Below are 57,671 nucleotides of genomic sequence, written 5' to 3'. Positions count from 1 at the left end.
ACAAGACGGTTCACTCTCCAATAAAAGTGGCAAGGTTAACTTCTCTGATGTGCGCATTAACCCAAATACCGGCACCAGCGAACTACAGGCCATTATCCCCAACACTGATTTTGAGCTTCGCCCAGGTCAATTTGTGCGAGTGATGCTAAGTGGCGCGGTCCGTAAAAATGCCTTTGTTATTCCACAGCGTGCAGTGCTTGATAATGGCACCGGCAAGTTTGTTTATGTCGTAGCAAAAAATGAACAAGGCGACACGATTGCCCGCCCAGCCCCTGTTGAAGTAGGTGAATGGATCCAAAAGCCAGACAATCAAGGTGATAAAAACTTTTGGTTGATTAAATCTGGCATACAGCAAGGCGATGAAGTCATAATTGATGGCATGGCAAAGATCTTCTTTCCTGGCATGCCAGTGGTCGTTAACAATGTAACACACAGCGTAAGCGCAGAATAAGCGCAGGGAGTTTTATGTTTTCTCGTTATTTTATCGACAGACCTATTTTTGCGTTTGTGATCTCTATTGTGATTGTTTTGGCGGGTCTGGCTGCTATGCGCAGCTTGCCGATCGCCCAATACCCTGAAATTGCCCCACCGGTTGTGCAAGTTACAGCAGCCTACCCAGGTGCATCAGCTGAAGTACTGGAACAAACAGTCGCGGCGCCAATAGAAAATGCCATTACCGGTGTTGAAGGCATGATGTATATGTCTTCAACCTCTACCAGTTCTGGTGCAACGACTATTGAAATAACCTTTGAGATTGGCACCGATATTGACCAAGCTGCGGTCAACGTCAATAACCGTGTCAAACAGGTTGAAGCCCGATTACCAGAAGAAACACGCCGCCAAGGTGTGGTAGTACAAAAAGGTTCATCAAGCTTTTTACAAGTTCATGCGTTTTATTCGCCCGATGATAGTCGCGATAGTTTATGGACTTCAAATTATGTCACGCTGAATATTTTAGACCGCATCAAGCGTATACCCGGTACGACTAGCGTACAAATCTTTGGTGCGAAAGATTACGCCATGCGTATTTGGCTGCGCCCTGATGTAATGAGCCAATTAGGTGTCACTGTTGAAGAAGTAGCGGGGGCAATTCGCAGCCAAAACTCACAGTACGCAGCCGGCTCAATTGGCGCAACTCCTACCTCGCAATCCGCGCAAGAACTAGTTTACAGCGTTACCGCGCAAGGGCGTTTATCAGAACCTGAGCAATTTGAAGAAATCATTATTCGCTCAAACTTGGATGGCAGTAGCTTACGCTTAAAAGATATTGCCCGTGTTGAGTTAGGCGCAAAAGACTATAACTTTAGAGGCACCATCAACGGCAAAGAAGCCGTGCTCCTTGGTATTTTCCTGCAACCTGGTGCCAATGCTCTTGATGTAGCAGCAGAAGTAAATGGCGTATTAGCAGAAGTTACCCAGCAATTCCCCACTGGGCTCGCTCACTTAAATTCTTACGATACTACCCGCTTTGTGGAAGTCTCAATTCGCGAAGTTGTCATAACGCTAATTGAAGCAATGGTGCTCGTGTTTTTAGTGGTATTTTTGTTTTTACAAAATTGGCGCGCAACGCTTATTCCAACCCTTGCCGTGCCGGTATCGCTACTTGGCACATTTGCGGGTATGTATATGCTCGGTTACTCAATTAACTCGCTGACCTTATTTGGTATGGTGCTGTCTATTGGTATCGTGGTGGATGACGCTATCGTGGTACTTGAAAATGTTGAACGTATCATGCATGAAGAGCATGTTAGTGCCCATGAAGCTGCCATTAAAGCGATGAAAGAAGTATCAGGCCCTGTTGTTGCGATTGTGTTGGTGTTGTGCTCTGTGTTCGTGCCAATTGCCTTTTTAGGTGGCTTAACCGGTGAATTGTTCCGTCAGTTTGCAATTACTATCTCAATTGCAGTGAGCTTATCAGGCGTAGTCGCACTGACAATGACGCCCGCTTTATGTGTACTTATTTTAAAACAAGAGCATAAACAAACCGCACGCTTCTTTTTATGGTTCAACCGTGTATTTACTAAAATTACCAGTAACTATGTGGGTGCAGTAGGATTTATGGTACGTCGCGGTGCATTGGGTTTATTACTAATGATTGGTATGGTGTCAATCACCATTGGACTTTGGAAAAACACCCCTGGTTCGTTAGTGCCTGATGAAGATCAAGGCTACTATATTTCAGCGATTTTCTTACCTGATGGCTCATCCCTTGAGCGCACAGAAGAAGTAGTTGCTGAAGTAATTAGCGCCGTACAATCTAATCCTGCCAACGAAAATGTGGTGGCATTTACCGGCTTTGACTTTATTGGTGGCGGTTATAAAAACAGTGCCGCAACCTTATTCGTCACCCAAAAACATTGGGATGAACGTGAGATTGATACTAAAAGCTTGGTTAATGAGCTGTTTATGAAAACTGCGCATATCAACGAAGCCTTAGTACTGGCGTTTAATCCCCCCGCTATTTTCGGCTTAGGCAATACTGGCGGCTTTGAGTTTTATATTCAAAACAAAGGCGCAGGTGGCCCGGAAAAGCTACAACAAGCCATGGGATTAATGATGGCTGAAGCGCAAAAAAGTCCAATTTTAAGTGGCCTGCAAACGTTATGGAGACCGAATGCGCCGCAACTTAAAGTGGATGTTGACCGCGAACAAGCGCGTGCCATGGGCATTGAAGTTGACGATGCCTTCACCGCCCTTGCAGGCACACTCGGCACTTACTATGTTAATGATTTCAATAAGTTTGGCCGAGCATGGCAAGTACTGATGTCGGCTGAAGCAGAGTTTAGAATGAAACCGGATGACATAGGCCGAATTTATGTGAAAAACAGCCAAGGTACTATGGTGCCAATGTCGGCGTTTACTAACATAGAATACAGCCGCGGACCAGAAAGCCTGAATCGTTATAACAACCTGCCAGCGGTTAAATTGCTCGGTAACGCCGCACCGGGTTACAGCTCAGGGCAAGCAATTGCTGAGGTTGAACGTATTGCGAAAGCCGTATTACCACCCGATATGACTTACGACTGGACCGGCTCTGCGTATCAAGAAAAACGCAGCTCAGGTACCACAGGAATTGCTTTAGGCCTTGCGGTGATCATGGTATTTTTAATCCTTGCAGCGCTGTATGAGCGTTGGTCATTACCGCTCTCTGTGATGTTAGCTTTGCCATTTGGTACCTTTGGTGCATTAGTTTCCATTTGGTTAGTCGGTATGACGAATGATGTCTACTTCCAAATCGGCTTAGTGACGTTACTTGGCTTAGCCAGTAAGAACGCCATCTTGATTGTTGAATACGCCTTGATGAAACATCAACAAGGTTGGAGCGCAAGCGCTGCGGCACTTGAAGCTGCCCGCCTACGGTTTAGACCGATTATTATGACCTCATTGGCGTTTATTTTAGGCGTAGTGCCTTTGGTTATAAGTTCTGGAGCCGGTGCTGGCGCACGTCATAGTGTTGGTACTGGGGTTATGGGCGGGATGATGGCTGCAACATTCCTCGCAGTATTTTTTGTGCCACTGTTCTTTTACTGGCTGACCGAGCGCAAATTAACAGAGCAACGCTCCCGTGCAGATTTAGCGGATGAAATCGCAGCTCACCATAAACGAGAGCATGTCGATACTCAAGAAGGTAATGTTTAATTACTTACAACAAAAATATAAGGGCAAACAGTAGTTTGCCCTTTTTTATGGCCATTTGATAACTAGCAATTTTATGCCGTCGGCGCTACTATATTAATTCGTGCGTCGAGGAGCCTAATTATGAACAGTGAAAAATTAACCGAGTTTGAGCAGTACTTTCAAATAGATGAAAGTAACCGAGTCAATTTGTTTGCCGTTGATGATGATAAGGTGCCGACAACATTAGCGCAGCTAGAAGCGGATATTCCCCCGTTATTTAAACTCGCCAATGAAGTCAGTGAGCTTGAACAAAGCTCCCTCAGACCACTGCGTAACTTAGGTGATTTAGCACAAGAACTCGTCGTGTTTTTGCAAGCGCAATCGCGCAAAATTGACTTAATAATGAGCCATATTTTAGCTTCAGAACAACCTGAAGATAACGCTATGTACTGTGATAGCTACGGCGGTGGTGGTGTCAAATTAACCGATACAAAAGCTTACTCAATTGGCCAAGCATTTCGCACAAAATTGTTTTTACAACACGAAGCGTCAGCAATTTATTGTTACACCGAAGTGGTGGCCGTTAATACAGTTGACGATGAACACTATCAATACACCTTACTATTTAAAGCTATCCGCGATACTGATCAAGAGCTTGTCGTGCGTGCCAGTTTACATGCACAAACTCGCCAGCTTAAGAAGCGCCAACAACAGCAAGCGGAGGAACAATCTTTCGAACAATTGAAAACTGACGAAGAAACACCGACAAGGCCTGAACAATAACCATGAAAAAGCTGACATCTGCGGCTGAAATGCTAAACTAGCCGCACCTTTGTTTGTTTATTAAATTCATGAACTTTAGACTTTTACCCGAATGGGCTGAGCAAGACGCCGTTATGCTCACTTGGCCACACCAAGCCACTGATTGGTGCGACAATTTAACCGCTGTAGAGCCGGTCTATGTGCAACTATGTCAGCATATCTGCAACATTGAGCACCTAGTGATCATCGCTCATGATCAAGCCTTAAAAACCCACATTAGCCAGTTGTTAAGTCAAAACAAGGTTGATTTAAGCCGCGTGCATTTTGTGGTGACGCCTTGTAACGATACGTGGGCTCGTGATCACGGGCCTCTCACCTGCGCTGCGCTAGAAGATAACAACCAGCTAAAAATCGTTGATTGTACTTTTAATGGCTGGGGTAATAAATTTACCAGTGAATTAGATAATAAAATTAATGCGGTGCTGGTTAAGCAACTTGCCGCTCCTACTAATCAATATCAAGCGCTTGATTTGGTTCTGGAAGGTGGCGGCGTTGAGATTGATCAACACGGTGTATTATTGACCACCAGTGAATGTTTACTCAATCCAAATCGCAATCCAGATCTAACCCAACAAGACATTGAACAATGCCTGCGTGAACAACTTGGCGCAAGCGACTTTTTATGGGTTGATCACGGCTACTTAGCCGGCGACGATACCGACAGCCATATCGACACTTTAGTGCGCTTTGCGCCCAATGATACCTTAGTGTATGTAAAGTGTGATGAGCAAAGTGATGAGCACTTTCCTGCTCTTGATGCCATGGAAAAACAGTTACAAGGCTTTAAAACAACTGCGGGTAAGCCGTATAGCTTAATTGCTTTGCCATGGCCTAAAGCCGTGTTTAATGCTGATGGCGACAGGTTGCCTGCCACCTACGCAAACTATTTAATTATTAACGGCGCTGTACTTGTGCCAATTTATGCTGATGCCAATGACGAATTAGCCTTAGCGCAAATTCAGTTAGCCTACCCTGAGCATCAAATAATAGGCGTTAACTGCTTACCCATTATTCATCAATTTGGTAGTTTACACTGCATTACTATGCAATTACCCCGTGGATTTTTAGCTGGAGCATCATTATGAGCAGCCCTGCAAATTTAACCGTTGCCTTAGTGCAGCAAAGTAACACTGATAATGCCGCGCAAAACATGGCAAAATCAATCGCCGCTATTCGCGATGCCGCAAGCCAAGGTGCGCAACTGGTGGTGTTACAAGAATTACATCGCAGTCTGTACTTTTGTCAAACCGAAGATGTTGATGTTTTTGATTTGGCCGAGACTATTCCGGGCCCAAGTAGCGACACTTTAGGTCAGCTTGCAAAAGAATTAAGCATTGTTATTGTTGCCTCACTATTTGAAAAACGTGCCACAGGGCTGTATCACAATACCGCGGTAGTGCTTGAAAAAGACGGCACCATTGCCGGTAAATATCGTAAAATGCATATCCCAGATGATCCTGGTTTTTACGAGAAATTTTACTTCACGCCAGGTGATTTAGGCTTTGCACCTATTCAAACCTCTGTTGGTAAGCTTGGTGTACTAGTTTGTTGGGATCAATGGTTTCCAGAAGCCGCGCGCTTAATGGCGATGGCCGGTGCTGAATTATTAATTTATCCAACCGCAATTGGCTGGGATCCGCGAGATGATGAAGGCGAACAAACTCGCCAAAAAGATGCGTGGGTGATTTCACAACGTGCCCATGCCGTTGCCAATGGCGTACCTGTTATAAGTTGTAATCGTGTCGGTCATGAAAGTGATCCAAGTGGCCAAAGTGAGGGTATTCAATTTTGGGGTAACTCATTTATTGCCGGTCCTCAAGGTGAGCTGCTAGCAGAAGCCAACAACACCGATGAGCAACTATTAATTGTTGAGCTTGATCAAAAACGTTCTGAAAATGTCAGACGAATTTGGCCGTATTTACGCGATCGTCGTATTGATCATTACCAAGATTTAACCAAAATATATCGCGATTAAGAATAAATTAGCGCCTCAATTGAGGCGCATTAAAGGAGTAGTAAATGGCGTTTGCGCAATGGGCAGCCTTGCCTTGGGTAAAATCTCAAAAAGATAAAATTCAATGGGGGCAACTAACCGGCAGTGGTTTAAGTATTGCCATTGCACAAGGGGTAAAGCAACAAGATGGCTTAGTACTGATTGTCACTCCTGATACCCCTAGTGCGCTGCGCTTAGAAACCGAATTAGAGTGCTTACTCCCTGATCACCCGGTGATGATTTTTCCTGACTGGGAAACGCTGCCATACGATCACTTTTCACCTCACCAAGATATTATTTCATCGCGTTTAGCCACCTTAAATACACTAAAAAAAGAACAACAAAGTGTATTGATTGTGCCTGTATCGACCTTGATGCTACGTACCGCGCCTGCTTCGTTTATTTATGGTTCAACCATTAATTTTAAAGTCGGCGATATTCTCGATACTCACCAACTTCGCAGTAACTTAGAGCAAGCGGGTTACTTACACGTACAACAAGTGATGGAGCATGGTGAATACGCCATTCGTGGCTCAATTGTTGATTTATACCCAATGGGCAGCCCACACCCATTTAGACTTGATTTCCTTGATGACGAACTCGACACCATTCGTTTATTTGATGTTGAGAGCCAACGCTCGGATGAAAAAGTCGACAAAATTGAATTACTGCCTGCGCATGAGTTCCCTACCAACGAAGCGGATATTGAGCGCTTTAGGATCAACTACCGCGAAAAATTTGGCGCCAGCTCGTCGCAAGACTCCGTGTATATGCAAGTAACCAAAGGTAATTGGCCGGCGGGTATCGAATATTATATGCCGCTGTTTTTTGAGCAACTAGCGACTATCTTTGATTACCTACCAGAGCACGCCACAGTAATGCAATTAGGTGACTTAGAAGATGCAGCTGAGCATTTTTGGCATGATGTGAATGTTCGCTATGAGAATCGCCGTGTTGATCCACTGCGGCCATTACTTGAACCTGTTGCGCTGTATCAACCGATTAATGAACTGTTTGCAAATTTAGGCAATTTTGCCCGCATTCGTCTGTCGCAGGCAAAGCTGCCCACCAAAGCGGGTAATAAAAACCTCACCACCAGTGAATTACCCGCAGTTCGCATTGATCATAAACTGCATGAACCGTATCAAGCCTTTATAAATTATGTTGCAGCACAAAAAAAACAAAAAGGCCGTGTTTTATTATCGGTTGAATCCGACGGTCGTCGTGAATCTCTGCTCGCCATACTGAAACCCAGCGGCTTAAAGTTTAAAGAGTTTTCATCATTCGATGAATTTATAAATAGCAGTAGCGATGTTGGCTTAATTGTCAGCCCACTAGAGCAAAGTGTGGTGCTTGGTACAAAACCTGCCTTATCCATCATTACCGAACAAGAATTACTCGGCATTAAAGTCTCCCAGCGGCGCCGTCGTAAACATAAGTACGAAGCCAGTCAAGATGCGTTAATCCGAAACCTCGCTGAACTTAAAGTGGGTCAACCGATTGTGCACCTTGATCACGGTGTGGGTCGCTATCAAGGATTACAAACGATTGATGCGGCAGGCCTGATCACCGAATTTGTCACTATCACCTATGCTAGTGAAGCGAAATTGTATGTGCCGGTATCAGCCCTGCATATGCTCAGTCGTTATTCAGGCGGTGAAGAAGCCAGTGCTCCGCTGCATAAACTGGGATCTGATGCTTGGGAAAAAGCGAAAAAGCGTGCGGCTGAAAAAGTACGTGATGTGGCCGCTGAACTACTTGATATTTACGCCCAGCGCCAAGCAAAACCTGGCTATGCTTTTAAACTTGATGGTGCCGCTTATCGGGTATTTAGTGATGGTTTCCCATTTGAAGAAACCGACGATCAACGCAACGCCATCGAAGCCGTACTAGGTGATATGCAAAGTAAACAAGCCATGGATAGGCTGATCTGTGGTGATGTAGGCTTTGGTAAAACGGAGGTTGCGATGCGCGCCGCTTTTGTTGCCGTTAACGATAACAAGCAGGTTGCGGTATTAGTGCCTACAACCTTACTTGCGCAACAACACTTTGAAAACTTTAAAGACCGCTTTGCCGACCTACCCATTGAAGTGGGTGTGCTGTCTCGCTTTAACTCACCCAAAGAGCAAAAAGACACCTTAGAGAAAATGGCCAAAGGTACCTTGGACATAGTCATTGGTACCCACAAATTGATCCAAGCCGATATTATATTTAAAGATCTTGGCTTGCTAATTGTCGATGAAGAACACCGTTTTGGCGTTCGCCAAAAAGAAAAAATCAAATCCTTGCGTGCCGACGTCGATATATTAACCCTGACTGCAACGCCTATCCCACGTACCTTAAACATGGCGATGAGTGGCATGCGAGACTTATCTATCATCGCGACACCGCCTGCTAAGCGTTTAGCGGTGAAAACTTTTGTTCGTCAACGCGATGCAGACTTGATCAGAGAAGCAGTACTACGTGAAATTAAACGTGGTGGCCAAGTTTACTTTTTACATAACAATGTTGAAACCATTGACCGCGTGGCTGAAGAAATTAGCGAATGGGTGCCAGAGGCCAGTGTTGCTTCTGCTCACGGGCAAATGCGCGAGCGCGATTTAGAACAATTGATGAGTGAATTTTATCATCAAAAATACAATGTGTTGGTGTGTACCACTATCATCGAGACTGGCATTGATATCCCAACTGCTAATACCATTATTATGGATAGAGCCGATAAACTAGGTTTGGCGCAGTTACATCAGTTACGGGGCCGAGTTGGTCGCAGCCATCATCAAGCTTATGCGTATTTATTAACCGGCAACCCAAAAGCGCTCTCTAAAGATGCTGTAAAGCGCCTTGAAGCGATTGAATCACTAGAAGATTTGGGTGCTGGCTTTGCGCTAGCGACCCATGATCTAGAAATTCGCGGCGCTGGTGAACTATTAGGTGACGACCAATCTGGGCAAATGCAAACCATTGGCTTTAGTTTATACATGGAAATGCTAGAGCAAGCGGTGAAAGCCTTACGTGAAGGTAAAGAGCCAACCCTTGAAAACTTGCTCCATCAACAAAGTGAAGTAGATTTAAAACTCGCAGCATTATTACCTGATGACTATATTCATGATGTTAATGCGCGATTGGGGATTTATAAACGGGTTGCCAGCTGTGCTAATCTTGCTGACATGGATGAATTACAAGTTGAGCTGATTGATCGCTTCGGTCTGCTGCCTGATGCCACGAAAAACCTATTTAGTTTGCAACAGCTGAAACTTAAAGCCAGTGAGTTAGGCATTAAAAAAATTGAAGCAAATCCAAAGGGAGGCTATTTTGAGTTTAGCCAACATACTAAGGTTAACCCTAGCTTCATTATAGGTTTGATACAAAGTGCACCTAAGGTGTACAAAATGGATGGTGCAAATAAGTTGCGCTTTGCGATCAATGAGGCCAATGCCCGTGAACGCTTAAAAATGGTCACTGCAATGATTGCAGATTTCGAAAAAAAGGTTAGCCATTAAATGTTGCTTAAAAAATCTCTGATCCTACTGTGCTGTGTATTTAGTAGCACAGCATTTGCTGAGCGCTGGTTTGAAGTAGAAGTACTGATTTTCAAACAGCGCCCTGCTCCCTATTTGCAAGAAGATTTTAGTTTAGAGCGAGATCCTATCAAGGCAAAACGTAGCCTTGATTTACTTACACCGCTTTATAGCGAGCAAGCCAAGCAGGATTGTATTAACGGTGACAGTCGCTTTAATTCGCACTCATTAACAGACGCTGTGATTGGTGCTAGTCGCTCAAATTTATGCGATGACAGTATTGATTACTTACACAGTTACTCAGCGTTACCACTAAGCCCGTTAGCGCCTGCAAAAGATGATATGGAGCAAACCTATTTACTTGCTCCAGAGCAGCTACAATTTAAGTCACAACAGCAAGAACTGGTACGTAAAGGCCTAACACCGCTATTACACACAGGTTGGCGTTTTGCAGGGGCGAGCCAATCACGCTCTGAGCACATTAAACTGTTTGGTGGTAAATTATTACGCGCCCCCGTGGTCGCCAATCCATCACAGTATCCAAATAATGACTTTATTAGTTTAGTCAGCGGCAATCAGCACATCGCCCCTGCAATTGAAAAAAATGCAGATAAATGGGAATTAGATGGTACTTTTAATATTTACTTGCGCCATTATTTATTTATTAATGCCAGCTTTGATATAAATGAAAGCCAAGCCACAGGTGAAATTCAACAGGCTCGATTTTCACAATTTAAACGGGTGATAAGTGGTGATATTCATTATTTTGACCACCCTAAAATGGGCATGATTGTACAAATCAGAAAATTCAAACACTAAAATAAAGGAAGATAAGCAAATGAAAAAGCTTTTAATCATTGCAGCGGCACTTAGCCTTGCGGCCTGTTCAAAAGTAAGTTTAGAAAACTACGAAAAAATTGAAATTGGTATGGACAAAACCGCCGTTGAAGCTATTTTAGGCAGTGCTGATAGTTGTGTTGAAAAAACCCTGCATACAAATTGCACTTGGGGTGATGACAGTAAAAACATCGAAATCACCTTAGTGTCTGATAAAGTATCTTTATACAGTAAAACCGGTTTAGAGAAATAAACCTATTACAACTCAGGTAGTAACAAAATGACTACCTGAGCTGGGCTCTGATCAGCAACTCATTACTACCACCAATAAACCGGATAATGACGCTTAGGATTGCGTGATAAATTATTCACTAACAGCCCCACCAATAACATAATGGCTGCGCCAAACAGTACCGGGCTTATCACATAGTAATAACCAAGTTGTTGGATACTTTCGCCACCAATAACTGCAATCAAGGCTGTCGCCCCGCCTGGCGGGTGTAATGTACGTGTTAAGTGCATTACTGCAATCGATACTGATACCGCAAGCGCACTGGCTAAGATTAAGTCTGCACTTAAAAATTTAGCAACAGTAACCCCCACCAATGCACTAAAAACATGACCACCAATAAGATTACGAGGTTGAGAGAATTCAGCTAATGGCGCCCCATAAATAAGCACCGCAGTTGCACCTAATGAGCCAATTAAAAATAAGTTAGTTAGCGGATCAAATTGGATACTTTTACCAATCATAGCGACCAAGTAAATACCCAAAAAAGAACCAAGTAAAGACCACATGATTTTACTCATTGGTTTACGCGGTGGGCATTGGCTGGTTGCGGTCATTCTAGAGATAAACAGGCGCATTGCACTCCCATTAAAGCAGTATAAAGGGGGAGATAATACCTGAAGGGTCCTGAAAATCGACCACAATATTTATTCCATTTCGCTATAAATAATCTCTATATTAACTATTTTACTTCTATTTAAAGTGATCTTATAACGCTGGTATTTTATTTCCCCGTTATTCTGATAAGACACCACCACATTTAATTGATATCTTCGCTCCACACTTTGTTTAGATATCTTATTATTATCAAGATGATAAAGTTTACCTTCGCCTTTTTTTAAGTTCCGTGCAAATGCCGCTAAACTAAACTGTAAGGTCTGTTGCAAGCTATCGTAGCCAGGTAAAAACTCTTTGGCATTAACCCGTATTTCACTGGCAAAGTGCAACCATTGCGCTGCTTGCTTATTTTGCTGACGCCGTTTTGAAAATATTTTTCTCACATCCTCTGGAATATACTTAAAACGGGTATATTCAAGCCAGATATATTGTGTGGCTATTTTGTCTTTGGTAACACTATTTCGAAATTGAAACCGCCATTTTGGCCGCCCTTTGACAATCGCGCGCCAGATCACTCGGGTGATATCTTCTTTGAAGATCTCTCGCATGCCATAAATAGCACCTAAAATAATCACCAACGTTGCAGTCACCTCGGTAAAAGAGATCCGCGCATTCAGCACTACAACCATCACAAATGCCATTATAATTGCAGTAACGGTGCCTTTAACCAGCCGTTTTAAATAACTATTAAGGTAACGAGTATTACGATTTAACACCACACCATGTTCAATCAAGCGCTGTAATAAGCGCATTTTATTAGTGATGCGGTTAGCATCTGTAAGAGTCGCCTCGGAGTTATATTGCTGCTCTTGCCGATAGTCTTGCTCTGATTTACAAAAGTTCATCAGATCATTACGCTCTTTCGCGTAATCACTGTTACGAGGCCCTTCGTCAAGTAATTTTAAAAACGACTGCTCAATATGCCAACTCAGATAGTTATCTGCATTGGTATAAAACGAGATTAGTTTTTCATCATCCGGTGTGTAACGCCTTAACTTTTTGAGTAAGCTTTGACTTTGTTCACATAATTCAATAGCCCGCTGATAAAACTCATCAACTTCTTCAATCTTTAATGTGTCTTTGATATCGGTATCAATCGCTAGGCGGACTTGGTAGCAATACAAATTCAGATTTTGCCGATAGTCTTGTTGTTCACCTTTATTTTTACTTACAAAGCGGCTACGCACTAAAGGTAAGTGAATATTATTGGCGTTATAGGCTAAATACGATTTGAAGTGGTTATTGAAATACGCTTCTTCTGTTAACGTCTGCGGATTGATGCCCATTTCATTTGGGATAGAAAAATACATGTCGATCCGCTGCTCAGTACGAGGACTCAGCTCTGATTCGATAATAAAGGATAAATTTTCATCCTGCCTTAACAATCAACTCTCCAAATAAGTAAAAAGATACCCCTAGTTTACTGCCACACTTTCATTTGTTCAATAAAAAAGGCCTAGTAAAAACTAGGCCTTAGATAGAATCAATGTTACTTACTGATTAGAATTTAACATTCACACCAGCAAATAAACGACGACCTAATACATCAAATGTATACGGGTCAGTATTTGAGTCAGTGTTACCTGTGTAGTATGGCGGTTGCTTATCAAATAAGTTGTTCACGCCTGCTGAAAATGACAGGTTGTCATTAACAATATATGAACCACTAATATCATGATAAATAACTGTTGGTGTCGTTGGTGCATAACACGTATCTTTATTTAAACAGTTATAGCTATCCATACCTGCAATGTAACGAGCCTTATAAGTAGCACTCCAGCTATCTGCTGATACTTTTAGGCTTAGGTTAGATTTCAAATCAGCGAAACCACCTTTACCAGCAGTTACAAGGCCAGCATAATCTACTGGATCACCTGTAATTTCAACAACGTACTCGTCTAAGTAAGTTGTATCAAGCGCTGCACGCCATGATAAATCTAATGCTTCAAATACATACGCAAGGTTTAAATCTACCCCTGATGTTTTCTCAGAACCAATATTTTGTTGTTGATTGTTAAGGCTAATACGGCCTGTTGAATCAAGTTGTACGTTTGCAGATTGACATAACGCAGAATCAGCATTGGCAGATGTTTTTAAACACTGATCAACGATATACTGTTCGTTAACTGAAGCAATCGCATTTTCAATTTCAATTTCATAGTAATCAACAGTCATTGAGAAACCATCAAACCACTCTGGCTCATACACAAGGCCAATTGTTGTAGTATCAGCTTCTTCAGGTGTTAACTGGTCGTTACCGCCCACAGTTACTTCTGCTTGATCTTGTGCGCCTGGGTATGTGATTTGCTCAAACGATGGTGAATTACCAGAATAAAGCTCGTCAACAGTCGGTGCACGGAATGCTGTAGATACTACACTACGTAACATTAGTTCACTGTTTATTTTCCAAGTTAAACCAAGCTTCCACGTTCTGTCAGAACCAAACGTGCTGTAATCAAATGCACGAATAGCAGCGCTAAGCTCAATGTTATCAGCAAATGCTGTATTGGCAACTAACGGTAATGCAACCTCTAGGTAAGCTTCATTAACATCATAACCACCAGATGTTGGTTCTTCTTTAGGATCGTTAGCTAGACCTTGTGCAGTTAATGAATCTGGAGTATCCCATGCCTTTTCTTGACGACGCTCGATGCCTGCGGCAAAACCTGCGTAACCAGCTGGCATTTCAAATAACTCACCAGAAAGTGATGCTGCTAGGATGAACATCTGGCTGCCTGCTGAAGACTGCTCAGTGTACATGTACTCATCCATGTTCTCTTTGGTCCAAGAGTTTTGATTTACAGGATCAAAATTACCTTCGAGAATGTCTTTGGTGATCGAGCCAACATTGTGCAAGTTAGCCGTACTGCTTACTGAGTCATTACGACCAAAGTTAGCCGATATATCCCAAGAATAGTCGCCTACGTAACCATCTAAGCCGACCACCACGCGAACTGTATCAACTGTTTGAGCTAAGTCACGCGTGCCAGATTCGACCATACGACGGCCATAAGAAATATCGTCTCCGCGTTGGTAATTTACTGTTTCTGTGATGTAGTTAGCATCAGCATCAGTGTCTAAGTAACCATCGCCATTAACATCTAAACGACGATCGTAGGTTTGTGATAGTAGCGATGAATCCATTGCATCAGTGTATTCAAAATCAAACCAAATTGGCTGTGGTGCCAATTTTTGCTCAGACCAACGTTTTGTATACGTTAATTCTGCAAAAAAGTTTGTTTCATCAGAAATTTGGAAGTTAGCTAAACCCGTTAAGTTCAAGCGTTCCATTGGTGTATATAAATAGCTGTCTTTTGCATAGTTATAGCTATCTGCGTTTGAATAACGATGATAGGCATTACCTAAACCACTGACACCATTATCATCAATTAATGAAAGCTCTTGATCTTTACCGTCGTCACCAACAATTTTACCTTTCTCATTGTTACCATTCCAAATATGGCCACCTTGGCTGTAACTTGAACCTGTACAGAAGAGACCATTGCTGCCTTCAGCGATTGGGCAAGATGAAAAGTCACGATCTGCTTGGCTTGCTTGACCACGGTCAGTGTACTGCACACCAACAACCACATTACCACGGTCAAAAGATGCACCTACGGTGAAGTCAATTGAGTTCTCTTCTGCATCATGCTTACTTGTGGCTGCAGTATTGAGATTCATATCAAAACCTTCAAAATCATCTTTTAAGATGATATTGACAACGCCAGCTACTGCATCAGTACCGTATACAGCAGATGCGCCGTCTTTCAGAACCTCAACACGTTTGATCATTGATACAGGGATAGTATTTAAGTCAACGGTAGACGCTGCGCCGGTACCTGAGTTGATCATACGACGACCATTAACAAGCACTAAAGTACGTTGAGAACCTAAACCACGCAAATCGATGCTTGCATTACCACCAGAACCATTGTTGATACCTGGATTGGTCATTGCGCCGCCTGTAGCGGTCATTTTTTGTAAAATACCATCAATTGAATTTACACCAGATGCTTTAATCTCATCAGCGCTGATTAGTGTAATTGGGCTAGCAGTTTCCATGTCTGAACGCTTAATGCGAGAACCCGTTACTTGAATTTTTTCGATAGTTTGCGCTGCTTCGTCTGCAGCAAAAACTTGTGTGCTTGAGAACATAGGAATAGCTGCAAAAACAGCTAAACTAAGAATAGATTTTTTCATGTGAAACCCTACTTGTTGGAAAAATACCTTGCTCAGGTAGTGCTCGTTATTATTAGAATCACGAGTCAACGGAGGGCAACTTAGGCGGATTTAAATGAACAAAAACTGAATGACCGAACAATAAATACCACCTCGATTCTTGCAGTACCCACAACAAAAACCAAGGTTAATGAATGTTGCAATGTTAATCAATTAATACCAACTAAAATCAAAGAGGTAAACTTATAATAGAACATTTAAAATACCTATGAAACCAAACTGACTAAATTTGTAATTATATGTAATTAATGCGAATAAATACCTAAATCAGAAAAATTTACAAGTTAATCACATCATTTTAGTATTACTGCAAAACTGAGCAATAACTGCTAACCATAGTTATGCAATAATTTTGCGTATTTAAGCTAATTACCACTTTATCTATAGATTTATCTGTACGTTTAGTGCTGTTCATTGCAGCTTAATATATAAATTCGGTTGCTTTATGTGTGTGGAAAAATTGAAGCTGAGATGAGGTGGCACTTAGACAAACATCGTTATTGTATATTCATGTTCGATTTTATTAAGTCGTCTTAAGGTAAGCATATATGAGAAAGGTTTACTTTAATTATCCTACTAAATTCACTGGCTATCTTTAAAGTACAATGTGCAAACACAGTAGCTTGTGGTCGGATTGAGAAAGGATGAAGTTATAAACAGCATGGTTGTAACTATATAGAGGCAAGCCAATATCAATAAGTCACATCAAAGTAATACAACACATGCTCAGCGTGTCCCTGCTGATTGTTAAGCTCTAACACTAATTTCCAGGTCATGTTTCGCTCTGAACAAATGCCAACCATAGTTTGTGCGACTAACATATCATCACGCGGCGCAAACAAAACGGGAATAAAACCCATATACATAGTAACGCCTTCAAGCTTTGCGCTTTGCACTGAAACCCCATTAGGCAGTGACAAATAAATTTCAAAAGGCGTTTCTGGGGTTGTTTTTTGCTCAGCCAACCAAATTTTTACTTGGTTATTATATTGGCATAATTGATTCGGTTGGCAACTTGCAGCTGGCCTTTGCTCTTCTATACTTATCGTTTGTGGATCACATGCGACTAACAGTTGTAATACGCTTATGAGCACCATTAGAAATTTAATTGGCATAGCATTCCTTGGATAGAATAAAGGCGGATACTAATCAGCGTACCGTTAAAATACAACCACTGAGCAGAATTATCACGCAAATGGACAAAAAGTGTCTCAAAAATAGCCAACTGTGTGAGAAAAATTGATTGATGTCATAATTTTATGCAATTGACCTATCTTTTTTAAGCCAAAAATTTTATCATTTCCCTGCAAAAATAAGGGTTTCTCGAGTTTGTTTTCTGAAGCAGTCAAGGCTTTGAGGGTTTTTGATAACATACTTGTGAATAATAGTAGGCCCCACTTTCTAAAGTGGGTAATTCATTTCTAAACGCATAAATTGCAGCGGAAGCCAGAAAATGAGCCAAACAGTAGCATCACAAACTGAGTACAACTATAAGGTTGTACGCCAATTCGCTATTATGACAGTGATTTGGGGCATCGTTGGCATGAGTATTGGGGTTCTGATTGCTGCCCAATTAGCTTGGCCAGCACTTAACTTTGATACACCATGGTTAACTTACTCTCGACTTCGTCCGTTACATACGAACGCAGTTATTTTCGCATTTGGTACAAGTGCACTTTTTGCGACGTCGTATTACGTCGTACAACGTACCTGTCAAACGCGCCTTCTTTCAGATAAATTAGCCGCCTTTACATTTTGGGGCTGGCAATTAGTTATTGTACTTGCGGTTATCACGCTACCTTTAGGTATTACCAGCTCAAAAGAATATGCAGAGCTTGAGTGGCCAATCGATATCTTAATTGCTGTGGTATGGGTTACCTATGCAGTTGTGTTCATGGGCACCATAGCTAAACGTAAAGTGTCTCATATCTATGTTGCGAACTGGTTCTATGCTGGTTTTATCATTACTGTTGCAGTACTGCACATTGTAAATAGCATGGCAGTGCCGGTATCATTAACTAAATCATACTCTATCTACGCAGGTGCGGTAGATGCAATGGTACAGTGGTGGTATGGTCATAACGCTGTAGGTTTCTTATTAACCGCTGGTTTCTTAGGTATGATGTATTACTTTGTACCGAAACAAGCAGGCCGTCCGATTTACTCTTACCGGTTATCAGTGGTTCACTTTTGGGCATTGATATCACTTTATATTTGGGCCGGTCCTCACCATTTACACTACACTGCGCTTCCTGATTGGACGCAAAGTTTAGGTATGGTTATGTCAATCATCTTATTCGTTCCTTCTTGGGGTGGCATGATCAACGGTATCATGACGCTATCAGGCGCATGGCACAAACTACGTACCGATCCAGTGCTACGCTTCTTAGTTGTTTCATTATCTTTCTATGGTATGTCTACCTTTGAAGGTCCGATGATGGCAATTAAATCTGTAAATGCCCTTTCTCATTACACTGATTGGACCGTTGGTCACGTTCACTCAGGTGCGCTTGGTTGGGTTGCAATGATTTCTATTGGTGCAATTTATCACCTTATCCCTGCATTATTCTCGCAAGGGCGTATGTACAGCGTAAAACTTGTCAATACCCACTTCTGGTTACATACCGTAGGTGTTGTACTTTACATAGTTGCGATGTGGATCTCAGGTGTTATGCAAGGCCTTATGTGGCGCGCAGTAAATGCTGACGGTACATTAATGTATAGCTTTGTACAGTCGCTACAAGCATCACATCCTTTCTATGTTATGCGCTTCTTAGGTGGTGTATTCATCGTCGCGGGTATGCTGGTTATGGCTTATAACGTTTACCGTACGATTTCTGCGAAAAATGATTCGTTGAAATTAGACGCGCAAGCACAGTTAGCATAACGGAGTGAGATGATGAGCAATAAAAATTCACAAAATAAACATGAAATAGTCGAAAAGAATATCGGCCTTATGGCTATCTTGACTGTTTTTGCTATCAGCTTTGGTGCATTAGTAGAGATCACGCCACTAATGTTCCAAGACGATACCACTAAGCCTGTAGATGGCTTACGTCCACTTAATGCACTTGAAATGGAAGGACGCGATATCTATGTACGTGAAGGTTGTTATAACTGTCACTCGCAAATGATCCGCCCTTTCCGTGACGAAGTTGAACGTTATGGTCACTACTCTGTGGCAGGCGAATCAGTATGGGACCACCCTTTCCAATGGGGTTCTAAACGTACCGGCCCTGATCTTGCTCGTGTTGGTAAACGATACTCGGACGACTGGCATTACGCTCACTTAGTTGACCCTCGCGCAGTGGTTCCTGAGTCGAACATGCCAGGCTTTCCTTGGTTAGCAGAGGATCGCGTTGATACAAGCCTGACTCTGAAAAAACTTAAAATTTTCCGTGATACATTTGCTATCAATCCAGAAAACCCAGCACACCCAGGTTTAGGATATGGTAGTGATGAAGAACTAATCGCTGACGTTGCCAAAGTTGATGCAATGAATGACGGTAAAGGTGCAACAGAAATGCAAGCCCTTATCGCTTATTTGCAACAACTTGGCACCCACTTGAAGTAATTAATTATGGATTACGGAACATACAGAGGCATTTTAACTCTGGTAATTTTAGTACTATTTATTGTCATTGTTGTGTGGGCGTACAGCAAACGTAGTAAAACACGTTTTAAAGACGCTGCAAATGCTATCTTTGAAGATGAGAAAAAGCATAACGATACAATCTCTAACGAGGAAAAGGGGTCTGAGAAATGACTAGCTTTTGGAGTATATGGGTTATTGTATTAACCCTTGCCTGCTTATTTATCATTTTTGGCTTACTTGTGTGGAATTTAACAAACTACACAGGCGTTAAAGAAGGTGAAAGCTGTGGGCATGAATTTGATGGTATTGAAGAGCTAAATAACCCACTGCCTAAGTGGTGGACTTACATGTTCTTTGCAACATTCGCATGGTCAGTTTACTACTTAGCCGCATACCCAGGTTTAGGTAACTGGGAAGGTTTAGGTAAATGGACCAGTTCTAATCAAGGTATTACTTCTTTAGCAGAATCTAAACAAGCTGTTGAAGACGCGCAAGCCGATGGCCGCTTTGTTAAGCTCGATGCGGAATACCGTGCAGCAGATAAGCGTTTTGGTCCTATTTTTGCCGCTTTTGCTCAGCAAGATATCGAAACGCTTGCTACTGATGAAAAAGCACTGGAAATTGGTCAGCGTTTATTCGCACAAAACTGTTCTCAGTGCCATGGCTCAGATGCACGTGGTGGTCAAGGCTTTCCTAACCTAACTGATAAAGATTGGTTATACGGCGGTACACCTGACAAAATCAAAGAAACCTTATTACACGGTCGTATTGCAGCAATGCCACCTTGGGGTGCTGCATTAGGTGAGCAAGGCGTTAAAGAAATGACCGCTCATGTACTAAGCTTGTCTGGCCGTACAGTTAACCAAAAAGACGCAAGCGCCGGTGCAGCTAAGTTTGCCATGTGTGCCGCGTGTCATGGTGCAGATGGTAAAGGTTCTGTTGCTCATAACCTACCGTTTGGTGCTCCTGACTTAACGGATAACATCTGGCTCTATGGTGGCTCACAACGCGCTGTTGAAGAAACTATCATTAATGGCCGTGCCGGTGTAATGCCAGCATGGAAAGACATTTTAGGCGAAGAAAAAATCCACCTATTAACGGCTTATGTATATAGTTTATCGCTAGATAAACAATCAAAACGTTAATGAAATGTTTATAAATTAATGTTTTGATTCAATAGTTTAATTAAGATCAAAAAAGCCTCCATCTGGAGGCTTTTTTTTAGTCTTTTCAATTAAATTCCTATAAAATGCGCTTATCGTAACCAAATTAAGTGTATTTATGACTGCTACTCCTTGGTATAAAAATTTCTGGCCTTGGTTCTTAATCTTTTTTCCACTCGTTGCCATCATTGGTTGTATTTCTTTGTTTATCACAGCAATCGGCAATGGCCCTGATATGGTTGTTGATGATTACTACAAAAAAGGTAAAGCGATTAACTTAGAATTAAGTAAGTTCGATAAAGCTAAAGCGTTATATTTACACGGTGAATTGCATGTTGATAGCGACAAGATAAGCTTTAAATTCAATAAAGGTGATACCAGTAATATTCACTCGCTAAAGCTGTCTTTTTATCATCGCACAATTCAGGATCATGATTTTAGTACCCATTTAACACCTAATGCGAATGGTGAGTTTACCGCTATTATCGAACCATACATTAATGGTACTTATACTGTATTTATTGAGCCAACCGACGGTAGTTGGAAACTAAAAGAAAACATCACTTTGCCAAGTGAGCAAAGTATTGCCATAAGTCCGGAATATAAGTAGTCACCCTATCATGTCTAATAACTGCTTTCATTGCCTTGAAAGTGTACCAACTGGTTTTAGTGCTACGGTTGTTATAGAAGGTAGCGCGCAGCCAATGTGTTGCATTGGCTGCCAAACTGTTGCTGAGACCATTGTCGCCCAAGGCATGACCGATTATTATAAATTCAGAACTGTGACGGCAGGTAAAGTTGAGCAGCTCATCCCTGAGCAGCTTGAATTGATCAAAAGTTACGATAATGAAGATATTCAAGATGAGTTTATCGCCACAAATGGTGATGTCAGTGAAGTGCTACTCACCGTTGAAGGCATCACTTGCGCCGCGTGTGCATGGCTTATTGAAAAACAACTGCTGAATATGCCAGCCGTTAAACGGGTAGATGTAAACACCTCAACTAACCGTGCCATGATCCAATGGCACAAAAATGCCTTGCCGCTGAGCGAAATAATCAAATCATTACTTGAAATTGGTTACAAAGCGTATCCTTTCCAAGCCGATCTTGAAGCAAGCCAAAAACAACTCGTTGCCAAAGCCTACATACGCAGGCTTGGCGTGGCAGGCTTAATGACCATGCAAGTGATGATGTTCGCATTTGCCATGTATTTTGGTATGTTTTCTGGCATGGAAGAAAACTTTGAACAGTATTTTCGCTGGATCAGCCTAATACTCGCCTCACCAGTTATTCTCTACAGCGCGATGCCCTTTTTAAGCAACGCAATTAATGGCTTAAAAGCAAAACAACTGAATATGGATTTACCTGTTTCGTTGGCTATTTTTGGCGCGTATGGCGCTAGTAGCTATGCAACAATTATGGCAGTTGGTGAAGTCTATTTTGAATCTATTTGTATGTTTACCTTTTTACTCTTATTAGGTAAATATTTAGAGTTTCGTGCGCGTCTTAAAGCCAGTGAATTTACCGCTAACTTGCAAAAATTATTACCGCTTACAGCACGAAAATTGGATGAAAATGGCCAAGAACATATTATTGCAGCTAAAAAGCTGCAACTCGATGATCGGGTATTAATTAAAGCCGGGGAAACCATTCCAGCAGATGGCATTATTTGCGCGGGCAGCACCACAGTTGACGAGTCTATGATGACTGGTGAACATTTACCTGTTAATAAATACATTGAGCATCACGTTTTTGCAGGAACGCTAAATCATGATGGTGTGATTGAAATTCGCATCAACAAAATTGGCCAAAATACACTTTTAAATCAGATAATAAAGCTTCAGCACAGTGCACTTGCCACGCGGCCAAAATTGGTAGAAATTACCGACAAAGTGGCACAATGGTTTGTTGCCTGCTTACTGATCTTTGCCTCGATCACCGCAATAGGCTGGTATCAGGTTGACCCAGAACATGCATTTTGGATCACTATTGCGGTGCTTGTAGCAACCTGCCCTTGTGCACTAAGCTTAGCTATTCCAACCGCATTAACCTGTGCTGTGGCCACGCTGACTCGCAAAGGAATACTCATTAAGCAATCGCATGTGCTCGAGACTCTGCCACAATTAACTCGCGTTGCATTTGATAAAACAGGCACGTTAACGCAAGGACGTTTTACACTCGATGCCGTCGATTTATTATCTGGCTCGCTTTCTAAAAAACAAATTTTAGGCTTAGCTGCGCAACTCGAAAGCTATTCTGAGCATCCTATTGCCACTGCGTTTACTGAATTTACACCGACGCAACGCCATTTAACCAATATTAAGGTTCATCCAGGCCTGGGTATTACCGGTGAAGATAACACGCACCATTATGCAGTGGGTAAAAGCGGCTGGTTTAACAGTAAAAAAAGCAATGCTCAAGCCACTTTTTATATTGATCAACAACCGGTTGCCAACTTTTATTTTGTTGATGAAATAAAAAACAATGCAGCACAGTTAATCGCTTCTTTACAGCAGCAAGGCTTAACTTGTCATATGCTAACCGGGGATGCCTCAAATACAGGACAGCAAATTGCTAAGAAGCTCAAACTTGATAGCTTTAAAGTAGCCTGCTTGCCAGAAGATAAACAAAGCGAAGTACAACACTGGTCTAGCCAAGGTGAAATTGTCGCCATGGTAGGCGATGGTGTCAACGACAGCCCGGTGTTTAACAGCGCGCATTTATCTATTGCAATGGAAACTGGCGCTGATATTTCCAAAAATACCGCCGATGTGGTATTACTCAACAGTGATTTAGCTGCTATCGATCATTTATTAACGGTATCGAAAAAAACGCGCCGCATAATAAAGCAAAATTTAACGCTCTCATTGCTCTATAATGGCTCTATCTTACCGCTTGCGGCATTAGGTCTTGTGGCGCCTTGGATGGCAGTCATAGGAATGTCTGCAAGTTCCATTATTGTGATCAGTAACTCACTGAGGTTATTAAAGTTATGAGTATCATTTATATCCTAGTCCCCATTGCTATTTTATTTGTATTAATTGCAATTGGGGTGTTCTTTTGGGCTGTTCGCGGTGAACAATTTTCAGATTTAAACAAACAAGGTCATAGTATTTTGTTTGAAGACGACAAAGAGCAACACAAAAAAAGCAATGATTGATCCGTTATTCGTCAGCGCGTTTATTATGGGATTAATTGGCAGCGGCCACTGCATTGCGATGTGTGGCGGTATTGCCAGTTCCTTGCAATTAGCAACAGATAAAACCCGACCATGGCAGTACTCTATTGCGTATAACTTCGGCCGCGCTGGCAGCTATATGTTAGCGGGAGCACTCGTTGCAGGGATCAGCAGCCATTTTGCCACCCAAAGTCATTGGGGCGCGTTAACCTTAGCATTGCTAAGTGGCCTATTTATGATCTTAGTGGGCTTGTATATCATGCGTTTAGGTGTAAGCTTACAATGGCTTGAATCGCTGGGAAAAACCTTAGTATGGCAGCACTTGGTAAAGCTAAACCGCTTTATCATGCCAATCAACTCATTACCTAAGGCAATCGCTTATGGCGCACTATGGGGTTGGCTGCCGTGTGGTTTAGTTTATTCAGCGTTAACGTGGGCGATGACCAGTAAAACGGCCACTGATGGCGCTTTAGTCATGCTATTTTTTGCTCTTGGCACATTTCCGGCCATGTTAAGCATAGGCATGGGCGCACAAATATTACATAAAGTATTAAACCACCCATGGGCACGCATAGTGCTGGGCAGTGTACTTATTTGGTATGGGGTTTATTTACTTATTATTGCAACTGATCAGCTGCTGCATTAATCTTAACAGATTAATGTGACAACATTTTATGGACTTAACTCATGGATTTATCTCACAACAAAGCCAAAAACAATTGCACTATCAGCTGTAACGACTGCAGTATTAGCCAATTATGCTTACCCTTTACCCTCAATGGTCAAGAGCTGGATAAACTGGATGAAATCATCGAGCGTAAAAAGCCACTGCATAAAGGTGATTTTCTGTTTGAGTTGGGTGCCCCATTGAGCGCTATTTTTGCAGTTCGCTCTGGTTCATTTAAATCATACACCCTCTCAGAGCAAGGGGATGAACAGATCACTGGCTTTCACTTGGCAGGAGACTTAATTGGTTTTGATGCAATAAATAAGATGACTCATCAAAGCTTTTCTCAAGCACTTGAAACATCAATGGTGTGTGAAATCCCATTTGACACATTAGATGAATTGTCAGGTAAATTGCCGAAATTACGCCAACAAATTATGCGTTTGATGAGCAGTGAAATTAACTACGATCAAGAAATGTTACTGTCTCTGAATAAGAAATCGGCTGAAGAGCGCTTAGCCAGCTTTATTCATAATTTATCGAATCGTTTCGGTGAGCGTGGTTTTTCCCGCAAAGAGTTTCGCTTTACTATGACTCGCGGCGAAATTGGCAATTATCTTGGCTTAACCGTTGAAACTATTAGCCGTTTACTCAGTCGTTTTCAAAAAGCGCAGCTAATAAAAGTGGAAGGTAAATTTATCACTATTTTAGATAGTGACGGTTTATCAGCCGCCGCGGCAATTCATCCTAAATAAACTTGATCTAGCGCAACATATGTTTTGCTGTTACTTTAACTCCTCATGAAATGCGTTACACTGTAAGTATTAACTAACCATAGAATGTAGTTAAAGGAGCAGCTTATGAACACGATCAAACAGATCCTCGCTATTATCGACCCAACCACTGATTCGCAGCATGGTTTATCTCGCTCTATTGAACTTGCTAAAAAATCCGGTGCCAGTATCACCGCCTTCATGAGCATTTATGATTTTTCATATGAAATGACGACCATGCTCTCTGGGGATGAACGCGAAGCAATGCGTAACGCAGTCGTAAAAGACCGTCAATTATGGGTAGATGATATTTTGACCCAGTATCCAGAGGTCAAAATCCAAAGCCAAGTTGTTTGGCACAATCGCGCTTATGAGGCGATCATCGATACAGTTATCAATCAACAGTTTGATTTAGTCGTCAAAGGCACTCACCAGCACGATACCCTTAAATCCGTTATTTTTACGCCCACTGATTGGCATTTAATTCGTAAATGTCCAGCCCCCGTATTATTAGTCAAAGAGCATGCATGGCCTGCGCAAGGGAATATTTTAGCTGCGGTTAATGCCGTCAGTGAAAACCAACAACACCTTGATTTAAATCATCGCATTATTAAAGACGCGCAATTTTTATGTGAACTTGCCAACGCCAGTTTAAATCTGGTCAACGCCTACCCTGCAACGCCTGTGAATATCGCCATTGAAATTCCAGAGTTTAATCCGAGTGTCTACAATGAATCGGTGAAAAAACACCATATTGAATCAACCCAAGAATTAGCAGCCAAACATCAAATTAGTCAACAAAACTGTATAATCGAAGAAGGTTTACCAGAGGATGTGATCCCGGATGTCGCTAAGCGCCTTAACAGTGAACTTGTTGTCATTGGTACCGTTGGCCGTACAGGCTTAAGTGCGGCATTGGTGGGGAATACCGCAGAGCATGTTATTGACAGCCTTGATTGTGACGTATTGGCCTTAAAACCCGATGGCTATGTTTCTCCATTAGCAAAATAAATTAGTCAATAAATAAGTTTTGAGCATTGTCACTTTCAGCATATAATACGCCCCTTTATTTTACGCATAGTATTCAAGGGGCCGTAATGTCGCATTCTGTTCAAGCCAAAGCGCAATTTAACTTCAATAAGTTACAAAAGCGCTTACGTCGCCAAACTGGTCAAGCGGTGATGGACTTCAATATGATTGAAGCAGGTGATCGCATCATGGTCTGTTTATCAGGCGGCAAAGACAGTTATACGCTACTGGATATGCTGCAGCATTTACAACGCGTTGCACCCATAAAGTTTGATCTCTTTGCTGTAAATCTAGATCAAAAGCAGCCAGGGTTTCCTGAACATGTGTTGCCAGAATATTTAGACACACAAAACATTGAATACAAAATTGTCGAAGAAGACACTTACAGTATTGTCACCGATATCATCCCTGAAGGTAAAACCACCTGTTCACTATGCTCACGTTTACGCCGCGGCATTTTATACCGTACCGCAAATGAAATGGGTGCAACTAAGATTGCCTTAGGCCATCATCGTGACGATATGATTGAAACAATGTTCCTAAACATGTTTTACGGTGGCAAACTAAAAAGCATGCCGCCTAAATTAATGAGTGATAACGGTGAGCACATGGTCATTCGCCCATTAGCATACTGTAAAGAAACTGATATTGAACAATATGCTATCAGCCAAGCCTACCCTATCATTCCGTGTAACCTGTGTGGCTCACAAGAAAATTTACAGCGAAAACATACCAAAGCGATGCTTGCTCAGTGGGATATTGACCACCCAGGTCGTATTGAGAGTATTTTTACAGCAATGCAAAATGTGGTGCCATCACACTTAGCAGATAATGAATTGTTTGATTTCGCCAACTTAACAACCGGTGCAGTGATAGATGGTGGTGATATTGCGCTTGATAAACCAGATATCCCAAAACAGCCTGTGCTTAACGACGATGAAACAGCTGAAGTAGTGACGATTAATTTAAGTTAACAAATTAACTTATAAAATAAAATGCCGCGACTATCGCGGCATTTTTGTTTTATTGTCAGTTACGGCATATCCATTAACGCTTGACTCTGTTCATCAATTTTAATGTGGTAGTTCTCATGTCTTAAACCCAGTAGTTGCGGTAACGTTGCAGCAATACAAATTGATGACAAAGTACCCACCACGATCCCCACAAATAGAGCGATCGCAAAGCCCTGTAATGGCGCACCTGCCAATAACCAAACGCTTGCGACCGTCGCAAGTGTAGTTCCAGAGGTGATCAAGGTACGGGTCAAAGTACTCTTAATCGATTCATCTATCACTGTATTCACGCTAGCTTGTTGCTTTTTAGTATCTAAACGCAGCAGCTCGCGCACTCTATCGCCAACAATAATAGAATCATTTAAGGAGTAACCAATGATTGCCAGCAAACTCGCTAACACGGTTAAGTTAAAATCAAGCTGTAGCCATGCAAATAAGCCAACCACTACAATCACATCATGCATTAAAGCAACGACTGCCCCCAGCGCTAAACGCCACTCAAACCGTAGCGCTAAATAAATCATCACGGCAACCATCGCTGCAAATAATGCCAAACACCCTTGTTCAAATAATTCATCACCCACTTGTGAGCCTAAGTAAGAAGATGACACAACTTCAGCACCCAGCGATTCATCTTGCGTAACCGTTGCGAGCCACACTGAAGTACTTGCTTGCTCTGCTTCTCTTAGCTGAAAGTGTTGGCTAGATTGTGCACTCAAGGTAAAGTTATCAGGATGATAACCACTAATTTTAGCGGCTAGTTCAACCTTACTGATCGGCACTGAGGTAGTAAACTCGGTTAAATATCCGCCAGTAAAATCAAGGCCAAAATTTAATCCTTTGGTAGCAATACCTAGTACAGAAAAAACCACCAATAAGATAGATAAAACCAAACCAGATAAACGTAAACGCGTTGCTGTGCTCATTTTTTCAGTTGTAATATTCATACGCGGGCTCCTTGTTTACTAGCTAATTTTAAGTACAACGTTTGGCTCAATGCCTTCGATACATAAACACCGGTAAACACACTGGTTATCAGTCCCAAAGCAAGCGTAATTGCAAAACCTTTGATTGGCCCATAACCAATACCGTATAAAATAATAGCGGTGATCATAGTGGTAATATTGGCATCAAAAATAGTGCTGAAAGCTTGTTTATAGCCCTGCTCTATTGCTTGATATGGCGCACGGCCTTTGCGGCGCTCTTCTTTGATACGTTCAAAAATAATAACATTGGTATCAACAGCCATACCAATCGTCAGTACCAAACCTGCAATCCCTGGTAAAGTGAGCACCACGCCAGGCAACAGCGACATTAATCCAACCAAGGCGGTTAAATTCAGCAATAAGGCAATATTCGCCACCAGCCCTAAACGGCGATACCACAGCGCCATAAAGGCTAATGTAATACCCATGCCTAACATTAAAGCGGCTAACCCGTTGTTAATATTATCGGCCCCTAGGCTGGGTCCAATGGTTTGCTCTTGCACTATGGTCACCGGAGCCGTCAGTGATCCAGCTCGCAGTAATAACGCTAAATCTTGCGCCGCTTGTGGGCTTTGCATATTAGTAATACTAAATTGACTACTCAAGTGCTGGGCAATATTAGCCACATTGATCACTTCACTTTTTTTAACCACATTGCCTTGGGCATTTTTGTAATATTCAGAATACACCGTAGCCATTGGTTTACCGATATTACGTTTTGAAAACGCCGACATAGCTTCGCCACCTTGACTATCAAGACTTAGCTGTACTAATGGTTTTCCCCATTCATCCCGCCCAGCATGAGCATTATTAATATGCTGACCTGAAAAAATAGCAATGGGATCTAGGTTGATGGTCCCCCCATTCTGCAGAGTAAAGGTTTTTCCGCCATATTCTTTTAGTTGATAAAAATCAAGCGATGCCGTTGCACCAATGATCCGCTTTGCTTCTGTAGGATCTTGTACACCGGGCAGTTCAATACGGATACGTTGCTTGCCTTGACGTTGGGTTACCGCTTCTGTGATGCCTAATTCTTCAATACGGCCACGCAGAGTAGTCAAGGTTTGACTCATCACCTCTTTAGCAAACGCGCTACTGCCTTGTTCACTAAAGCTAAATGCCACTGTTGTTAACTTACCTTGTGCATGCACAGTCGCGGCTAAACGTTCAAAACGCTTTAATAGCTGCGCTTGCACTGCAAGTAATTCATCTTGAGCCGCTGGCAGTGCATGCAATTCAAACCCCTGTGCATTTTGCTGTACGCGGACCCCTCTGGCTTTCTGATCACGAATAATCGTTTTTGTTTGCTCATAAGCGCTATCAAGTTGTTCTTGTTGTGCTTTAGCTAAATCAACATCTAATACAAATAGCACGCCACCATTGAGATCAAGCCCTAGTTTTATCGGCGCTAATCCTAAACTTTGTAGCCAGTCAGGACTTGTTTGATGAGTCACTATTTTTACATGCAACTGCGCAAACTCACTTTTTAACGCTTGTTGCGCTGCTGCGCTTTTGGTGGGCTCTTGAAGTAGCACATTTAATGAAGGTAGCTGCTGTGATGACTGCACGGATTGCTCGACAATAAAGCCGTGTTGATTTAAAAAATCAATGACATTTTTTTGCGTATCAATCGCTAGTAGCTCGGAGTGTAACGGCTGTTGCGGTGTAACATGCAGCCACGATTTTGCAGGATATAAATTTGGTAAGGCACTAATAGTCAGTAATATCAGCGCTAAAAGCATCGCCATATAGCTTATTTTAAAACGCTGCAACAGCGGTTTTTTTGATGATTTTTTTAACATACTTCTTCCTTAAGCCTATCAAAGCATAGGCTTCACGCCAGATAGGCGCAGTTATTTACTGCTTTAGCGAAATCGCTAAAACACCGAAAAATTAACTGGAAGAATTAACTGTGGTAGGTAAGGACTGCCCGATACTGTAAATTAGCGTCTTTCCAACCACTCAAACGTGACTTTTTACCATCATAAGATACAAACCAAGGTAATCGTGTGGGTGGTTCAAGAGGCTGTAAGTAGAGTTGCCGCGCAAGGCTTGGCACAAAAAACTCAAATATTGCCGCATAATTTGGCTCTACTTGACTAGGATATAAAAATAATGACGAGTTGCTAACCGTTAAACGTGGTTGCAATGATTCAAAACCAGATCCTTGCGGTTGTTGATCCGCAGCTAACATGGCGACTTGTTTACTTACAGATAAGTGGCTGGATACTGCTGTGTTGGCTGCTTTAGGTTGAAAATCACTGAACTGCGAAAAAACCTCTGCTCCAACCAATACGCTCGGCTGTGTCTGAATTACCGCCATGCTACTGGCAGCAGTTGCCTGCACACTAAAAAGTGCAGCAAACATCAGTAATACAGTAAGGACTAAGCGAAAGCGAATCATTTTATTATCAAAAAAGTGAACTAGCTTATTAATGAGGCTGAATCATACTATTTCAATAGCTAATTTACGATAAAAAAAGCCGCAAGCTTACTACCTGCGGCTAAACAAGCACGGATCTAAATTAATCAACTGCCAATGATGACATGTCAATCACATAGCGGTGAGATAAATCGCCTTCTTTTAGGCGCTCAAACGCTTGATTGATTTCATCCATTTTAATCATTTCAACTTCAGGAAGAATATTGTGCAGTGCACAAAAATCGAGGATTTCTTGCGTTTGCGCAATACCACCAATTAACGAGCCCGCCACACGACGCCGACCCAATAATAATGGCACTGAATTTGACTCTGCCATTTCACCCACTTGGCCAACCAGCACTTGCGTACCATCAATATCTAAAAGCGGCAGATATGGGGTAAAGTCATGCTTAACGGGAATGGTATTAATGATCAAATCAAAGTTATTTGCATGGCTCTCCATCGCTTTTTGATCGTTAGATATCAGTAAGTTTTTTGCACCATATGCTAAAGCCTTCGTTGCTTTATCAGCACTACGACTAATGGCTGTCACATGCGCCCCCATCGCGGCTGCAATTTTAATAGCCATATGGCCCAAGCCACCTAAACCTATCACTGCAACACGGCTACCAGGGCCGACATTCCAAGTACGAAGCGGTGAATAAGTGGTTATCCCGGCACATAAGATCGGTGCACATTTTGCCAAATCTAAATTCTGCGGCACGCTAAGTACAAATTCTTCACGGACAACAATATGCTTTGCATAACCCCCTTTCGTCATTTCACCGCTTACGCGGTCTTGTCCTGAATAGGTACCAACCATGCCTTCGCGACAAAACTGCTCTTCACCTTGATGACACTGATCGCACGCTAAACAGCTATCCACCATACACCCTACCGCAACATGATCGCCAACCTTGTACTTAGTAACGCCACTGCCTACTTCTAATACGCGGCCGACAATTTCATGACCCGGTACGATGGGGTATTGTGTCCATCCCCAATCATTTTCAGCGGTATGTAAATCAGAATGGCACACACCACAATACAAAATTTCAATATTGACGTCTTCACTGCGCAAAGCACGGCGTTCAAAATGATAAGCTTCTAATGGTTTATCCGCAGCATGTGCCGCATAACCTACTGTTTTCATGTTTGCTCCTTATTTTAACGTCAGACTGTATAACGTTAAATGTTACACTATTAGCCATATAGTATAGGATTAATTGTAAATTTCCACTTGCCTAAATCAGGCAGACTTTTGCCTGATTCTACATTCATCAAATTTATAAAAGAGAGCCTAAATTGCGTGGAATGAGCCAAAAAGAGCATACCAGTAAACATGTAGATGCCATGAATTTAAAGCAAAGTGTTAAAACACTTTGGCCTTATTTAATGGTATTTAAAGGTCGGGTCTTGTTAGCCGTACTTGCGCTTATTGCTGCAAAAGGTGCAACCTTGCTGATGCCATGGGCGCTTAAAGAAATTATTGATGCCGTTGATGGCAACCTGCAAGCCATTCTTATCGTCCCTGTAGCGCTGTTACTTTTATATGGTGGACTGCGCTTTGCGGGGGTGTTTTTTGGCGAACTACGTGATGCTTTATTTGGCCGCGTAACAGAGCATGCCATACGCCATATTGGCCTAAAAGTATTTAAACATTTACATGCACTTGAGCTGAGCTTTCATTTAGATAGACAAACTGGCGGCATTAGCCGTGATATTGAACGTGGTACCCAAGGGTTAAGCTTTTTAATGCGTTTTTTAATGTTTAATATCATCCCTACCCTCTTTGAAATTCTTATTGTGGCAGTCATATTCGCCACGCTTTTTTCGCCTTGGTTTGCACTTGTTACGCTCGTTGCAGTGATTATTTATATCGCCTTTACTGTTATTGTTACGCAGTGGCGTAATCGCTTCATTCGTGAAGCAAATCAAGCTGACAACAACAGCAATAGCCGTGCAATTGATAGCTTACTAAACTACGAAACCGTCAAATACTTTAATAATGAAGCCTATGAAGCGAAAAGTTACGACTCATTTTTAGCCACTTGGGAGCAAGCACGGCTAAAAAATCGCTTATCTTTATTAGCACTCAATTCTGGCCAAGCACTGATTATTGCCGCTGCGATCACCGCCTTGATGTGGTTAGCGACCTTAGATGTAGTATCCGGCGAACTCAGCATTGGTGAACTGGTGATGATCAATGCCTACATGATCCAGCTATTTTTGCCGCTTAACTTTTTAGGCTTTGTGTATCGAGAAATTCGCCGCGCTCTCACTGATCTGGAAAATATGCTTGGCCTATTAACCCGTAAGCCACTCATTACAGATAAAGAAAATGCGCAGCAGCTCACTATACAAAACGCGAATATAGAATTTAAAAATGTTAATTTTGGCTATCACAGCTCGCGGGCTATTCTCAAACAACTGAGCTTTAAAATCAAAGCAGGTAGCAAAGTAGCCGTTGTAGGTGCCAGTGGTGCCGGCAAAAGCACCCTTGCCCGCTTACTGTATCGTTTTTATGATATTGACAGTGGTGCAATTTGTATTGATGGTCAAGATATACGCAGTATCACTTTACACAGCTTGCGCCAAGCAATTGCCATCGTCCCACAAGACACCGTACTTTTTAATACTAGCATACGGGACAATATCGCCTATGGGCGCCCTGACGCAACAACAGCGGAAATTGATCACGCCATTGAAATGGCTCATTTAAAGCCCTTTATAAGCAGTCTTGATAAAGGCGATCAAACCCTTGTCGGTGAACGCGGCTTAAAAGTCTCTGGTGGTGAAAAACAACGCATTGCCATCGCTCGCGCCATCTTGAAAAAATCACCGATCTTAATTTTTGACGAAGCGACCTCAGCGCTGGACTCTCACTCAGAGCAAGCAATCTTAAACGCCATGCGCGAAGTTGCCAATAACCATACCAGCTTAGTGATTGCGCACCGACTATCAACAATTACCGATGCCGACACTATCCTTGTCATGCAAGCAGGCGCGCTGGTTGAACAAGATAGTCATACGCAACTATTAGCCTTACAAGGCGAATACGCACGGATGTGGCAGTTACAACAAACGCAGTCAAAAAATTGATAACTGTTGCTTACTCAGTTACTTTAATTGTTAACACAGCTTTATCGGGTGGTTAGGTTATTCACCTCAAAAAGTTTGTCTCGCTTTACATTATCTATAACAATCACAGTAAGAATTATAAAACCTATGATAAAAATAACATTCAGGGCAACCCAATGAAAAAAACACTTATTGCAGCAACACTTGCTGCCACATTTCTAGCTGGCTGTTCACAGCCTGAAACAACTGAATCATCAGCAGCAAAAACAGCTGTTGCAACAACCGTAAGCGCTGAAAAACCTGAGCTTGGTAGCTTTGGCGTAGATTTAACGGCTCGTAATGAAGCAGTAAAACCCGGCGATGACTTTTTTATGTACGCCAGTGGTACTTGGTATGATAACTACGTGATGCCCGCTGACAAAACCCGCTATGGTGCATTTTCTGGCTTGGCAGAGCGCAGTGAAGAGCGCGTTAAAGAAATCATTGAAGAAATAGCAGCTCGTGATGATCTTAATGCAGAAGAGCAATTGATTGCTGATTTTTACAACGCCTATATGGACACAGCAACACTTAATAAGTTAGGTATTTCACCGATCAAACCATTATTGACTGAGATCAGTGGCGTATCATCAACCGATGACCTCGCTAAGTTGTTTGGCCAAGCTTGGCTTACTGGTGTTAATTCACCAATTGGCGGCGGCATGTGGTTTAACCGTCTTGACCCAAATAAATACGAAATGTCTTTAGGCGCAGGCGGTTTAGGTTTACCAGATCGTTCATACTACCTTGAAGATGCAGAGCGCTTTGAAAAAACCCGTAGCGCATACGTTGCGCACATCGCACAAATGCTCGAACTAGCTGGGATAGACAACACCACAGAACGTGCACAAGCAATCTTAGCCCTCGAGACTAAAATTGCACAAGGTCATTGGCCTCGTGAAAAACGCCGTAACCGCGACTTAACATTAAACCAAATTCAGCGCGGTGATCTAAACGACACATACCCAGGCTTTAACTGGGATCTATACTTTGCGCAAACTGGCTATCAAGTACCACAGCTAAACGTCTCACAACCTGAGCCAATCAAAGCCATGATTGAGCTTATCAATCAAGAAGACCTAGCAGTCTGGAAAGACTACTTAACCTATCACGCACTCAGTGGTAATGCCGAGCTGCTATCTGAAGAAGTATTCAATACTAACTTTGCGTTTTACGGTAAAGAGCTTAATGGTCAACAAGAGCCACGCCCTCGTTGGAAACGTGCGATCAGCCAAATGTCGAGCACCAATTCTTTGGGCTTTGCGATTGGTAAAGTGTATGTAGCACGCTACTTCCCAGAGTCATCAAAACAGCAAATGTCTGAATTGGTTGAAAACCTACGTACAGCGCTGGGTGAGCGTATCGATAACCTAGATTGGATGGGCACAGACACCAAAGTAAATGCGCGTGCTAAATTAGCCGCGTTTGTGCCAAAAATCGGCTACCCAGATGTATGGCAATCATTCGATGGCTTGACTATTAGCAACAACGATTTGATGGCTAATATTAAAAACACCCGCGAATTCTTCCAAGCCGACAGTGTTGCTAAAGAGCTTGAAAAAACCGACCGCAACCGTTGGGGTATGACACCACAACGTGTTAACGCTTACTACAACAGTTCATTTAACGAAATTGTGTTTCCTGCGGCTATTTTACAACCACCATTTTTCGATCCTAATGCAGATGCTGCGGTAAACTACGGCGGCATTGGCGCAGTAATAGGTCATGAAATGGGCCACGGTTTTGATGACCAAGGTTCTAAATCAGATGCCAACGGTGTACAGCGCAACTGGTGGACTGACTCAGATCGCGCTGCATTTGATGCCAAAGCCGACCAACTTGCTGAGCAATACAGTAAATATGAACCAATTGAAGGTAACTTCGTTAATGGCCGGAATAGCTTAGGCGAAAACATCGGTGATGTAGGTGGTTTAGCCATGGCTTACCACGCTTATAAGTTAAGCTTAAATGGTAAAGAAGCCCCTGTTATTGATGGCCTGACTGGCGATCAACGCTTCTTCTTAGCTTGGGCACAAGTATGGAAAGAAAAACGCACCGAGCAAAGCATGCTAAACCAACTGCGCGGCGGCACCCATGCGCCAGGTCGTTTTAGAGCACAAGCACCACGTAACCACGATGCATGGTACAAAGCATTCAATGTACAACCTGGTGATGCTTTGTATTTACCAGAAGATCAACGCGTACGTATTTGGTAATAACCCGATACATTTCGCTTGAAAATATAACCCGCAACTGCGGGTTATATTTTTTCTGCTGCTTGCCCACTCAAAGCAATTTTAATTCCAACGACGCTCGCATCTAGTGGTGGTTTGGGTATAGAATACGGCACTACAAAATTTATACTTTTAAAAATATATTTAAGGCGAAACGCAGATGGGAAGAGCTTACCAAAACAAAAAAGATTCAATGGCTAAAACTGCGGGTGCTAAAACTAAAGTTTACTCAAAGTACGGTAAAGAAATTTATATTTGTGCTAAAAACGGTGGCGTTGATCCAGATGGCAATCTATCGCTGCGTCGCTTAATTGAACGTGCAAAGAAAGACCAAGTACCAGCACACGTAATTGACCGCGCAATTGATAAAGCCAAAGGCGGCGGCGGTGAAGACTATTCAGCAACTCGCTACGAAGGCTACGGCCCGGGTAACTGCATGATCATTGTTGATTGCTTAACTGACAACAATAAACGTACCTTTGCTGATGTACGTGTTTGCTTTACTAAAGCCAATGCTAAAATTGGCGCACAAAACTCGGTATCTCACTTATTTGATCACCTTGCTATTTTTGTATTTGATGGCGACGACGATGAAGCCGTGCTTGAAGCACTGATGATGGCTGACGTTGATGTCACCGACGTAGAAGTAGAAGCAGGCAAAGTCACTGTGTTTGCTCCGCATACTGAGTACAACAACACCCGTACCGCACTGGAAGAAATGGGTGTTACTGAATTCGATGAAGATTTGATCTCATTTGTGCCACAAATTGCAGCACCAATTGCAGGCGAAGACGTGGAAGTAATGGAACGCTTTTTAGCCATGCTTGAAGACTGTGACGACGTACAAAACGTGTACCACAACGCACAATTTTAATTTTATTGACTAAAATGATTACTAAGGCCAACTTGATTGGCCTTTTTTATTTGCTAATAGTTAAACTACCTAAATAAATGGACTTGTATTTTGAATACCCTTGAACAGCTTCGCAGTGGCCAATTAACCGGGGCTAAACGCCTGCAACTTGTTGAGCAGCTCAGCACCTTCCCAGCCGAAATTTTTACCTTGGCAGATACCCTCGAAGTACTCGATTTATCAAATAATAACTTATCTGATTTGCCCGACGAATTTGCTAACTTAAAAAAGCTCAAGCGGGTGTTTTTATCGTTTAATCAATTTCAGCATATTCCACCAGTATTAGCAAAATGCCCAGCCCTTATTATGATTGCTTTTAAAGGCAATCAAATCAGCAAATTTGCCGAGCATTGTTTACCCATCACAACACAATGGCTGATCTTAACCGACAACCAGCTTGAGCAATTGCCAGAGTCCTTTGGTGAGCTTACGCAACTGCGCAAACTAGCTCTTGCTGGTAACCGGCTTACGACATTGCCACACAGCATGCAGTATTGCCAAACGCTTGAACTCGTGCGTTTATCAGCAAATAACTTAACTCATATTGATGACTGGTTGTTTGAGTTACCAAAACTCAGCTGGCTGGCCTTTGCTGGCAATGAGTTTAATAAAGCACAAAGCTTACAGAATGTGGCACTAGAGCAAGTAAAACTCACTGAGTTTTCGCTTGTAGAGCAAATTGGTGAAGGTGCCTCAGGGATTATTCATTTAGCGCACTGGCAAGAGCACAAAGTGGCGTTAAAACTGTTTAAAGGCGCAATTACCAGTGATGGTTATCCGCTCGATGAAGTAAACTGCTGCTTGCAAGCAGGCGTTCATAGTAACCTTATCAAGGTACTTGCTTACATCGATAACCCAGCCCAACTTGGCCTTGTAATGGAGCTTATTAACAAAGACTATCAGAATCTTGGCTTACCGCCATCACTTGCAACCTGCACTCGCGATACCTTTGCCGAGCATACCCAGTTTACTGCTCAGGCCATTAAACACATTGCTAAGCAAATGCTTAGCACCCTTGCCCACTTACATGCCAATAATGTAAGTCATGGCGATGTATATGCACACAACACCATGATAAACAATGCATACACAGTGCTGTTTGGTGACTTTGGTGCGGCGACAAACTTAGACTCACTGACTGACTATCAGCGCCTGCAAATGCAACGCATTGAAGTTAGAGCAATAGGCTGTTTAATTGATGATTTATTGAGTGTGTGCGCTGATGATACCAGCGATAAAACACAGTTAATAACACTTGCGCGCCAGTGTATGAATGCTGATATGGCACAACGCCCCTCGTTTGATATTTTAAAGCACGACCTTACCCTTTAGGTCGTGCTTTGAGCTAAAGCCCAACCTACAACTAACCACCGAGCCAACTGTAGGTCGTGATTTATCACGAAAATGGGGCTTAAAATAAGCTACTTTTGTTTTTTAAACGGAAATAGCTGCTGCTTTAACATACCCGTTGGTACGTAATCTCCCACTACGCCGTAGGCTTCAGGCCACTCTTTTTGGCCTTTAACGGCAGTGCCAAACACATAATCTAAAAATGAGAAATGCGCAGCATAGTTACGATCAATGGCTGCTTTATCGCTAGAGTGATGCCAATGATGAAACTGCGGCGTAACCAATAAATACTTCAACCAGCCAAATCTCACCTGTACATTGGCATGGTTAAATACCGCCTGAAAACCCACGATGATCACATATAAGCTGATCACTTGCTGCGAAAAACCCAATACAAAAATTGGCGTAAGTACTAAACTACGGGTGACTAATATCTCTAAAATATGCTGGCGAGATCCAGCTAACCAGTCCATTTCTTTGGCACTGTGGTGTATACCATGAAAACGCCATAAAAAAGGCACTTCATGGTAAGCCCGATGCACAAAATACTGCATCAAATCAGCCACTAAAATAATTAACAGCACTTGCAAAATAAACGGCAATTGATTGATATAGCCTTGTACGGTGCTCGATACCGCCCAACCAAAACCATAGTGCACAAAATGATTGGTTACTAACAGCACAAAACCAATAATCAAATGGTTAACGAAAAAGTGGTTTAAATCACCGCGCCATTCACTGCGTAATATTTTTTGCTGTTTGCGATGGGGTAATAATTTTTCAATCAGAATAAAGATTAGGGTTGAGCCTAATAAATCTAAAATAAACCAATCTAGGCCAATATAAGGCGTGTTATCGGCAAAATCATTTACCTCAACATTTGGACCACCAAACACAATGGCAAGCACAATAAAAAGCCATGCCGTCGCACCTAAGCGTTTATTTTTATTACGCACAAAGTTAAGTAACCCTAAGCTACCAGCTACTATCAGCGCAGCGAACATCAGTTGCCGTAAAAACTCAACACTGTAGCTTTTTCTCAGTTCAGGGGTGGTTAAATATTCGGGGAAATGAAAAGCGAGCACGCCTAAACATGATAGCATCGCTAAAAAGCAGGCAATATAACCGCTAATATTTCCTTCACCAATTTGCAAGTGATTGGTGCGAAATACACGACGGGGTAAATGACTGAGCATTGAATTATCCTTTTTCAATTTTTCGCTAGAATAGCATATTCATTACCAATTACTAGACGTAAAAAAGCCGCGATAGTCGCGGCTTTGTTGGATAAAGCTAAACTTTTACATGCTTAATTATAAATACTTACCGAGAGCTTTAACTTGGTCTAACATGCGGTTTGAGAACCCCCACTCGTTATCGTACCAAGCCATTACTTTAACAAGTTTGCCATCGGCTTTCGTTTGCGTTGAGTCAAAGATTGACGACGCTGGGTTATGATTAAAGTCGATAGAAACAAGCGGTAGCTCGTTGTATTGTAAAATATCTTTCATTGAGCCAACTGAGGCTGCTTTCATAATTTCATTGATCTCAGCAACAGTCGTGTCACGTTTTGTGATAAACGTAAAATCAACTAACGATACGTTGATTGTTGGTACACGTACTGACATGCCGTCAAGTTTACCCGCAAGTTCAGGTAATACTAAGCCAACGGCTTTTGCTGCGCCTGTTTTAGTTGGGATCATAGACTGTGTTGCACTACGCGCACGGTATAGATCTGGGTGATACACATCTGACAAGTTTTGGTCATTTGTGTAAGCATGAATAGTCGTCATGCTACCTTGCTCAATACCTACTGTATCGTTAATTGCTTTTGCAATTGGTGCTAAACAGTTAGTTGTACATGAAGCATTAGAAATGATGTTGCTATCGGCAGTGATCACGTCGCTATTTACGCCATGTACAACCGTTGCATCTAAGTCTGTACCAGGAGCTGAAACAACTACTTTTTTCGCGCCCGCTGTAATATGTTTTGCAGCATCTTCACGCTTAGTGAAAAACCCCGTACACTCTAAAACGATATCAACGTTTAATGCTTTCCATGGTAGGTTAGCAGGATCGCGTTCTTGGGTAAGAGTAATAACGTCGTCGCCAATCAACATAGTGTTATCAGCAAGCGTTACTTTATGAGAAAATTGACCATGCACTGAATCATATTGTGTTAAATGAGCATTAACATTAGCGGGTGCTAAATCGTTAATTGCCACAATTTTGATCTCGTTATTTTGTGCAGACTCATAAAGCGCGCGTAATACATTGCGACCGATACGGCCATAGCCATTAATTGCTACATTAATCATTTAAAAACTCCCCTTAATTATTTAATTTCACTTGCTTGGCGAGCAAGCGCTTCAATGGCTTGCCAGTCTTTGTTTTCAATCAATTTTTTATCGAGCATCCAAGTACCACCAACACAGATCACATTACTTAGTGCTAAGTAGCTCGGTGCAGTTGCTAAGCTAATACCGCCAGTTGGACAAAACGTAACCTGCGGTAATGGCCCGCCTATCGATTTAAGCATTGCAGTGCCACCCGCAGCTTCGGCTGGGAAGAACTTTAAAAACTTAAAACCATGACTTGCTAACTTCATCACTTCACTAGGCGTCGCGGCACCTGGTAAAAATGGAATATCAGTCTCTTTAGCAAGGGCTAACAGCTCATCATTTACACCTGGGCTGACCATAAAGTCAGCACCTGCCGCAACCGAAGCCTCAAAGCTTGCTTTATCAACAACGGTACCGGTGCCTACATAAGCCTCTGGTACTTCGGCTTTCATTAGTTTTACGGCTGCTGCAGCAATTGGCGTGCGCAGTGTAATTTCTAATGCTTTTAAGCCACCGTTATAAAGTGCTCTTGCAAGCGGCGCGGCATCTTCTAAATTATCAATCACCACCACTGGCACTACCGGTGCCGATGCTAAGATTTTTTCTATGCTCATTGTATGTCCTCATTACCCTGTGAATGGCTAATTATTATTCTATTCCAAACGCACTAGCGCCTAAGTCTGCGCTACTAACAATGTTTCTAAATCCTGTGAACAACTCACGGCCTGTGCCAAACGTTAAGCTAGGTACGCTAAGTTGTAATTCACGCTTTGCTAATTCTTCATCACTTACATGTACTTTTAAAATACCCGCTGGTGCATCAAGCGTCACCAAATCACCTTCATGGATTTTTGCTATAATGCCACCTTCAACCGCCTCTGGCGCTAAATGAATGGCAGCTGGCACTTTACCTGATGCGCCTGACATACGACCATCAGTCACAATCGCCACTTTGTAGCCTTCATCTTGCAAAGTTGCCATAACTGGCGTTAGCTTATGTAACTCAGGCATGCCTTTGGCTTTCGGGCCTTGCTCTTTAAGTACCGCAATGAAATCTTGGTTTAACTCACCACGTGTATACGCTTCTTGCAATGCACTTTGTGAACTAAATACTTTTGCCGGTGCTGTTACCACTTGGTGTTCGATTGCAACGGCTGACACTTTGATCACGGCTTTACCTAAATTACCGGTCAATAACTGCAAGCCACCTTGCTTACTAAATGGATTGTTAACTGGACGAAGCACATCTTCATCTAAAGAATTTTCAGGACACGGAACCCATTTCACTTTACTTGGGCCGTTTGAATCAGTGATGATCAAGTTATTATCAGTATCTAAACGAGGCTCTTGGGTATATGCTTCAAGGCCTTCGCCAACAATGGTTTTAACGTCATTGTGCAAGAACCCTGCCCCAACAAGTTCTCTCATAAGGAAACCCATGCCGCCCGCTGCTTGGAAATGATTTACATCAGCAGAGCCATTTGGATAAATACGAGTTAGCAGTGGTACCACTTCAGATAAATCTGACATGTCTTTCCACGTCAGTTCGATACCAGCCGCTTTGGCAATCGCCACTAAGTGGATAGCGTGGTTAGTAGAACCACCCGTTGATAACAAACCAACTAAACCATTAATAATGGTTTTTTCAGTTACTACATCGGCTAAACAATTCGCGTCTTTGCTTTGGATAAGCTGCTTAAGCATAGTTTCTACCGCATTACCGGTTAAACCATCACGTAACTCTGTATATGGGTTAATGAACGAGCTACCAGGAAGGTGCAAGCCCATAATTTCCATCAACATTTGGTTACTGTTCGCAGTACCATAGAACGTACATGTACCAGCACTGTGATAAGACGCACTTTCAGCTTCGAGTAAATCTTCACGGCTTACTAAGCCTTGCGCAAATTTTTGACGAATACGTGCTTTTTCTTTATTTGGAATGCCAGATTGCATTGGCCCGGCAGGTAAAAACGCGACAGGTAAATGGCCAAATGATAAAGCACCAATTAATAGGCCTGGGACAATTTTGTCACACACACCTAAACAAAATACGCCATCAAACACATCGTGTGATAATGAAATTGCAGTCGACATGGCAATAACATCACGAGAAAAAAGCGATAACTCCATGCCATCACGGCCTTGGGTAACACCATCACACATGGCTGGCACACCACCGGCAACTTGGGCAGTGGCATCATATTTTGTAGCAATGTCTTTAATTAAATCTGGGTAATCTTTGTAAGGCACGTGAGCAGACAGCATATCGTTGTATGAATTGATAATTGCTAAGTTTGGCTGTTCATCAGCTTTTAAACGTGCTTTATCATCACTGCTACATGCAGCCATTACGTGAGCAATATTGCCACACCCTAAACCAGAACGAACTCTTGTTTGTTTTTTTGCATGCGTGATGCGTTCTAAATAGGCTTGGCGAGTAGCTTTACTGCGTTCAATGACGCGTTCGGTGACTTCTTGAATACGAGGATGTAACATAAAATTCGACTCATCTCTATGGTTAGAGGATAAAGGCTCAGTGGCAAGTGCATACTCCACGAATGAACTTGCACTGAGCATCTTTGATTTACCCGTTCAAAGGTATACGTTGTCAAGTTGTCTCTCACAATCAACCTGACACCGGTGTCACTGTATTAACGCACGACTGTGACACCGGTGTCAACCTTATCCTATAAATTTAGTTTAATTATTTCAAATGACCAAATAATGACCACAATTAATTTTTTTAATTAGCCACTCTATTTTTGCTGGTAAGGTATTTTTGTAGAAACTTAACAGTGCACAGAAAAGAACACTAAACGCTGAAAAACGGGTAAAAAAATGCCCGAGTAAGCGTCACTCAAACTCGGGCAACTGTGAAAATTGGTACCTTTACAAATTAAGGCTACTTAATTTGTGCAGTGGACTCACGGGTGATCAAGCGCGCTTCCAGCGTAACTTGATATGGCTGCTCTTGCGGATCGCCAATATGCTCAATTAGTTTATTAACCGCTTGCTGAGTCATCTCCTCAACTGGCTGTGCAATAGTCGTCAAGCCAGGCCAAATATGGCGTGCAATTGGCGCGTTATCAAAACCCGCAATCGAAATATCATCCGGTACTTTTAACTGCCGTTGTGTTGCCAGTTTAAGCACCGCAGCGGCCATGTAGTCGTTTGACGCAAAAACCGCTGTAGGGCGTGGGGTTAAATCTAAAATGCTACGCGCACTGTCTACACCCGAGTGATAACTAAAGTTACCCTCTTCAACCAAGCGTTCGTTAAATTCTATACCATGGGTACTTAATGCACGGCGATACCCTTTAAAACGCTGTTCAGTGGCACTGTGATCAGGGTGACCTTTAATGAAGGCAATCGCCTTATGGCCCAAGTTAATTAAGTGCTCAGTGATCTCAAAAGCACCTTGCTCATCGTTACTACGTACTGAAATTGAATCATCTTCAAGTACCGCGGATGCAACACGGGCGTAAGGAATTTTTTTGCTTTTGAGAAAATCGACTAATACCTTAAAATCTGAAAACGGCGGCGTTAATACCAAGCCATCAAGACGAGAAGATTGCAGTAAATGTTCGATATTACTGATCAACGCATCACCACGCAGATCACATGGGTGGATCAACAAGTTATAATTGTTTTGTTGGCACGCAGCAAGCGCCCCGGTTTGTACCCGTGTGATATAACTTTTACTCGGGTTATCGTAAATACAACCAATAATAAAACTACGATTTTGTGCCAAACCGCGCGCAATAGGATTAGGGGTGTAATCGAGCTCTTTAAACACTTTGAGCACTTTTTCGCGGGTTGCATCACTCACATTGGGTTCATTATTTAAAACCCGTGATACGGTTTTTTTAGACACCCCAGCATAACTTGCAACACTATTTATAGTAACTTTCTTCATCCAACCTTCCCAATAACATCCCTATGAGCGATGTATTATGACTGCTCATTGACGTGCAAACAGGCCGCAGCACCAATAAGTGGAATATTATCTTGTGTGACGAGCGTCACAGGTATTTGGCTCACATATTGCGACATGATCCCTTTAGCACTAAAACGCTCAACAAAACGACCCGCAAGTAAACGAGCTTGCATACGCGGTAAAATACCGCCACCAATATACATGCCACCAAGCGCACCAAATGCAAGTGCGAGATCCCCTGCTACACTCCCTATCCAATCACAAAATTGGTTTAAGGTCGCATCACAAAGATCACATTCACCGCTATTTGCTAGTTCGCTAATTTGCGCAGCCGTTAAATTTTTAGCTTCAACACCTTTTACAGCAGCCATTGCTTGATATAAATGAGCAATACCTGGCCCTGAAAACACCGTTTCTACCGATACATGCGGTAACTGCTTACGTAACTGAGTGATCAATTGAGCATCGAGTTCATTTACTGCTGCAAGCGTGATATGCCCAGCTTCGCAGCTCAACACAGCACTTGCTTGAGTTGTACGTACTAAACAAGCAGCACCAAAACCGGTGCCGGGGCCCATTACAGCAATATTCGCATCAGTATCGGCTTGTCCGGCTTTAACTGCAATGTTTTGTTGTGGATCTAAATACGGCGCTGCATAAGCAAATGCAGCAAAATCGTTGATCACTTCAAGTTGCGCTAAATCAAATTCAGCTTTTACTTGTGCCACGCTAAAGTGCCAACCTAAATTAGTCAAATGTACTTGGCCAGCTTTTATTGGTCCCGCTACGGCTAAACACGCGCGACGAGGTTGAATATGGCTAACTTGCGACAAATAATGCGTCAGCGCCCCTTCCAACGAGCCAAAATTGGCGCTTGGAAAGGTAATATTATGCTCAATAACAAATTGTTTTTTTTCTAAGTTAAAGGCAGTAATTAAAGCAAAACGGGCATTAGTGCCGCCGATGTCGGCCACTAAGATAGGAGCGAATTCTGAATTTGGCTTGGAGTTCATCGTGTTTTCTCTTTTGTCTAAGCGGTTTAGATACTTAGCTATAACCGAGCTTATTATTGTAATTTCAATGGTCTTGCCATCGCCATGAGATAAACTTTGAGCTATCACCCCAAAGCAGTTACTCTAGTATAAAAAAATGCTGCCCAACTAAATGAGCAGCCAATACGTTTTGACAACAAAATGATAAAACGTCGACATTATGACACCGGTGTCAGGGTTGGATCAATAAAAATTTTAGATTACTGATAAATAGCTTGTAAAAATCAACAAATAAACGAGAATGGCACGAGTTATTTGCACTTTATTTACTTAAAGCAATTAGGTTGTGTATGAAAGGTAAAGCTACATCGTTTGACATTGCCCACTATGCAGGGGTATCGCAGTCTACTGTTTCGCGCGCTTTGCGTAACAGTCCATTGGTTAATGAAGAAACCCGCAAGCGTGTTTTTGAGGTAGCCAAACAACTTAATTATAAAGTTGATAAAAACGCCAGTAACTTACGAACTCAACAAAGTAGTACATTGGCTTTGTTATTGTTTGAAGATCCAACAGCCGATGAATCACAAATAAACCCATTCTTTTTGGCCATGCTTGGTAGTATTACCCGTGCATGTGCTGCACAAGGTTATGATCTGCTTGTATCTTTTCAATCAACTAGTGCCGATTGGCAAGCCGATTATGAAGACAGTCATCGCGCCGATGGCATTATATTACTTGGTTACGGTGATTATGTAGATTATCAAGCTAAATTTAGCAGCTTAATTGAGCAAAACACCAAATTTGTGTGTTGGGGAGCAAGTGTAGATAACCGCCCTGATCTGACCGTAAGTTGTGATAACTACGGTGGCGGCAAACTTGCGGCAGCACATTTATTACGTGCCAATAGAAAAGACTGCGCCTTTATAGGTGATGCGTCAGAGCATAGCCCAGAGTTTTTTGCTCGCTATCAAGGGTTTAAAGACGAATTTAATCAGCACGGCATTACCCTGAGTGAACGTAAAATGGCCAACGCCATTTCCACCGAAGAATCGGGCTATCATGCCACTCGTTCATTAATTGCCAACAACATTCACTTTAATTCATTATTTGCCGCCAGCGACTTAATCGCCATTGGTGCTATACGGGCACTCAAAGAAGCCGGTATAAAAGTACCCGATGATGTTCATGTTGTGGGGTTCGACAACATTGCCGTTGCCAGTTTTACTAACCCGCCACTGACCACAGTGCAACAAGATACCACCCTCGCAGGGCAAATGCTGGTTGATAATTTACTAAAATTGATCCGTGGTGAAGTAGTAGAAAACACCCTACTGCCGCCGTCGTTGATCATTCGCGGTTCAAGTGTGTAACGCAAGGTAATAGATGCTTATCGATACGAAACCCATACTAAGCCTTGTGATTGTCATATTTGACAACAACCACAAGGCTATAGAGCAGTGTTTAGTATAGAGCTGCGTACCCTAACCACATGTTTATACTGACTTCCCTACTTTCACTCTACAACTTAAGCATTCACCATGACGATGATAACTCCTTGTGATCAATGTGTACCTCTAACGTGCGGAAAATGCCGCTTAGAATCTCTCCCAAATTAGTTGACCATTACAGGGAAGGATGGTTCAAGTTGCAAACCATCCTTGAAGGTTACCAACTTGCGCTATCTCTTGATGAACATTGATGATCAAGAGACAGGTAATTTACGACTTATCATTGCACAAAGCGCTAAAAACAAGATGACTGATAGCGCCAATAGCAGCCCCTACAATTAAAGCTTTAAAACCACCAAAAAGATTTATTAATAACCAGTACCCTTGTCCTGCTCCCAATGAACCTTTTTGCATGATGTCAGCTAACATCATGTAGTTCCACCCAAGGTGCAACATCACAGGGGCAACAAATGAGCCAAGTACGAGCCAGTAAAACAAAGGTTCTATTGGCTTTTTACATTTAATATCCATAAACCAAAGTACTATCAATGGCAGTAGTATTGGAATAGATAAAACGATTGAAGTGCCAATAGCGCTTACAATAGTACTACCACCCATAACAAAACCTAAACATGCCATAGTCATTGCGATCGCAACACTACATAAAGCAATTTTGGTAATTATCGACATAAATATCATCCTTGAAAACAGCTGCACCAGTCTAAATTTAGCTAATTAAACTATCTTTGCTAGGCCAACATACTTTATGTAATCCGCTCAGCATCATCTAACATTTTTACTGGCAGTTGATTTTTTCAACCATAAAAGGTGCAGGAGAATATGGACAATACTAAAAAATAGCGGTCCTCCAATTATAAAGAGTTTATACCAGCTTAAACTTAAGCTAAGAAACTCACCTTGATAGTTACAACTCAACCAATACACATAGAGCAAAGAAACTACGCCTAAAATTAAAAATATTAACCTTTTCTTTAGCGTTATATTCAACCCCCAACTTAAAGAAGTTAGTGCTAAATATCCCAAAAGCCCGCCAACCAGTGGTAACAACCATTGCAAAGTAAAACTAAGTGGTACGAAGAAAATAGTTACAATACTTGTTAGGAAATAAAGTCCACCAATAATCATGAGAAAGGTAGCAGGCAGCCAAGCGAACACGATTGTTAGTCCAATGAGTAGATTTCTCAGGAACATATTTTAACAGCCTATTATGTTTATAATTTTGCATTGCGAGGGTAACCTCGATGTCATTGCTACCCAGCTAAATTTAGTTTGAACGCTAAAATAGGCTAACTTGCTATCTGGTTGATACGCATTGCTAAGGGAATTCATTAAGGATTTTATTATATTTTTTGCGCTATAAAATGGGGTACATCAATTTTTTCACCGCCATTTATAAAGTGAGAGTCAAAAGCGTATGCCATTTTTTCCAAAGGCGCATCATAATAACCTTTCGTTTGAATTTCTGTTATGTAACGTTCCATAAAGGCAATTGACCCTAGGATCTGCCACTGCGCAACATGAACCAGTTCATGAAAATGCAGACGTAAATCAGATGCTAAATGAGGAAGAACGTAGTAAGTGTTTTTATATGTAATCCCATTTACATCCATATCGATGAAGTCACCTAATCCAAGGTCTCGTAACTCTGGAAAATGAGGCTTTGGAATTTCATCAACAATTACAAAATATGCCTGTTGTAAAAAATCCAAAGAATAAAAGCCTTTAAACTCGTCAAAAAATTCAGCGCAAGCTACCCTTTGTTCTTGGTGCTTAAGGTTTGTCTGATCAATCCATTGTTCAATTTGCTGCAACATTCCATATTCCATAAACATATCACGAGTTCAGATAGTTACTCGTTATTTGAGGTTCTTCACAAACAATAGCCTAGTTCCTATTTTGATTCAATCGGTTACTTCTATTTCTCGTAAAATATAAAAGAAGGCTTGGTGCTGTTTTAATTGGCGTTTTGGAAGGTATTACAGGTGTTTGAGTGGCTTATTTGAGGGAGTAAGGGCTTACCCTAATTAGTGCATCGTGTTTTGCAGCTTTTTTATATTGTGAAAAAAACACTAAAGTTGCCGCAGTAAAAAAATAGGTCAAATCCTGAGGGATCCCTCAGGGTCACCCATTAGAAAGTTCCGGTCAAGCAGGCAGCTGTGTTTTCTTGATCTTTTTATTCAAAAAACCAAGTGTTGTTATTTTTTTAACTCACTTTAAATATGACTATGCACCCAATAATGACGTCGTTTGGTGTGAATATGCACCAGTCACCCATTTGGTTCTAAAATCAATTTCCCACGTTTTTGAAAAATCGAAACCAGAATCTTCTAGCCGTCATAGAACATCACCGTCAACATCATTTGGGAAATTCAACCAACACTCCTTGGCACCTAACCGCCCGCCATCAGCCGAGCGAGATACGAGTGTCGGTTGCATGGCATTGTTATAGCGCAACCGGTTCATCACGCATTTTTTCCCATGTTTGTACCATAAGCTTCTTGGTTGGTCCCCAGCGATACCCCCCCAGCGCGCCACTTTGCTGTATAACTCGGTGACAGGGGATCAGCAAAGCAACTGGATTTGCTCCAATAGCGTTACCAACAGCCCTTGCAGACCTCGGTGCGCCTAGTGATCTAGCTACTTCGGCATAGCTGGCCACAGCACCCGGTGGTATTTTCAGTAGAGCACGCCACACGGCGATTTGGAAATTTGTCCCTGTCACATGGAGCGACAGCGGACCTTGCCTGGAAGCTGTGTCACTGCTAAAAAAGGCATCAATAGCATGGCGCGTAGATGCCAGGCTTTCTCTGATCGAACTGAGAGGCCAAGCGTTATGCAAGTCATCCAGCAACTCCTCCATGCTATTGAAGTCCATAAATGCTGCTCGGCAAACACCACGCCGGGTTACTGCCACAAACATAGGCCCCAGTGGGGTAGGATGCACTCCATACTCGATCTGTACCTCCTTACCTCGATTTTTATACTCGCCGGGGGTGACTGCTTCCAGCTGCACAAAGTGATCATGCAACCTTGAACTGCCGCTTAACCCAAGCTCATGTGAGACATCAAGCAAGGAGCGAGAATTATCCAGCAATCCTTTGCCCCGCTCCAATGTCAGCACCTGTAAAAAGCGCTTCGGCGTAGTACCAGCCCAGCGACAAAAAAGCCGCTGAAAATGATACGGGCTCAGATGCACATGGGCGGCTATCTCTTCTAAACTGGGCTGATCAGCCGCCCTATCGACTAAATAGGCCATAGCGCTTGCGATTCGGTCATAATCTGACATGGGGCGGCCTCTCAAACACGATTGATAGATACACCGCCATCGACCAGCATTGCAGATCCCGTGGTGAAGCTGGAGGCATCAGAGGCAAGGTACAATGCAGATTGGGCAATTTCATCTGGTGTCGCCATACGCTTAAGAGCATGCAGATTATGCACAAATGCCAATGCTTCTGGCGTATTGGCAAACTCACGTCCTGCCGGCGTATCAGTACCACCGGGCAAAAGGGCATTGACCCGGATATTCTGAGGGCCGTGTTCGGATGCCAGCACTTGAGTCAGTCCAATAAGTCCCGCCTTACTGGCTGCGTAGGCTGCCATGCCTGGCATACCTGCGGTGTAACCAACGAAGGTAGAGGTGAAAATTAACGAACCTCCTTTTCGGGCAGCCATGGCGGGCAGCTGGTACTTTGCGCCCAAAAATGCGCTGGTTAAGTTGGTCGCAATAACTTGATTCCAGTCCCTGAGCGACATATCCGGGACAGGGCCCATGGCACCCAGAATGGCAGCATTGTTAAAAGCGATATCCAAGCCACCAAAGTGGCTTACTGCCTTATCTACCAAAGCTTTGGCAAAAGCTTCTTCGCCAACATCACCGGCTAGTGCCAGTGCCTGCCCGCCTTCCGTATTGATCAAGTCCACCAGGTCATCAAGCTCCTGCTGTCGCCGTGAAGCCACCACTACGGCAGCACCTTCTCTGGCAAAAAGCTTCGCGGTTGCGTAACCAATGCCGGTACTGGCACCGGTAACAATAGCTACTTTGTTGGCAAGTATAGTCATCATTATTCCTCTAGGATCTGCTTACTATAAAAGGGCATATGCCCGAACAGAAGCTATATTAGGAGGACAAACGACTAATGCCGACCCGAATCTTGCTGTATTTAAATTGCGTTATAACGCTCAAAGCAGGCGTGCGTTTACGCATCGCCCTGGCTGTGCTTGTTATGTGCCTGATTTTGCGGCAGTACTATGTTCAATACTACCAGCAATAAAACAAACGCCAACGTACAACCAGACAGTGCTAGCAACTATTTGCCAGATATCTACACCGGCGGCTGTAACAAATGTTGGAATGCCAATTAACCCTCGCACAGTACAAAGCAACGCGATGGTAATTAAAGCAGGTTTAACTAATGGAACCTTGCGAATTAAACCAACGGCTGAAAAAGCAAATACCGTACACGCAAACATTAAAACTGCAACGATTACAGTACCGACAGGTGCGAGCAAAGTACCTTGCTGGGCTGAGTCTATAAGTTGCTTAGGCGCTCGCGCAAAAGCAAACCAGCTTGGGCCGCCCCAAATACACAGCAGATGCCAAATAGCAGCTGCCGACGCTATAACGCCACCGCTAATTAATAGTTTTGATTTAACACTAAAACTCAATACGAGCTCCATTCTGCTTTAGCACATAACGAGCCCGTAGAATAACTCGTTTTTAATTTATTTTTATTGGTGCATTAACCATAGCCGAGTTCCTATTTTGATTCAATCGGTTACTTCGATTTTACATAAAATATAAAAAGAGGATTTGCTGTTGCCTTAATTGGCGTTTTGCAAAGACATTACAAGTCTTTGAGTGGCTTATTTTTCAGAGGTAACAGCTTACCTTTTTAGTGCATCGTGTTTTGCAACTTTTCTATATTATGAAGAAGGTAATACAACTGCCTTGGGCGCTCACTTTAGTTTGTCCGCGCAAGGTCAGTTTATTCATGCCTTTATTGACTATTATATTGCGCTTTTTACTTTAAGGAAAACAGGTTCAATGCACCCGAGTCGCTTGCCAACACTTATCAGCTAACAATAAATGTAGATCACTGAACCGCCGGAGAATAAGAATGTGTTATTGGCAGCAATGTCGCTCTTTATAAAAAAATAGCCCGTACTAAAGTACGCAGTTTAATGAAATTGGGGGTCAGTGAGCGACTGGCCATAGCATGCGGTATCACCAGTACCTAAAGTAGGCGCTTGAAAGCAAAGGCCCTTGTAGAAGCTCAAAAACAAAAGGAATTAACATTGCGCTAGGCAATAACTACTTAGCTTCACAAGGTTTAGTGTCATTGAGAGATATTTGGATCAATATTCATTACGGGAGATGAACCGCCCATTGCACTTCTTGTTAATAAAAAGCGCACGATGGGTGGTGTGGGGGCTGGAGGTTAGAGACCTCCGGCTACCCGATTATACGCTGTTACTTTTTAGGTGACCAAGTTTCTGAATTATTCTCAATGTAATCTACAATTGCATTAAACATTGGATACCAAGTATTACTATCATTAACACCTGCCCATACATAATCAAAATGTTTTTCAACTATGAAGATATCCTCAAGAGTATCTGGTTTCGTTAAGATGAATTGGCCATATGTTTTACCTCCAACCTCTCTTGTATCAAAACGTAGCCATAAAAATGGTTTGTAAGCTTTAAAAGCTTTGTTAATGCCAATTTTATCTCTTATAGAAGGAACCTTATCTGTTAGGTCATTTTTAATTATTAATGTTTCTAACTCATCTAAAGTTATAGTTTTATCAAAATAATTAACATTAGCTATTTGACCTTTCACAAATTCATTATCGGGAAGTAATAATAAATTTTTCATTGAATCAAGATCTGTTTTGACGTTAGTAACAACTGTTGCTTGCGTTTTTGTCGGAAACCTACCTGTTTCAGGGTCAAGTTTGGCAACTTTCATATTTGTACATGCTGTTAGAAAAGTAATAATCATTAAACATATGGTTTTCCTTAAGAACTTCATTTTAACTCCTGGCTTAGATTGATATAAAAATACGTATAACGCCTTGCTCACCGGAAAATCGTGAGCGCAGCGAGTGATTTTTCCGTGTGCAGCAACTTGTGTACGCCCGACATGGGCATTGACTTATGAGGTGAAAGTCCTCTGTAGGAAGATCACCGTTTAAATAACATACTGTTATTAAACGATAGACACTCGCGAATGGCAAGGGCTAAATCGCGAGAGATAGTCTGGAGGAAGCCGCTAGCAAATCTGCGAGCTGATGAACAAAAACATCATATGAGGCGTAGGCTGGAGACGAGCTAGCACAAGATAGCGAAGTCATGTGATCTAACGGCCACCGTAAATGCAAAGAAAAACAAAGAAAAAAGGACAGGCACATATTTGTGACAAATAAACTAACAACTCTCCTGTTGCAGGTAACCTTGCTCATAATCGCGTAGGCTGCTATTTCTATGGTAAATATGCTACTTAAAAACTTTATTTTCTCTACGAGCCACTCTCGACGATGATCGAAGTTTTTACCTGTGTATTTATCGTCACCACACAAAAACGCTCGCCTAACGCATCGTGAGATTAAGTGATAATAAGGTGTGGACGCTAAATCAATAAGCTTTTTTCTTGCCCGGGTCATACATATCAACTCCAGTTAAACTGTATATAAAAACAGTAGTTGATACTATGGATTTTGCAAAAAATTTGCAAAGAAATGTGCCTGTCCTATTTTTCCTCACTGCTTAGGCTTTAGGGTTTCAATGATTTTTGCATCAACCCAGTAAATATCGCCTTCAGGTTGTGTGCCGTCTGTATCCCGAACAGGTTTTCGGTTAAAGAAAAGATATTTACCGTCTGGAGATACATAGCCACTCGCTTCTGTTCCATCAGTGTTAATGCTATCGCCTAAGTTTATTGCACTACCCCATGCACCATCCGGCTGGCGAAAGCTGATATACAGATCCGTATCACCAAATCCCTGTTCTTTCTCACTATCCCAGATAATGTAAGACTCATCAGGAGCGATAAACGGATGGGCAGTCCACTTGCCAGAATTAATATGATCGGCCAGCAATCTCGGCGCCTGGCGCTGGCCGTTTTTAACCTCAGAGATTCTGAGCACATCATTGCTTTTGTAATCATCAAATATATAGGTACCATCGGCCGCTGCTGACAGGCGCATAATGCCCCAATCTTCCCGGTCAAACATCGGACCAAGGCTTTTTACCTCTGACCAACCATCCGCGGTGCGTTCCCTGTATTTGTTACCCAAATGCAGGGTATTGCCATCTGGTGACAGTATTGGTCGGCCAATTCTGGGGCCAATCACCGACTCTTGCCACTGGTTATTCTCAAGTTTAAAACGCATTAACCACCACTGTTGCGTATCCACGTCCCTTCTGGAGAAGTAGAACTCGGTTAAATCTGGCGTGAACGAGCCGCTAAAGTCGCGATGCCGGGTTGAAACATAACCCGGGGCAAATTTCTTCGGTGTTAAACCTGGCGGTACCTGGCCAAGATAAGGTCCTGCTAACAAGGGTAAGCCTTGCTGAGCGTTATTATCTACTGCCAGAGCCGACGCAGACAGCAAAAGCGCCACAGATAGCCACACATACTTCATCCGATATTCCTTAAACATTATCCAGTACCACCTTGTTTATTTTCGCTCTTTAGTTTGGGTGTGCTTCAAATTGCTGAGCGTTATCACCAATTTTCAACCAGGCTGGTTTATCCGCAACAAACTCGTGAAATTGGTTTTCAATGTCGATTTCACCGTCAATGCAATGGGCATTGATAGGAAAAAGAAATGTGCCTGTCCTATTTTTCCTTTTCTATTTTTCCTTATTTTTCCTTGTATAACGCCCGCCACAAATGCGAGCAACTTGTAGCGAGTCGAGCGCCAAAGGCGCGTTTTGCTGGCGTTTGTTATCTGCAGTTGTGAAACTCACAACGCTGTTAGCCAACTTTCAATTTCGCCGACATCATCACCGTCAAACACCATTAAACTTGAATGAGAGCGGGTTTTAAATGTCACTTTTTCAACAAATTCATTTTGAATAGACGAAAAATAAGCCGGAGGCGAGAGGGAATCAACATCTGAATTAATTAACAATACTGGCTTTTCAGCATAAGTCAATTTACTCAGTAGATTTGTTTCTTCAATAGTTACTGCTGCATCAGCCATTGTTTGATTAACAATGTCATCAATCCGACTATAAAATAATCTGCTGAGCAGAGGAGATTTGTAAGGTAAATATTCCTTAGCAGCAAGCTCAAAGCTCATCATGGGTGCGAGTAAAATAGCTGCGTTTACATTTTCGGACAATAATAAGTTGCTTGCAGTAAGCGCCCCCATAGAGTGTCCGACTACGACTGTTCGTTTATCAATTTGATTTAAAGCCAATTTAGCAAGCAGTTCATCTAAAATATTGTGTTCTTTTGCAGCGAACGCAAATGCCTCTTGTGATTCACCGTGCCCAAACAAATCCGGAATAACAACATTCATGCCAAGGGCTCTGAAATAGATAGCCATAGCCATCATTGCTTCTTTGCTACCACCATACCCATGCAGCAATAATGCGGTGCCTTTAAAGCGATTAAATGTATCAGGTGTCATTCTGTGCGAAATGGTATTTTCTACGCTATTACCTGTTGCATGAAGGTTGTAATAAACAGAACTATCTGCCGAAAAATCGGCTGCTTGATAAGGTTCAGCAGCCAGGTATGTGATGCACTGTGTGGTACTAACGGAACAGAACTTGTGTTTTTCAAAACCAATGTCGCTGGGCTTTGCTTTGATAAATTCAGCCTCTGAAAGGTAGACATCAGGATTGGAAATAACGTAGCTTCCAATTGAAGTACAGCCTGACAAAGAGAACATACAAAGCGCGAGCGTTAACAATTTGGCTAAATTTTCCATTTTCTCTTCATCAGTTAGATTTGAACACTATGACTTCAATTAGGCAGATAACGAGGCTGTAGAATAACTCGTTTTTAATTTATTTTTATTGATGCATTAACCATAGCTGAGTTCCTATTTTGATTCAATCGGTTACTTCGATTTTACGTGAAATATAAAAAGAGGATTTGCTGTTGCTTTAATGGGCGTTTTGGAAGGTATGACTGGTTTTTAAGTGGCTTACTTGGAGAGGTAGCAGCTTACCTTTATTAATGCATCGTGTTTTGCAGCTTTTCTATATTATGAACTAAGCAATACAGTTGCCATTGGGCATTCACTTTCGTTTGACCGCGTAAGGTCAACTGCTCATGCTTTTACCAATAATGAAACCAGCCGCCTTGAATAGTGCCATGATGAGGTTAACCGATGAATGTCTCGGCTCTGGCATCCTGCTTCGCTCTACCTTCTAAATCCATTTAGTAGTAGTGCCCTAGCGACCCCAAAAGGATATGGGAAAACCTGGCTGCGATGAGATCGCAATAAGAGAACCTCTATATGTGTTTGCCGTAAGCTACTTGCTTAACAGCCACATCGACAGACGAAGTAAACGAATTTGTTTATTGATTTAGAATTGACCGTCACTGAATAAAAACGGTCAAAAAGAATACTAGTGGCTATTGACAGAGTTAAGGCTCATATGTGTTACATGCCGACTTATTTACTCCACTCTCGTGTACCACTAATACTTGACATAACATCACCGAAATCAAAATTTGGGTCAATATTTCCCGAGAATTCTCCCCGATTTCCGTCATATATAAAACTAGGGCAATCACAATCATCGGAGCCTTCACCACAATCCATACATTCAGGATTACAAGCATCTATCATGCGGTCAATTGCATCATGCGGCTCGTAGTCATACTCAAAATGACCGTATCCTGTGCTTCCACATATCCGCCCATTTATAAAATCATCAATATCCTTTGTAGTTTTAAGACCACAGTTAAATATTGCAGCAATTGGCCGTAAAACCACCCTTGAATAATCAAATTTATATTCAGGCATATCGAAAAATACTTTTCCGCCTTCAGGTTTAAGGCTGTGGAATGATAGTTCGCCGTATTTTTCTATGAGCTCTTTGTACCGACCTTTATCAAGCTCAACATGTTTGAATGAGTTATTGATGGCGTCCAACAAAGCAAATTTATTGTTGATGTGCTGACAACCATCAACAGCATATATATTGTCAAACTCTTTAATGAAGGATCCTCTTTTAGCACTTGTCATTTTATTAGCGATAAATACCATATAATCAATTGCATGAGCCAAAATGGCATTAAATGAATAAACATGGTGGAGCTTTACTTTGTTATCGCTCAACTGGCTAAAAAACTCATCTGATGCAGGAATAAGAACATCGTTTAAGTAAGCTATAAGATACCTTGCATCCTTTTCATTAGACTTTTCATTGTACCTATCCATGTGCAACCTCCCTAAGGCATGTAACGCCCGCAACACTGGCGAACCGGCGCGCAGCATAGGTTTGTCCGAGTGCTTGCGATTGTTAGCTCTTTGGGGCCGCCCACATGTTTGGTTGGCGAGTTCCAGAAAGCCAATCCTC

General features: G+C 42.3%; 49 protein-coding genes and 1 pseudogene (2 of these 50 only partly in view). 24 read left to right on the top strand and 26 right to left on the bottom strand.

Features of this window, described 5'->3' with window-relative positions; translation table 11 throughout:
- The 8 genes from ACMVDV_RS02790 to ACMVDV_RS02755 form a co-directional block, all read left to right on the top strand.
- On the top strand, positions 1–451 hold the final stretch of the coding sequence (locus ACMVDV_RS02790) for an efflux RND transporter periplasmic adaptor subunit (protein WP_416157113.1). The gene continues 752 nt to the left of window position 1, outside the view; the window shows 451 of its 1,203 coding nt (coding positions 753–1,203); its start codon lies off the left edge, out of view; its stop codon occupies positions 449–451.
- A 14-nt stretch (positions 452–465) separates the two neighbouring features.
- Entirely contained in the window at positions 466–3,639 is a 3,174-nt protein-coding gene (locus tag ACMVDV_RS02785; RefSeq protein ID WP_304184597.1) for an efflux RND transporter permease subunit, read from the top strand.
- A 120-nt stretch (positions 3,640–3,759) separates the two neighbouring features.
- Positions 3,760–4,401 carry a PilZ domain-containing protein gene (locus ACMVDV_RS02780; RefSeq protein WP_416157112.1) on the top strand — a complete coding sequence of 214 codons (642 nt, stop codon included), beginning with the start codon at positions 3,760–3,762 and terminating at the stop codon, positions 4,399–4,401.
- Between the two features lie 68 nt (positions 4,402–4,469).
- Positions 4,470–5,525, top strand: a complete 1,056-nt coding sequence (locus ACMVDV_RS02775; RefSeq protein WP_416157111.1) for an agmatine deiminase family protein — start codon at positions 4,470–4,472, stop codon at positions 5,523–5,525.
- Positions 5,522–6,415: a carbon-nitrogen hydrolase gene (locus ACMVDV_RS02770; RefSeq protein WP_416157110.1), complete on the top strand. Its 894-nt coding sequence runs from the start codon at positions 5,522–5,524 to the stop codon at positions 6,413–6,415. The genes ACMVDV_RS02775 and ACMVDV_RS02770 overlap by 4 nt, the downstream gene beginning before the upstream one ends.
- A gap of 44 nt (positions 6,416–6,459) precedes the next feature.
- Positions 6,460–9,933 (top strand): transcription-repair coupling factor, encoded by a 3,474-nt coding sequence (mfd, locus tag ACMVDV_RS02765; protein ID WP_416157109.1) that lies wholly within the window; start codon positions 6,460–6,462, stop codon positions 9,931–9,933.
- Positions 9,934–10,770, top strand: coding sequence for a peptidoglycan binding protein CsiV (locus ACMVDV_RS02760; protein WP_416157108.1), 837 nt, complete (start codon positions 9,934–9,936; stop codon positions 10,768–10,770).
- A gap of 19 nt (positions 10,771–10,789) precedes the next feature.
- Positions 10,790–11,041 carry a DUF3862 domain-containing protein gene (locus tag ACMVDV_RS02755; RefSeq protein ID WP_304184609.1) on the top strand — a complete coding sequence of 84 codons (252 nt, stop codon included), beginning with the start codon at positions 10,790–10,792 and terminating at the stop codon, positions 11,039–11,041.
- Positions 11,042–11,106: 65 nt separating this feature from the next.
- Here the strand turns inward: ACMVDV_RS02755 and ACMVDV_RS02750 are convergent, their stop codons facing one another.
- The 4 genes from ACMVDV_RS02750 to ACMVDV_RS02735 all read right to left on the bottom strand — a co-directional run bounded on the left by ACMVDV_RS02750 (position 11,107) and on the right by ACMVDV_RS02735 (position 17,049).
- On the bottom strand, positions 11,107–11,655 hold the full coding sequence (locus ACMVDV_RS02750; protein WP_304184612.1) for an HPP family protein: 549 nt from the start codon (positions 11,653–11,655) through the stop codon (positions 11,107–11,109).
- A 69-nt stretch (positions 11,656–11,724) separates the two neighbouring features.
- On the bottom strand, positions 11,725–13,080 hold the full coding sequence (locus tag ACMVDV_RS02745) for a hypothetical protein (protein ID WP_304184615.1): 1,356 nt from the start codon (positions 13,078–13,080) through the stop codon (positions 11,725–11,727).
- Between the two features lie 115 nt (positions 13,081–13,195).
- Entirely contained in the window at positions 13,196–15,895 is a 2,700-nt protein-coding gene (locus ACMVDV_RS02740; RefSeq protein WP_416157107.1) for a TonB-dependent receptor, read from the bottom strand.
- Between the two features lie 731 nt (positions 15,896–16,626).
- Positions 16,627–17,049: a hypothetical protein gene (locus ACMVDV_RS02735; protein WP_416157106.1), complete on the bottom strand. Its 423-nt coding sequence runs from the start codon at positions 17,047–17,049 to the stop codon at positions 16,627–16,629.
- Positions 17,050–17,387: 338 nt separating this feature from the next.
- On the opposite strand from ACMVDV_RS02735, the gene ccoN reads away from it, so the two are divergent.
- The 11 genes from ccoN (at position 17,388) to ttcA (ending at position 27,313) form a co-directional block, all read left to right on the top strand.
- Complete coding sequence (ccoN, locus tag ACMVDV_RS02730) at positions 17,388–18,821, top strand: cytochrome-c oxidase, cbb3-type subunit I (protein WP_304184622.1); 1,434 nt, start codon at positions 17,388–17,390, stop codon at positions 18,819–18,821.
- Positions 18,822–18,833: 12 nt separating this feature from the next.
- Positions 18,834–19,508, top strand: a complete 675-nt coding sequence (gene ccoO, locus ACMVDV_RS02725; protein WP_304184653.1) for a cytochrome-c oxidase, cbb3-type subunit II — start codon at positions 18,834–18,836, stop codon at positions 19,506–19,508.
- A gap of 6 nt (positions 19,509–19,514) precedes the next feature.
- A complete protein-coding gene (locus ACMVDV_RS02720) occupies positions 19,515–19,700 on the top strand; it encodes a cbb3-type cytochrome oxidase subunit 3 (RefSeq protein WP_304184623.1) in 186 nt (61 codons plus the stop codon).
- Positions 19,697–20,674 (top strand): cytochrome-c oxidase, cbb3-type subunit III, encoded by a 978-nt coding sequence (gene ccoP / locus ACMVDV_RS02715; protein WP_416157105.1) that lies wholly within the window; start codon positions 19,697–19,699, stop codon positions 20,672–20,674. Before ACMVDV_RS02720 ends, ccoP begins: the two co-directional genes overlap by 4 nt.
- Positions 20,675–20,810: 136 nt before the next feature.
- Complete coding sequence (locus ACMVDV_RS02710) at positions 20,811–21,302, top strand: FixH family protein (protein ID WP_416157104.1); 492 nt, start codon at positions 20,811–20,813, stop codon at positions 21,300–21,302.
- A gap of 10 nt (positions 21,303–21,312) precedes the next feature.
- Entirely contained in the window at positions 21,313–23,688 is a 2,376-nt protein-coding gene (locus ACMVDV_RS02705; protein ID WP_416157103.1) for a heavy metal translocating P-type ATPase, read from the top strand.
- Positions 23,685–23,852 (top strand): cbb3-type cytochrome oxidase assembly protein CcoS, encoded by a 168-nt coding sequence (ccoS, locus tag ACMVDV_RS02700; RefSeq protein WP_145233504.1) that lies wholly within the window; start codon positions 23,685–23,687, stop codon positions 23,850–23,852. Before ACMVDV_RS02705 ends, ccoS begins: the two co-directional genes overlap by 4 nt.
- Positions 23,845–24,516, top strand: coding sequence for a sulfite exporter TauE/SafE family protein (locus ACMVDV_RS02695; RefSeq protein WP_416157102.1), 672 nt, complete (start codon positions 23,845–23,847; stop codon positions 24,514–24,516). The genes ccoS and ACMVDV_RS02695 overlap by 8 nt, the downstream gene beginning before the upstream one ends.
- 41 nt (positions 24,517–24,557) lie before the next feature.
- A complete protein-coding gene (locus tag ACMVDV_RS02690) occupies positions 24,558–25,292 on the top strand; it encodes an FNR family transcription factor (RefSeq protein ID WP_416157101.1) in 735 nt (244 codons plus the stop codon).
- 105 nt (positions 25,293–25,397) lie between these two features.
- A complete protein-coding gene (gene uspE, locus ACMVDV_RS02685) occupies positions 25,398–26,321 on the top strand; it encodes a universal stress protein UspE (protein ID WP_304184636.1) in 924 nt (307 codons plus the stop codon).
- An 86-nt stretch (positions 26,322–26,407) separates the two neighbouring features.
- Positions 26,408–27,313 carry a tRNA 2-thiocytidine(32) synthetase TtcA gene (gene ttcA / locus ACMVDV_RS02680; protein ID WP_416157100.1) on the top strand — a complete coding sequence of 302 codons (906 nt, stop codon included), beginning with the start codon at positions 26,408–26,410 and terminating at the stop codon, positions 27,311–27,313.
- A 59-nt stretch (positions 27,314–27,372) separates the two neighbouring features.
- Here ttcA and secF read toward each other — a convergent pair whose 3' ends face one another.
- The 4 genes from secF to ACMVDV_RS02660 form a co-directional block, all read right to left on the bottom strand.
- On the bottom strand, positions 27,373–28,299 hold the full coding sequence (gene secF / locus ACMVDV_RS02675; protein WP_416157099.1) for a protein translocase subunit SecF: 927 nt from the start codon (positions 28,297–28,299) through the stop codon (positions 27,373–27,375).
- Complete coding sequence (secD, locus tag ACMVDV_RS02670; protein WP_416157098.1) at positions 28,296–30,140, bottom strand: protein translocase subunit SecD; 1,845 nt, start codon at positions 30,138–30,140, stop codon at positions 28,296–28,298. Before secD ends, secF begins: the two co-directional genes overlap by 4 nt.
- 104 nt (positions 30,141–30,244) lie before the next feature.
- Complete coding sequence (locus ACMVDV_RS02665; protein WP_416157097.1) at positions 30,245–30,742, bottom strand: hypothetical protein; 498 nt, start codon at positions 30,740–30,742, stop codon at positions 30,245–30,247.
- A 121-nt stretch (positions 30,743–30,863) separates the two neighbouring features.
- On the bottom strand, positions 30,864–31,913 hold the full coding sequence (locus tag ACMVDV_RS02660; RefSeq protein ID WP_416157096.1) for an NAD(P)-dependent alcohol dehydrogenase: 1,050 nt from the start codon (positions 31,911–31,913) through the stop codon (positions 30,864–30,866).
- Positions 31,914–32,113: 200 nt separating this feature from the next.
- On the opposite strand from ACMVDV_RS02660, the gene ACMVDV_RS02655 reads away from it, so the two are divergent.
- The 4 genes from ACMVDV_RS02655 to ACMVDV_RS02640 all read left to right on the top strand — a co-directional run bounded on the left by ACMVDV_RS02655 (position 32,114) and on the right by ACMVDV_RS02640 (position 38,359).
- Positions 32,114–33,862 carry an ABCB family ABC transporter ATP-binding protein/permease gene (locus ACMVDV_RS02655; protein ID WP_416159043.1) on the top strand — a complete coding sequence of 583 codons (1,749 nt, stop codon included), beginning with the start codon at positions 32,114–32,116 and terminating at the stop codon, positions 33,860–33,862.
- 155 nt (positions 33,863–34,017) lie between these two features.
- On the top strand, positions 34,018–36,096 hold the full coding sequence (locus ACMVDV_RS02650; RefSeq protein ID WP_416157095.1) for a M13 family metallopeptidase: 2,079 nt from the start codon (positions 34,018–34,020) through the stop codon (positions 36,094–36,096).
- Positions 36,097–36,274: 178 nt separating this feature from the next.
- Positions 36,275–36,988, top strand: coding sequence for a YebC/PmpR family DNA-binding transcriptional regulator (locus tag ACMVDV_RS02645; RefSeq protein WP_304184646.1), 714 nt, complete (start codon positions 36,275–36,277; stop codon positions 36,986–36,988).
- A 90-nt stretch (positions 36,989–37,078) separates the two neighbouring features.
- The gene (locus ACMVDV_RS02640) at positions 37,079–38,359 is read left to right on the top strand and encodes a leucine-rich repeat-containing protein kinase family protein (RefSeq protein ID WP_416157094.1); all 1,281 of its coding nucleotides are present in this window, start codon (positions 37,079–37,081) and stop codon (positions 38,357–38,359) included.
- Positions 38,360–38,448: 89 nt separating this feature from the next.
- Here ACMVDV_RS02640 and ACMVDV_RS02635 read toward each other — a convergent pair whose 3' ends face one another.
- The 6 genes from ACMVDV_RS02635 to glk form a co-directional block, all read right to left on the bottom strand.
- Complete coding sequence (locus ACMVDV_RS02635) at positions 38,449–39,573, bottom strand: sterol desaturase family protein (RefSeq protein ID WP_416157093.1); 1,125 nt, start codon at positions 39,571–39,573, stop codon at positions 38,449–38,451.
- A gap of 117 nt (positions 39,574–39,690) precedes the next feature.
- Entirely contained in the window at positions 39,691–40,695 is a 1,005-nt protein-coding gene (gap, locus tag ACMVDV_RS02630) for a type I glyceraldehyde-3-phosphate dehydrogenase (protein ID WP_416157092.1), read from the bottom strand.
- Between the two features lie 17 nt (positions 40,696–40,712).
- The gene (eda, locus tag ACMVDV_RS02625) at positions 40,713–41,333 is read right to left on the bottom strand and encodes a bifunctional 4-hydroxy-2-oxoglutarate aldolase/2-dehydro-3-deoxy-phosphogluconate aldolase (protein WP_064667122.1); all 621 of its coding nucleotides are present in this window, start codon (positions 41,331–41,333) and stop codon (positions 40,713–40,715) included.
- Between the two features lie 34 nt (positions 41,334–41,367).
- On the bottom strand, positions 41,368–43,218 hold the full coding sequence (edd, locus tag ACMVDV_RS02620) for a phosphogluconate dehydratase (RefSeq protein ID WP_416157091.1): 1,851 nt from the start codon (positions 43,216–43,218) through the stop codon (positions 41,368–41,370).
- A gap of 406 nt (positions 43,219–43,624) precedes the next feature.
- Entirely contained in the window at positions 43,625–44,638 is a 1,014-nt protein-coding gene (locus ACMVDV_RS02615; protein ID WP_416157090.1) for a LacI family DNA-binding transcriptional regulator, read from the bottom strand.
- A gap of 35 nt (positions 44,639–44,673) precedes the next feature.
- Positions 44,674–45,672: a glucokinase gene (gene glk / locus ACMVDV_RS02610; RefSeq protein ID WP_304181548.1), complete on the bottom strand. Its 999-nt coding sequence runs from the start codon at positions 45,670–45,672 to the stop codon at positions 44,674–44,676.
- 329 nt (positions 45,673–46,001) lie between these two features.
- Here glk and ACMVDV_RS02605 point away from each other — a divergent pair, with 329 nt between their 5' ends.
- Positions 46,002–47,021, top strand: coding sequence for a LacI family DNA-binding transcriptional regulator (locus ACMVDV_RS02605; RefSeq protein ID WP_304181549.1), 1,020 nt, complete (start codon positions 46,002–46,004; stop codon positions 47,019–47,021).
- 348 nt (positions 47,022–47,369) lie between these two features.
- Here the strand turns inward: ACMVDV_RS02605 and ACMVDV_RS02600 are convergent, their stop codons facing one another.
- From ACMVDV_RS02600 to ACMVDV_RS02545, 12 genes and pseudogenes are all read right to left on the bottom strand, one after another.
- Positions 47,370–47,717, bottom strand: a complete 348-nt coding sequence (locus tag ACMVDV_RS02600; protein ID WP_416157089.1) for a hypothetical protein — start codon at positions 47,715–47,717, stop codon at positions 47,370–47,372.
- 743 nt (positions 47,718–48,460) lie between these two features.
- Positions 48,461–48,934 carry a hypothetical protein gene (locus ACMVDV_RS02595; RefSeq protein WP_416157088.1) on the bottom strand — a complete coding sequence of 158 codons (474 nt, stop codon included), beginning with the start codon at positions 48,932–48,934 and terminating at the stop codon, positions 48,461–48,463.
- A 629-nt stretch (positions 48,935–49,563) separates the two neighbouring features.
- On the bottom strand, positions 49,564–50,406 hold the full coding sequence (locus ACMVDV_RS02590; RefSeq protein WP_416157087.1) for a bifunctional transcriptional activator/DNA repair enzyme AdaA: 843 nt from the start codon (positions 50,404–50,406) through the stop codon (positions 49,564–49,566).
- Between the two features lie 11 nt (positions 50,407–50,417).
- Positions 50,418–51,182 (bottom strand): SDR family oxidoreductase, encoded by a 765-nt coding sequence (locus tag ACMVDV_RS02585; RefSeq protein ID WP_416159042.1) that lies wholly within the window; start codon positions 51,180–51,182, stop codon positions 50,418–50,420.
- 162 nt (positions 51,183–51,344) lie between these two features.
- Complete coding sequence (locus ACMVDV_RS02580) at positions 51,345–51,788, bottom strand: hypothetical protein (RefSeq protein WP_416157086.1); 444 nt, start codon at positions 51,786–51,788, stop codon at positions 51,345–51,347.
- Positions 51,789–52,593: 805 nt separating this feature from the next.
- The gene (locus ACMVDV_RS02575) at positions 52,594–53,094 is read right to left on the bottom strand and encodes a hypothetical protein (protein WP_416157085.1); all 501 of its coding nucleotides are present in this window, start codon (positions 53,092–53,094) and stop codon (positions 52,594–52,596) included.
- A gap of 487 nt (positions 53,095–53,581) precedes the next feature.
- Positions 53,582–53,788 (bottom strand): annotated as a pseudogene (locus ACMVDV_RS02570) (alpha-amylase family glycosyl hydrolase); the annotation flags it as partial.
- Positions 53,789–53,884: 96 nt separating this feature from the next.
- The gene (locus tag ACMVDV_RS02565; protein WP_304181565.1) at positions 53,885–54,769 is read right to left on the bottom strand and encodes a hypothetical protein; all 885 of its coding nucleotides are present in this window, start codon (positions 54,767–54,769) and stop codon (positions 53,885–53,887) included.
- A 324-nt stretch (positions 54,770–55,093) separates the two neighbouring features.
- Positions 55,094–56,068, bottom strand: a complete 975-nt coding sequence (locus ACMVDV_RS02560) for an alpha/beta hydrolase (RefSeq protein ID WP_416157084.1) — start codon at positions 56,066–56,068, stop codon at positions 55,094–55,096.
- A 248-nt stretch (positions 56,069–56,316) separates the two neighbouring features.
- Positions 56,317–56,385: a hypothetical protein gene (locus ACMVDV_RS02555; RefSeq protein ID WP_244958501.1), complete on the bottom strand. Its 69-nt coding sequence runs from the start codon at positions 56,383–56,385 to the stop codon at positions 56,317–56,319.
- A gap of 376 nt (positions 56,386–56,761) precedes the next feature.
- Positions 56,762–57,532 carry a hypothetical protein gene (locus ACMVDV_RS02550; RefSeq protein ID WP_416157083.1) on the bottom strand — a complete coding sequence of 257 codons (771 nt, stop codon included), beginning with the start codon at positions 57,530–57,532 and terminating at the stop codon, positions 56,762–56,764.
- 82 nt (positions 57,533–57,614) lie between these two features.
- Positions 57,615–57,671 carry the final stretch of a hypothetical protein gene (locus ACMVDV_RS02545; RefSeq protein WP_416157082.1) on the bottom strand. It continues 474 nt past the right edge of the window, so 57 of the gene's 531 nt are visible here — the last part of the coding sequence; its start codon lies beyond the right edge, outside the window; the stop codon is at positions 57,615–57,617.

The organism is Pseudoalteromonas sp. ASV78 (assembly GCF_047806705.1).
Taxonomy (GTDB): Bacteria; Pseudomonadota; Gammaproteobacteria; order Enterobacterales; family Alteromonadaceae; genus Pseudoalteromonas; species Pseudoalteromonas prydzensis_A.
This window is presented reverse-complemented; position numbering and strand designations above follow the sequence as displayed.

Bases quoted from the DNA above. Each gene is read 5' to 3' on its own strand.
- ACMVDV_RS02600 (WP_416157089.1), bottom strand. From the start codon at position 47,717: ATGGGTGGTAGTACTATTGTAAGCGCTATTGGCACTTCAATCGTTTTA.
- ACMVDV_RS02735 (WP_416157106.1), bottom strand. From the start codon at position 17,049: ATGCCAATTAAATTTCTAATGGTGCTCATAAGCGTATTACAACTGTTA.
- ACMVDV_RS02705 (WP_416157103.1), top strand. From the start codon at position 21,313: ATGTCTAATAACTGCTTTCATTGCCTTGAAAGTGTACCAACTGGTTTT.
- eda (WP_064667122.1), bottom strand. From the start codon at position 41,333: ATGAGCATAGAAAAAATCTTAGCATCGGCACCGGTAGTGCCAGTGGTG.
- ccoS (WP_145233504.1), top strand. From the start codon at position 23,685: ATGAGTATCATTTATATCCTAGTCCCCATTGCTATTTTATTTGTATTA.
- ACMVDV_RS02720 (WP_304184623.1), top strand. From the start codon at position 19,515: ATGGATTACGGAACATACAGAGGCATTTTAACTCTGGTAATTTTAGTA.
- ACMVDV_RS02585 (WP_416159042.1), bottom strand. From the start codon at position 51,182: ATGACTATACTTGCCAACAAAGTAGCTATTGTTACCGGTGCCAGTACC.
- ACMVDV_RS02650 (WP_416157095.1), top strand. From the start codon at position 34,018: ATGAAAAAAACACTTATTGCAGCAACACTTGCTGCCACATTTCTAGCT.
- ACMVDV_RS02770 (WP_416157110.1), top strand. From the start codon at position 5,522: ATGAGCAGCCCTGCAAATTTAACCGTTGCCTTAGTGCAGCAAAGTAAC.
- ACMVDV_RS02635 (WP_416157093.1), bottom strand. From the start codon at position 39,573: ATGCTCAGTCATTTACCCCGTCGTGTATTTCGCACCAATCACTTGCAA.
- ACMVDV_RS02645 (WP_304184646.1), top strand. From the start codon at position 36,275: ATGGGAAGAGCTTACCAAAACAAAAAAGATTCAATGGCTAAAACTGCG.
- ACMVDV_RS02605 (WP_304181549.1), top strand. From the start codon at position 46,002: ATGAAAGGTAAAGCTACATCGTTTGACATTGCCCACTATGCAGGGGTA.
- ccoO (WP_304184653.1), top strand. From the start codon at position 18,834: ATGAGCAATAAAAATTCACAAAATAAACATGAAATAGTCGAAAAGAAT.
- ACMVDV_RS02615 (WP_416157090.1), bottom strand. From the start codon at position 44,638: ATGAAGAAAGTTACTATAAATAGTGTTGCAAGTTATGCTGGGGTGTCT.
- ACMVDV_RS02740 (WP_416157107.1), bottom strand. From the start codon at position 15,895: ATGAAAAAATCTATTCTTAGTTTAGCTGTTTTTGCAGCTATTCCTATG.
- ACMVDV_RS02575 (WP_416157085.1), bottom strand. From the start codon at position 53,094: ATGAAAGTTGCCAAACTTGACCCTGAAACAGGTAGGTTTCCGACAAAA.
- ACMVDV_RS02695 (WP_416157102.1), top strand. From the start codon at position 23,845: ATGATTGATCCGTTATTCGTCAGCGCGTTTATTATGGGATTAATTGGC.
- ACMVDV_RS02550 (WP_416157083.1), bottom strand. From the start codon at position 57,532: ATGGATAGGTACAATGAAAAGTCTAATGAAAAGGATGCAAGGTATCTT.
- ACMVDV_RS02565 (WP_304181565.1), bottom strand. From the start codon at position 54,769: ATGAAGTATGTGTGGCTATCTGTGGCGCTTTTGCTGTCTGCGTCGGCT.
- glk (WP_304181548.1), bottom strand. From the start codon at position 45,672: ATGAACTCCAAGCCAAATTCAGAATTCGCTCCTATCTTAGTGGCCGAC.
- mfd (WP_416157109.1), top strand. From the start codon at position 6,460: ATGGCGTTTGCGCAATGGGCAGCCTTGCCTTGGGTAAAATCTCAAAAA.
- ACMVDV_RS02665 (WP_416157097.1), bottom strand. From the start codon at position 30,742: ATGATTCGCTTTCGCTTAGTCCTTACTGTATTACTGATGTTTGCTGCA.
- edd (WP_416157091.1), bottom strand. From the start codon at position 43,218: ATGTTACATCCTCGTATTCAAGAAGTCACCGAACGCGTCATTGAACGC.
- ACMVDV_RS02590 (WP_416157087.1), bottom strand. From the start codon at position 50,406: ATGTCAGATTATGACCGAATCGCAAGCGCTATGGCCTATTTAGTCGAT.
- ACMVDV_RS02755 (WP_304184609.1), top strand. From the start codon at position 10,790: ATGAAAAAGCTTTTAATCATTGCAGCGGCACTTAGCCTTGCGGCCTGT.
- ACMVDV_RS02760 (WP_416157108.1), top strand. From the start codon at position 9,934: ATGTTGCTTAAAAAATCTCTGATCCTACTGTGCTGTGTATTTAGTAGC.
- gap (WP_416157092.1), bottom strand. From the start codon at position 40,695: ATGATTAATGTAGCAATTAATGGCTATGGCCGTATCGGTCGCAATGTA.
- ttcA (WP_416157100.1), top strand. From the start codon at position 26,408: ATGTCGCATTCTGTTCAAGCCAAAGCGCAATTTAACTTCAATAAGTTA.
- ACMVDV_RS02775 (WP_416157111.1), top strand. From the start codon at position 4,470: ATGAACTTTAGACTTTTACCCGAATGGGCTGAGCAAGACGCCGTTATG.
- ACMVDV_RS02785 (WP_304184597.1), top strand. From the start codon at position 466: ATGTTTTCTCGTTATTTTATCGACAGACCTATTTTTGCGTTTGTGATC.
- ACMVDV_RS02560 (WP_416157084.1), bottom strand. From the start codon at position 56,068: ATGGAAAATTTAGCCAAATTGTTAACGCTCGCGCTTTGTATGTTCTCT.
- ACMVDV_RS02655 (WP_416159043.1), top strand. From the start codon at position 32,114: ATGAATTTAAAGCAAAGTGTTAAAACACTTTGGCCTTATTTAATGGTA.
- ccoN (WP_304184622.1), top strand. From the start codon at position 17,388: ATGAGCCAAACAGTAGCATCACAAACTGAGTACAACTATAAGGTTGTA.
- ACMVDV_RS02710 (WP_416157104.1), top strand. From the start codon at position 20,811: ATGACTGCTACTCCTTGGTATAAAAATTTCTGGCCTTGGTTCTTAATC.
- secF (WP_416157099.1), bottom strand. From the start codon at position 28,299: ATGAATATTACAACTGAAAAAATGAGCACAGCAACGCGTTTACGTTTA.
- ACMVDV_RS02690 (WP_416157101.1), top strand. From the start codon at position 24,558: ATGGATTTATCTCACAACAAAGCCAAAAACAATTGCACTATCAGCTGT.
- ACMVDV_RS02750 (WP_304184612.1), bottom strand. From the start codon at position 11,655: ATGCGCCTGTTTATCTCTAGAATGACCGCAACCAGCCAATGCCCACCG.
- ACMVDV_RS02660 (WP_416157096.1), bottom strand. From the start codon at position 31,913: ATGAAAACAGTAGGTTATGCGGCACATGCTGCGGATAAACCATTAGAA.
- uspE (WP_304184636.1), top strand. From the start codon at position 25,398: ATGAACACGATCAAACAGATCCTCGCTATTATCGACCCAACCACTGAT.
- ccoP (WP_416157105.1), top strand. From the start codon at position 19,697: ATGACTAGCTTTTGGAGTATATGGGTTATTGTATTAACCCTTGCCTGC.
- ACMVDV_RS02780 (WP_416157112.1), top strand. From the start codon at position 3,760: ATGAACAGTGAAAAATTAACCGAGTTTGAGCAGTACTTTCAAATAGAT.
- ACMVDV_RS02595 (WP_416157088.1), bottom strand. From the start codon at position 48,934: ATGTTGCAGCAAATTGAACAATGGATTGATCAGACAAACCTTAAGCAC.
- secD (WP_416157098.1), bottom strand. From the start codon at position 30,140: ATGTTAAAAAAATCATCAAAAAAACCGCTGTTGCAGCGTTTTAAAATA.